Consider the following 54,076-nt stretch of genomic DNA (forward strand, 5'->3'; position numbering starts at 1 on the left):
ATAAGAATTGTCATATCTGTAATTCTTACCAAAAAGGAGCCATTTTTTACCAAAGCCACAAAGTTTTTTACACTACCAGATGCTCCCTCTTCTCCCAGCTCTTTTCTGTCGTAACGCCTAAGCCCTTGATCTCTACTTGTTTGCTATTATGGCAAATTTATAAACATGCAGATCTGATCTTGAAAACCAACGCTTTACTGCTTTCAGGTAGCCGAAAACACAGACATCATAAAATTCTCTTAAATCCAGATTATGGCGCTTAATATATGTAGTCAACAATGTATGGTGCTTCTCAGCAGATCTTCTCTCCCGTGCATTTAATGGTGTAAGTCGCTCATATATTCTCATTTCAACTTCTCCTGCAAAATTATATTTCTATCCGCAGCAGCTAATCTCCTATCCGGATCAAATTTACAGCCATCTTTGTAACCTCGTAGATAATTTTCCCTGTCTACAAATACATCGTATACGGCCGGCTGGTTTCTCTTATTCCGTGTTGCACCTGATAATTCTGTACTCTGTCCAATGTTGTCTTTCTGCTCCGACTCCTCAGCCTGATTTAATTCGCTGGAAATATCAGTTTCTGTTGCTTTTTCTGCCTGTCGGTTCAGAACATTCTTAATTCCATGTACATACCCATATGCATATCCGTTCATAAATTCCCGTCTTTCTCGAACCGGATAGCTTTTGTTTTCTCTTTTTACTCGCCTCACGCCCGAGGTAATACAATCCACGGCATATTTAAAAACGATTATACAGATGTTAAGATCTTCCTCCAGTCCAATAAAACCTATGTACTTTGTCTCCTTGTACTTTTCCCGGCTGACATATGCCTTGCAGCAATAATTCGTTGCCAAAATTCCTGATAATAGAACGATCCAAGGATCTCTCCGCTTCGTGTATCCTATGTTCGTTAGGATTTTTTTCACGGTTTGAGAGGTGTATTCACGCAGGTCCCTCACGTTTAATCCGTGTTCCGCCATAAGTTGGTGTGCTTTAATTAACGCGGCTTCTGCTTCATGTTCATTTGGGCTCTCTGCCAGCGCTAACAACTTCCTGATCTTTTCCCTATAATCTCCTGCCATTATTAATTTCCCTCCAAACTCTACAGCCATATTTCTGTTGTCCATGCCTTTATGAAGTCCATCACCTGTCCTTTCACATATTGAGAGACATCATATTTTTCAAACCAATCTATTAATTGTGGAATACTCATAAACTGCCTTTCAGTCCCTTTTTCAATGAGGCACACTCTTTTCTCTGTGTCCGGATGTAACAGGGACACTGAAATCGCCGGATAGACGTAATCTATCCCGCTGACTTCTGTCAACAGGTAATATGCAGCCCTATGTTTTTGATATGCCTCTCGATCAAAATACCGTTTTTCAAAATATTCCAATTCAATCGGATAATGCTCCGGTCTCAAATATCCTCCCTGAAGCTTGATATTCTCTGCCAGCTGCATATTGTGATATACATTGCTTCCAAGTCTCATGTGGTAACCATCACCAAATCCTTCAACTACCAATCGGGCTTCCTCTTTTCCATCTGCTCCAAAACGAATAATTCGTTCACCATTCTTTGCATAGAAGAGCGTATTTCCTGATGTATCTACAAATCTTACCAAGTTTTCCATATCAAATATCATTTAATACTATGTCCCCCTTTTTCACTTGTCGCTGGCATCCGAGCAATAAATATCGGATCTGAGGGTTCTTCCCTCTACTCTGATTCACTTATATCTCCCAGTGTCGGCTCGCCTGTAACGTACATGAATAAATCTTCTTTCTGAAATCCAATAATTTGAAATGTAAGATTTAAAAGCAGTACATCTTCTGTCATTTTCTCATTGATCAGAGTTCTGAAATCCATAGGATGATGCCAAATAATGTCGTATATACTCAATGTAATAATCCCCACAATCTTTTCTTCCGGATTATCTCTGGCAACAATTTCATGTTTCCTATATGGACGCTTCAGAAAAGACGCTTTTATCTTTTCCATACCATCTTCATCATATAGAGTAAAACTCAGATCATCATCCGGATTGTCATAACCAGTATCATTCACTGCATACTGATTGGGGAAATACGTTTCCCCATTCAAGACTGCTCTCTTTGCTTCGATAGCAGATATCAAAATCTGTTGTGAATTTTCATTTTCACTCAGCACTGCAGCGTACTCTTCATCATCCAGAATTATTTCCATTCCTAATCTACCCCATAGTCTCTTCATGTCTATCCCTCCTAAAAGTCATCTTTTCCTCAGCATCCCTGCTCGATCAATACTGCTTCATAGTAGTCATACTCTTCCCGTAATTCTTCTCCATCTTTATAAAAGTCCTGTAAGACAGCAAATATTTCTGCCAAAATCATTTGCTTTGGAATCATCTTCGCATATGACTCCGGTGTGGCATCCTCTGCCATAGTTCCATCAAAATAGAACCAATTCCCTCCAATACTGCAGACCACGCCATCCTCATTCGGACTCGAAATCAGCTTGACAACGCCGTTATCATAGCCTCTTTGAAGCATCTCTTTTGATATCATATTGATTCACGTCTCTCCTTTCTTCACTTCTGTTCGTGTTTAATATGTCTGGATCTGCCGCTTCTGAATGACAGCCATAACATAAAAATACCGCCGTATCCACATTTTGCACTGGATACGGCGATAAATTCGACATTTAACCCTCTTCGTCTAAAGTGGGCGCCGGTGAAATGCTGGTACAGGTAATTCCTTCATAGTATTCAGGCGTACCGTCTGCCTTTTCTACTCTGTTTGTATACGCATATCCGATAACGCAGATCGGGTCGTTCTCCTGGATGTTTTCAAGGACGTACTGAGCGTTTCTTCCAAACAGGGTAACTTTCGGCATATTAACATGTCCATTGGTGTATGTCCTGACCGTCAGAATAACAATATCTTTGTCCGGCACCTTAAAAATGTGAAATGCTGTGCCGGCCAGTCGTATTTCATTCTCGTCATCTACATACTCGCCTCTGGCTTCTTCCAGACCAAACCGGGATTCTATTTTCTTTAATGCACGAGTTATTCCTGCACCGACAAAACTTTGCCGATAAATAGTTTTTCCTCCGGTTCGGTCATACCTCTTTGTCTGCACGGTACCGAGCAGTGATACCCTGTCTTTCTCTGAAATCGAGGCCAGCACTTCCTGAGCCAGATCTCCATACCACGTTATTTTCGGGTAATTACTACGGCTCCCTCCTGCGGAGGTAGCTAATGACATTACCACTGTCTCCGTTCCCGGCACGTGGAACAGGTGGATGACTGTCCCCGTCATCTGCACGCTGTTCTCATTGATCAGTGCCTTCCGATACGAAACTGAGTTTTCCATTGAGTTGCTCATATCTTGATCCTCCTCTTAATTATTTAGGCAGCTCCTTATCGGTCCCTGCCTTTCATAATAAAGATGAAAGATATTGCAGCTCCTAAAAACTACTATATTGAAAGCTCCATTGTTCCTATTTCACGCCGCCGCAGCTTCCTTTAACTGATCCGAGGCAATCTGGATAACAGAAAACTCTTTTTTCTGCGTCAGATATTCGATCACTTCTTTGTAATTTATGACAGAAACAAAAATATGATCGTACCGCTGCTGTAAATCCGGAGAGCTCAGCATATCCAAGAAACTGATTAAAGCATCCGCATCCATTCCATCTGTATTATCAAATACTAATATTCTGTAAGAGGATAATGCGTTAATCAAATCCATAAGAACAAACCAGATCCGCGCTCTTTCTCCACTGGAAGCTGACTTTGATGCATCATACACCTTATCTCCGTCAAGGAGCTCAATTCTGAACCCATCGCTGCAGTCTAAACGAACCTTGTATTTAGGGAGAATTTTTCTCACACTCAGATTAAAATAATCCTCAAGAGGTTTCAGGCTTCTCTCCAGAATCTTCTGCCGGATTCCTTTTCGCGGATCCAGTTCACGGACGAGTTCCTCATAAGCATTCAGTTGATTTTTCTTTTCTTCAACGATTAACTTATGTTCTTCCACTGTCATGTTCTGGATAATAGCTGCCCTCTTCTTATTCATTTCCTCTATCTGGATTGCAATCTCTTTTATTCTTTCTGCCGAGGGCATTTTCCGCTCTTCCGGCATATGTTCCCGCAGGTATGCAATCTGTTCTTCCAGCGACTTTCTTACCTGATAGTTCCTCATCTGGGATTCCAATCTGTTCTTCGTCTGATACCATTCATTCTTCTGCCTGTCCAGTTCAGTTACCCGTTCCTTTTGTTTCGTATATTCCCTCATAAGATTATCTATTTCCGTCTGCAGTTCGGCTTTAATAGAAGTTTTGTCAGTAGAGCACTTCAGCTTTGGCGAAATAGGACAAGTGTCAGACGAAAGCCCATTCAGAATCTTATACATATTATTTCCGTTGGTCTTTATCGTCGTGACTACCCCTTGCAGATTGATGATTTCTTGATCAAGCCTCCTGATCTCATTTTCAGCCTGACGTATCATATTCTCGTCTGGTTTTTCAAGATCATCACCCAGTTTTGCTTCTTTCTCGCGTATTTCCCTCTGTACTCTTTCTCTCTCCCGTTTAGCTGCTTCATAAGACTTTACCCCGGCCTGCAGTTCCCCCTGTTCTTCCAGCAGCTGCTTCATGCTATCCTCAACCTGTTCTGCTGACTCTTCAATAGGAATCGTCTTTGTTCCCATCCGCATGGATGTTTCCTGTATTTCCTGTTTCAGTATCCTTCTCTGACGTTTGCTTTGGTTCCAAATCTGATCAATATCCCCCAGATTGATCTCAGCACCGGGGAGCAGCTTTTTGAGCAATGCCTCACCAGCTGATGTCATGTTACAAAAACTAAGCAACATTTCCCATTTCACTTTTACAGCCAACAGGTTGTTTTCCATCAGATATGCCGATAATTCCCCGCTGCTTAAATTGGACAGAGCCTCTGCTGATGTCATCAATTCTGCAGTGGTAGAAGAGGTTCCGGTTCTCTTCTCTAAAAGCTCACTGATACTTTTCTGTGTAGTTACTTTTCCGTTTAACCTCACCTCATTTCTTCCTGACGATACTGTCCTTGTAAGAGTTCCGATATCCGGAAACTGAAGTTCTACCACTCCTTTGTCACATCCGCCTGCTATAGGTTCTGACGGGGCATTCCCGGTAATTCCGTATCGTATTGCCTGCAAAACACTTGACTTTCCAGTCCCGTTTGCCCCTACAAGGATATTTACCTTAGCCGGAGTCATCTGAAATTTCCTCACACCTTTGAAATCTGTAATCCTAATATGCCCGATTTTCATCCTGTCTGCTCCTTTCGTCATCTCTTTTACATTATAAATATGCCTGTAAATCAGCGAATTGAAAAACAGCCCTTCCCAGAGCTGCTTTAAAAGTTCACACTATGTAAAACTATGACAGACTATTTGTATGCAAAAATCATACCCTGCGTATGACTACAAATCTTCAATTCCTACACCATCTATATCTTCCATCGTATCCCAGTCTTCTATTTCAGGTATTTCACTCCACTCCGGCTGTTCTGTTTCCGTCATGCTTTCAATGGACTGATCCGACTCAACCACTCCCTCAAAAGTATCTGGCAATCCATCCGGTATTAACTTCTCCATCATATCCTGCAGGGTGCTTTCCAGACTGCTGTTAAAGAACACGTCAAGAAAATCAATTCCCTTTCCAGTACTTTCATCCAATTGGCTGACTGCCTGCTCTGCTGCCACATCTCCTACGCCATCGCCATAGATATCATTGACAGATTTCACAATCAAATCAACCAGATCATTTGGATCTTCTTCCTGCCCGGTCACATCATTTACAATGGAGTCATTGGTGACAGTCCAGATATCATCTCCAATACGGATCGTCCTCTGTTCAACATCATCTGCGGACATCGTAACCAATTCGTCCATTCCTCTAATGATATAAGGCTCCATATCTTCCAGCGTCATTGCGATATCACTGTCTGTCATTCCATTTTCCCGCAAGCCCTCAACCAGATTTTCTATAGAAGGCATGATCCCATTTTCAGAATATGCTGCCACCTCCGCCGTCAATGAGAAAAGTCTGGCGTTATCCGACATATCTGTTTCCATATACAGCTCGCTAAGCGCAGTACTCATCAGTCGGTCTACCACCTGAACATCAACATCCTGAACTTTGTCTACCAGATCTCCACCGAATGAATAGGTATCATTATCAAGATATTCACGGAATCCGTCAATGATATCATCATAGACATCCTCTTCTTTGCGCTCTGTTCCCTCCTCGTCCTCATCATCGGCTTTTTCTTCTTCCCCACCGCTTTTACTTATCTCGTCCTGACCAATGGCAGCTTCCGTAGGATCAACCTTTTGTTCCTCATGCTCCTCTACAGTGTCTGGGATTTCCTGATCTTCCTGCACTTCCTGCACTTCTTCCGCCTCAATATCTGGTATATCTCCGTCAAATCCTCCTTCTTCGTTCTTTTTCTTCTGTTCTACATCTTCATTCCGCTCCTCGGACTCCTCAGTTATCTCCATATCATGATTTGAGGTGTCACCGGCTTCCCTTTCATCATTTCCAACTTCGGAGGATTCTTTTTCCGCCGGATCTCCTCTGTCGCTGTCTTGCTCTTCAGCTTTTCGGTCAGACTCAACATCTCTATTTTCCGGGCTTTCCACATCTTCCGATTTATAATCTTGCAGATACTCTTTGAATTCTGAAAATCCATCTTCCTCATGTATACTGATATATTCCCTTAGTTCGTCTGCATCCTCTGTTTCTGGGCGCTCAGATTCATCGCACATTTCCGGATCATAGTCTCCTGTTTCAGATATTCCATAGCGATTGTAGTAGCTCCCATCTTTCTCTATGAGTTGATTGTCCGGATGTTCCTCATTATATCGTTCAATATCTTCAGCAAAAGCATCTCTTTCGGTATCCAGAAAATTTTGAATATCCTTTTCAACATCTTTCGGTACATATTCATCTACTTCTGTACGCCCCGCGGAATCCTTTTCTATATTCGATACAAGCATATATCGGCTTTCTACATCCGCTCCCGGAACATGTAATGCTTCTTTACAGTCCTCATACTTGTCTATTGTATCCTTTATGGCAGCTTCTCTGTCCTCTGCTTTGGATATCCCTTCTTCAATAGCTGACTTAAGCTCCGAAACTTTTTCAAGTTTTGCTTCTAATTCCTGGCGTTTATCCGCATCTTCAGGATTTTGCAGATGAGACTCCAATTCCGTTTTTATCGCAGCTTCTCGGCTCTCGATGAAAAAATGGTCTTTCTCAAAATCGTCTATTAACTGCTCAAGTTCCGGAAGAACCGTATCCTTCAGATATATTTCATGGTCGCTTAGCTTTTTCTCGGTCCTTTCAACAAAATCCGCTTCTACCTCTTTTGTATAATGTTCCTTGAGCTGCTCCAAAGTACACCCCAGCTCAGCTGCCTTTGCCTCAAATACTTCCCGCCTCTGTCCCGAAGCAATATCCAATCGAGCTATGGTATTCCCAATGGGGATTTCTGTTTTTGGATTACGTATTTCCGAATTCAATACTCTGCCAAACGGAGAAACATGATAAAGGTTTTGCCCCAGTTCTACCATGCTAATTCTCGGAACACCCGCCGTCCGCACTTCTCCATTTATCACAGTATCAATATTCTGATAGAAGCCCCCTCTCCATATCTTCATGGAACCGTTCTGTATTGCATCTTTCGTCATATCGAATCCGAAATGCTGACCATACAGTGGATTGACCGAACGCATTGTCGATACCATTTCACGATCGATTTCACCCGAATTCTCTACAAATCCGGAATCCTGTACACCAAATTGATCCATAAAGACAGAGTCTGCACCTACATCGGGTGTTTCGTCTACAATGCTGTCCACATCTTCTTCCATCGTCACCGGATCTTTTTCAGCTGGAAACATCGCATCTAAGATTCCCCGCAGGACTTCTTCCAGCAGTGTTTCAAAAATATTGCCTCTGATAATCCCCAATACATCTACAGCTATGGTTCCTCCTGATACTTTATATTTGCCGTCAGCTCCTACTTCATCATTCTTGCGGGCCTCGATATCTACTCTGAGTTTCTCCCATGACACAAAAATATTTCTCGACAGATGCGTGTCCCGCATTTCCTGATAATGAGCCCTCAAATCTTCCAGGCTTTCCTGAATATTCTCTTCTATCCCCTGATCCTGTAAGGAATCACTTTCTCCAGCAGCTGCTTCTGTTATGTCAAAAAGTTCTCCATGCAGATCGGTATAGCGCTCCAGCGCTTCTGCAAATCTCTCTCCAAAACCGTCCGGTCCTTCTCCCCTGGCCGTATCATAAATGGACTTTAATGCCTCATCTCCTAATTCTGCCCGTAAGGCCTGGACCACTTCATTTCCCAGTTCCACAAAGTGGCCGGGTTCAACTGTCTCAAGATCCAGTTCTCTGATCTGTTTTAAATCGATCATCTCTTCACCTCCTCCCTTCTAATATGTCAGATATTGACTTGTTTCTAATCTCAACTACACAGTCTTTGAAATTAACGTGGCTAACATCCTTCATATTTATATTAGTACCTGCCGTATCTCGGCAAAACATATCAAGAAGGAGGACTACAATGAAATCTGAGAAGAACTGGTTGATTGTCACTGCGGTTATTGTGCTGCTGTTGTGTTCGATTGCCTCATACATAAATCGCCCCTTACCGGCCTATATTGATACCCCAAAGGACACTGCGGACGAAAACAAATCCTCAATCCCCGAAATGTCCATTTATGAAACAGACTCCCTGTCATTTCCCTATCCTGCCTCATGGCGTCAGATCCTGAAAAGCGGAAATGTTACCTTCCTATCCTCGGATGGATCATACCTGATGTTACAAGAGTCCACATACAATGCTCAGATCAATAATGCTACGGAAAGCTCTGTCCAACAAGAACTTGCGGCGTCTGGATTGACATTTATTTACTTTGAGAAGTTGACAACCAGCTCTTTTTTGCTTTCCTATCAGGAAGGAACTATTTATACCTGGGAATATGTCATGTGGGATCTGGACTCAGAATATCGTTTGATTCTATCTTACGAAGATCCCAGTTCTTACGAAGAACTCGCACTTTACATTTTTGAATCTTTCCACTGGGATAAAGTACGCTCAATCCCGGAAAACCTGTTTCTGGTATACTCGGTCTATGGAAATTTTGAATTCGCCATTCCTTCAGGGTGGACCACACAAACCTCTGGAGCATCATTCAATGCCTCGAACATGCAAACTGGTTCTCAACTATCTGTCACAGCATCACAGACAGATCTTCCGTCGTTGTCAGGAATTACACAAATCCAGTACGCAGAAAAAGTCTCTCAGCTCTATCCGGGACTCATGTTAAAAAGCTATGGAGCCGCAGATGAACAGGTGACTGCCGAGGCTGTTTACAATTCTCAAGCCGGAGAAAAGACGTTGTTCTATCACATTATGTACTTAAAGAATGGATTCCTTTATGAATTCTTGTTGAACACCCCTTATTCGGCAGGAAGCGATGATTATGATAATTTCATGGATTGCATTCAATATTTCCGATGTTTTTAACACAAATTAAGTCGGCAGGAACTTCTGATCCTGCCGACCTGTTAGGTTATCATTTATTTCAACTATTCATGTTTCGATTATCTGCTTCTTCTTTTACCGTTTCCTTTAGCGGCCACATTCCTGCCCGTTCCAGAGCTTTCCAGTTTGCTTTTATGGCGTTTATTGTTTTTCCTGTTCTCATCCTTTGCTCAACCTTATATATGAGGCCTTTTTTTATCATCTCTGCCATTGCTGCGTGCACAAGATTCTCCGGAACTTCATATTGACTGGCAACCGCCTTCACTGTTCCTCTGAATGTAGGAACAATGTATTTTTTATCTGATACATAAGATAAATCTTCTATGATCAAGTCATAAATCTTTGTCACTGCCTCTTTTTGAGCCGGAATCTCAATAATTTCAGTGGCAGCACCTTTCAGCCATGTACTGATGGCGTCTTTTACTCCATATAAAATCACCCGTTTATTACACCGATATCGCAAATACTCGACCGGAAACTGAAACTGTCCGCTACCTGCAAAAATAATATAATTTTTAATTTCCGGAAATTCTATAAAAAACTGATAGATCCGGTTCATCATAATAACATCGGTCATGTTTCTTTTATGAAAAAATGCCGCGTCCTGCGTATCAACCACTTCATCCGCTATTTCATAAATATGCTCCTTGTCAAGCTGAATACGGTCCACTGAAAAATCAACAAAAAAATAAATCTTTTTAATATGCAGGTTTTCGTCTATAGATTTCTTCCATTCATTAATATCTGGTTTCAGGCGACACAGCTTCTGAAGGGAATAATTCCAGTAATCAAAATTTACAAATGCCACTGCCTCCTGGTCTGTTATTGTCTCACTCTGCTTTTTCCGCTTCCCAATCCGATTAAACCAACTCATAGTTTCCCTTTCTTTCTCTCATTTAATGTCTGCAATTTACCAAAACATTAATTTTATCAGGCCCGTAAGCCAGTACTTTGCAAGTTATTCTTTTTTTCAATTTCCACGTCGTATTTGTAATATCAAGAATCTCTCCGTTCATATCAGCCTGTACGATCATATCGGAGAGCTGTGTAAGGATTGCCTCATATTCTTCCATGGTAATCCTTGTATTGCATGAAGTGTTCTCTCCTCTATAAGGGCACGAATAGACGATTCCTCTTGAACTTCTCTCCAATTTTAGTTCACACGGCGTCCCATGCTCTCCACAAAAAAGATGGAGAAGCTTCCATGAGTCTCTTATAATATACTTCACTCTCTCACTCCTCGCTACAAAAAATATAGAATTCTCTCGATTATGACTCCGGTCAGAACGAACGGAGCATATGCAATCTCTGCCGCCTCTTTCTCCCACATCTTTTCTAATAGACGATATAGGATCAATAACATATTTGCCACAAAAATCACCACACCGATTTGATATCCCAGCCATAGAGACAATGACGCCATCATAATAACGTCGCCTCCACCACCGCCGAAATAGCGGGCAATGATCAGATAGCATCCGCCGACAAAACATGCCGAGAAACAGGCCTCACCCCAGGTCGGGCCAGAATTTAGAATAATCCCTGTGATACTTGCAGGTACGAACAATAATAAGAAAAGTTCAATCGGTATTTCTCTTTTCCTAAAATCAAGGATCGCACTATAGATCATAATTCCGACAAGAAGGAGTGTGATCACATACGATATGATATTCTCCACCACAATGCACCTCCCTTCACTTCTATCTCTCATAAATATGAAAGATATTGAACCCAAAATGTAAAAGCGAAGGACTACTGCCTCCGCCTTTACTTTATAGTTCGGGAAAAGGGATTGTTATACCTTCTTTGTTGCCCGAAAAGCCTGAAATTCTTTCTCCGTCGAAACACCTAGTATTTCCCAGCAGCGTTCTTCCAGCCATTCCATATCTATATCACGGGATTCTGTGTACCATACCCCGTTAATCACATCATAAAATATTTTGGTTTGATTTTCTTTTAATGCTATGTAAATCCGTTTCACCGGTTTATCTGTCTCATTTTCCTGTCCTTCTTTTCCCCAATATGCAATGCGTTCTATATCCGGTCTTAAATTCCCGTGGTAATCTGCTCTCTTCCCCTCCTGATAGCATGTCATCATACAATTTAAGAGTTTTGCCGTGACTTCGGCATCTGAAAAAGCGGAATGATAATGCTCTGCCTCTATCCCGAAATAGTCTGCAATTGTCTCCAGTTTGAAATTTTCCACACTTTCTGATGGCACAAAGTCACGTGCCATTAAAAGTATATCAAAAGAATCCTGACAGCACCATTCAATCCCATGCCTGTAAAAGCACTGCTTCAAAAACAAGTCGTCAAAACGCATATTGTTGTATCCCGATACCGGTAAATCTTCAAAGAAAAACAGAATATCTTCCAGGCATTCCTCCTCATAAGGCTCTTTATCCAGCTGTTCTCTCGAAATGCCCGTCAATTTTTCAATCTCCTCCGGGAATTCAAGACACTCTGGCAGACGGATATAACGATGGAGTCGGTCCTCTTCAACGAATTTTCCATCCTTTTTCTTCAGCCAGATAGCCCCTATCTCAATAATGCGGTGATAGAGGGGGTTAGTCCCCGTTGTCTCCAGATCATACAGAATAAGGTTCTGGCACTCTGCAAGTCTTTTTTGCACCTCATCCACAGCGCGCTGACTCCTCCAATAGAAGAAGCTCGGCTGTCTGTTTTCTGCTTTCTCCATTTCTGCATTCCTCCTATGCTACATTTTTGCCTGCCGTATGGCTATGTTCTTTCAGCCAGCGTTGGCATGCATCCACCTGCTCCTGACGCGGCCCTGAAATGGGGCTAATCTGTCTCGGGAATGTGTTTGCAATATACAGAAGAGAATCCATATCCTTCTCCGCCAGCTGTGCAACCGTATAATTTTTCCCCTTCTGCCGGCCGATTGTAATGATGACATCTTCATAATTCGTGACTGGTTTTCTCTGCTCCTGTGCTGGCTGTGTTGCTTTTTCCCGCACTTTTTCCGCTGGATCACCAATTTTTTCGTCTGTCGGTTTATTGCTCTGCTGCTCTTCCATCTCAAACAAAAGTTTATAGTCTTTTGCCGGAAGCCCCAGATAATAAACTGCCGCATCGTCGAAAGCTCTTTTTATCGCCATTTTTATCGGATAGCTTTTTGCAATCGGGTTACGTAGATTCGCTTCTGCAGCCTCTCCGAACCCTCTTACCTCTCTTCCAGTCTTATCCCAGATCCTACAGCGGACAGAAACCCTCGCATTATCACAAATAAATGGTTCAAAATCAAATTCAGCATCTGTCTCATATCGAATCACATGATCCAGGATTTCATGAGGCGAGCTCTCCTTTTCCGGAAAATCAATATTTCTGTTCAACAACTCACTGTATAGCTGCATTCTCTTCCTCCCTGTTTCTTTCTTCTGCTCCGCCCGGTAACTTCTCAGGATTCCCCAAAGTGGAAGAATCTTCTGCGTTTTCCTTGTACAACACGTTTAAATATTTCCCATACATAGCTGTCTGTATGAAATCCATCGACATAGATATTGGCTTTTTCCTGCCAGATCCCATAGTTTTCTGCCGGAATACGCTCCATACCCACCTCAGAAGCTAATTTTTCTAACTTCTGTGTATATTGAGTTTCCATTTCTTTACGGGCACCTTCCGCCGATCTATACACTCCTTCACACCATATTGATTCTCCATGCTTGTCTTTCTCACAGGATACTAAAACATATACTACTCTATTGCCTTTTCCCATTTCTTTATTGGCCTCCTTCCATCAGTGTATATTTCACATATTTAATATGAAGAAACTCCGCTCCTCTAAAAAGCAAAAACAACCGATAGTCAATGGATTCTGACTACCGATTGCTTTGTAAATCATGGGGTACAGACAAACAACTGATTGTCCTCCACCTTCCCCTTAAATCCTGTATCATGCCCATAATAGAGATACTCTTCTTTTGACTTAAGGTCCTGCAGATGTGGCAGCGCCTCTTCTGCAACAAGTTCTTTTTCTTTGGCTTCCAGATTTTTATTGATAAAGCCTGCAAAATCTATGACAGCTTCTTTTATTTCTGACTCCGCGGCTTGCTCAGTTATACTCAATTGAATACATCCTACATTTCCAGCAGGATTTAAAAGTAATTCCAGTCCGATCGTCTCTACATACATTCCGCGATAAAGTCCTGCTCCCAGAAACTCTAAATCTGTTGAGAAATACTGTTCCACTGTTCGCAGTAAATCTGTTGAAAATGGAATATCAAGACCGCTTTCTTCCATGATATAATTTTTTCCCTCTTCCAGAGCTGCTTTTACCCTCTCATCATATCCCTGAATCATCTGTGTCTCACTGTTTTCGGGATGACTGCGCGCATACTCCGGTACTGCAAGATAACTATATGCTGCCATCGCTGCTATAACTAATAAAAACAGGATTCCCCCGAATATAATACATTTTTTCATAACTGTCCTCCTTGTTTTAAAGCAGGCGGGTTTGCCCCGCCTGTTTTTCTTTGGTAATGTTTGTCTTCCAAAAACACAGCATCATAAACTGCACGCTTTAATTTTTGAGCCGGTGACTCCGGCAGTGTACAGTCCTCCGTCAGTTTCATCAGATTCAAAATCAAATCATATGCACTGTAACTATTTTGAATCTGGGCCGCTGTTTCCGGCAAAAGACGGATGGTGCGTTTCTTTCCTATAGCCTTCATAATCTTCAGTTGGCTGAACAGATGAGACAAAACAGATTCTGGATTTATCACATTCACTTCTTGAAAGTGTTTCATACGCTCAAGGAATACCGGGTACTGCTCCATAATCTCTGTTTTAATCCCTATATGTAATGAATTTACAGAAGCTTTCCCATCGTGTTTTATGAGAACACCTTCACCCTCCGCAACAGCGTTTTCAAGTCTCCATGTCGGTCTTGCCGATAGACTGGCATCATACGTATCCGATGTTGACAATCGTATCCCCGGAATCAGCTCCTCACAAATCTGATACCGTTCCCTAAGCCGTTGTCCCAGCTCCGGAAATTCTAAATAGACTGTACTTACAAAAGCGTCTACCTGCCAGCTCCGGCTGCATGGCGGTTCACCAACTAATTTTTCCAGCATATGAATTGTATTCCTAAAAAAGGACTGCGGTATATATTTGTAATGTGCAGACCCCATCATCACGATTTTTCGGATACCACTCTGAGGCAGTTCCCGAATCAGGGCCTTTACCGATTGAGGGGCGCTGTGCAGCCTGTGCATAACAAAAGTCGCCCATTCTACGGATTGATCGAAAACTGCATCTCCATACATCTTTGCTCTGGCACAAAGCGATTCCGGAAGACGGGGCGACGTAAAATACATCTGTCCATTGTAGCGGATAAAAAGCCGGCTTTGATTCTGCGCCTCCAAAAAAATCTCTTCACTTCCTCCCTTCCCTTGAATCTCCTCCAGAGAAAGAGTCTGCAATGTGGGAAGGCTCCTTGAAAAGTAATCTCTGATCGTCCCCATATAAATAACTTTGCCCTTTGGAAAACCTGACTCCTCCATTCCAGATATTCCGTTTTTACCGGATGAAGAAAACGTCTTTTTCAGCTGTTTTACATCCAGAACTGGCAAAAGTTCAATCTGATCCGTTTCCATGTCTATTACATATGTATGCTCTGCCAGTTCCTCAACAAGCTGTGTAAATGCATTCAGTTCTTTTCCTCTTTTCAAAAATGTGTCGCATATATCCATCCTGTCTCCTTTCACCTTTAACCCTAAAACTCCTGCCTTCTTTTTCATCCTTACAAAATTAAATATGAAAGAAACTGCTCTTATTTTTGATTCATACAAAAGAGCAGCGATCACCATATCTCCATGACCGCTGCTTCTGTTTTATGGACTAATCACCTGTGTTACTGCCTCTTTTGTAACCTGAAACGTAGATTCCTGCCCTGAGCGCGGAAACCAAAATTCTCTTTCTGTTGTAACTTGTACATGGACTTTATTATCTGCGATTGCCTGATGATTGAGCCTCATAGAAATGGGATTATCGAAGTCTGCACTGGAAGCCAACAACAAACTGCTCATCAGTGACACCTTGCCCTCATCCAATGTATTGTCGTAGCTCATACCGTACGCTGCACTTCCATCAGCAATCAAATCTGCCCTGGTCTGCGCATATACCGAGGCTTGGAACAGGTTAATTGATTCCGCCACGCCTGCCATCAGGAATATTCCTAATGCGCAGATCAATGCTCCTAAGAGCATGGAACCGTTTCCTTTCTTCCACTGTATCTTTCTCACTGTCCACCCTCCTCTTTCGTCTATGGGACTGCCGGTCTTTCAATCATCATTGTGATATCTGCGGCAACCGTTGAGTTCGACCAAGGGGAAATCGTATTGACCTTTGCTTCTACCGTACACTTGATCAATCCCCCTTTCTGCCATATTGACCCCATATAGTTTCTGATATTTACGGAAACAGAGCCTGGTTCCACTCCCGGAATGTCCTGCGCCATATCCTCTACCAGCAGTTCCGCAGCCTGCTGTGCCTGACTTTGACTTTCGCAGATAACCGCTGCTCTTGCGGCTGAATATGTAGTATACTCAATAGACTGTCTTGCCAGGCCAAGCTGCGCGGCCATGATAATCGCACCAAATACCAACATGATTGCAGGCAGTACCATGGCAAATCCCAGAAGCTCGCCTCCACCTTTGCGCCAATTTATATTTTTCAAAACAGCACGCATATCACAACACCTCCAATTGCACCGAGTAACAAATAGGGTGCAAATTTTACTTTTCGGCCAGTTCCCAGAGTTTGATCAAAATCCATCGTCATTAAAGACCAAATCCCTGCTCTCATATCTGTCAGAGTATCCCTTTTATGAATAGCAAACTCAATCAGCAAAAGAAGGACGGACGCAATCGCCACAGTATAAATCATAAATTCCATACCCCCAACTGCGAGAAACGCCATAATAAGCTTGAGATCTCCCATGCCCATAAGCGCTGCCATTCCTAACAGGCTGACAAGAAAGAGCAGTATGCATCTCATAATCCCCGCTTCCATACCTTGATGGTAAAACGTATATAATATCCCCAAGGTTATCACTGGTAAAGTAAGCAGGTTTGGCACTCTGCCTGTTCTCCAGTCGCAAGTTGCAGCAATTGCACCTGTCACAATCGCTGTAACTGCCGTAATGCCATCCATATTTACGGAGTCATTGATCCGCCGCTGCCACTACCTCCGATGTTAATACCATCGATTAAGTTCTTTGCGTCATTAACCTTTCCCTCCGCTGAGCTTACAACTCCCTGGATCGCAATAGCCAATACCGCAACAATGGCGATGACCAGCGCAAACTGGATCAGTTCTGCACCTTCTTCGTCAAACAAAAAACGTTTCCAATATGCCATAGCATGTTCCTCCTTTCAAAATCATTGATTGTTTTTGACATTTTAAATATGAAAGATATTGAAATCACATTGAATTAATCTGCATCATAATGGGAATCAGCATGATAATCAGTAAAGGCAGGATTTTGAAAACCATTACCGGCAGCAAAACTGTATTTGATAATTTTGCAGCCCGCTCTTTTGCCTCCAATAGATTGGACTGCTTGATTTCCATGGACTTACGTCCAACGATTTCAGAAATCGGGATTCCCTTCTCATATCCTGCTACCAGAGCCAGAACAAAATCTGAAAAAACACCAACATCGTAACGAAGAGCGACTTCTTCCAACGCCCTCTGCCAGCTTTTTGCCCCGATTTCCGTTTCAGCCATTACCATTAACAGCTCTTCAGAGACTATACAGGGGATTTCTTTCGCAGTAGTTTTAATTGCAGATTCCACTGGAATACCAATCTGAGCAGCAGTTGCAAACAGATCAATAAATCTGGGTAATTCATTTGCCATACGTTTCCTTTTTTCTTTGGCTCTGCCACCAATCTGTTGCTCCTGGTACGGACCCATACAGAAAAAGATTCCTACACCGATGACAGCAACCACAATGTTCCTAAAAAACACCGCAAAACAGAGCGACAGACCGAAAGCCATAATACCGGTCATCCTCATTCCTGCTTCTCTTCTCCATCTCGGATCAATTCTCAGAACCCGGCAGTTTTTGATATATTTGTCCTGGGACATTCCCAATTTTCTCGCTATTTCCCTGGGATCTTTCTTCAGGAAAAAAGCGTCATAGATTTTTTCATAGAAATTACTGAAAATCCACTCTTCATCTGTCTGTCGCCCCATTTTTCTTGACGCATTTCCCAGAAATGCAATTGTAAAAAGAAATACGGAAGCCCCGACACTTGCTACTACCCACATCCTAAAGCCCTCCTGTTCCACGCCTGACTACTTTTCGTATTACAACCGATCCGACCATCGTAAACGCCAGAATACCGGCAAATACAGCTGTCATTGTCGGCGTCTGAAAAAAGGTTTCGATATATTGCGGTGAGCCGGCAAATAACCCTGCTATGATCAACAGCGGCATGACATCCATCGTCCATATTGTGATATTGGTATCTGCAAACAGACTTTTTATTTCCCTCCTGAGCAAGATTCTGCTGCTGATATTACGCGCTACTGTTTCCACAACCTTTGCCTCACTTCCTCCCAGTGTGTTTTGCAGTGTCAGAGAAAGCGCTACATCCATAGCATCCTCACTTTGAAGCGTGTCTGCCGCTCTCATAAATGCCTCTTTTACACCAAGTCCAACTGTCAGGTCCGCATCAATCTGCCGGAAGCTCTCTTTGATTGTGTTATGGATAAAAGGGCTTTTACAAATATCCGACACAGATTGCTGTATTGTGAGACCGGATCTAAGAGAGGCTGCCATCTGCTGTAATGCCTGCGCATAGCGGTTCTCAAACTGTTTCCGTTTTCGCTCGCTTTGCAGCCTTAACGCCAACTCCGGCAATACCAGCCCGATCACACCAAGACCGAATGCAATCCCTGCCGATTTGACAAACAGATAGAGTGCCAGCATCATTCCCGTATATCCCAACAAGCCAAGTGCAAAATATGTTTTGACTGTAAAGGGGGTTCCATAGCTTTTTAGATGCGCTTCTAAAAACTGCCTTCTTTCTCTATCTGGTTTTTGGCGCTTCGGCAGACTTCTCTGCGATTTTATGTGCATAATCATGGCTGCTGCAAAACAAAATATAGCCCCGTAGACCGGCACGACCAATAAACTAAGCCTCATAGACACCTCCTACATTCTGTTGAAAATTGACTCATCTACAGTAACCTTGTTGTTTTTCATCTTTTCCAGCAGTTTTTTCGGTATGTATCCTGTCGCCTGGAACTTTCCATCCCGATATACAAAAATATCCTGCAGCTTTAACCGGCGCTGCTCCAGGCCCGCCACATGGGTAATATGCGTGATCTTTCTGGTTCCATCCACCATACGGGAAACATGTACAATCAGATCCAATGCTTCTGATAACTGGATCGCCTGGGCTTCCGGTGTAAATGCACTGTCTCCATACATGGAATACAGTATGGGCATTCGCGCATTGATCAGATTTGTTGGTGAATTGGCATGGACCGTAGAAAGGCTCCCCTCATGCCCGGTAGACATGGCGCTGACCATATCCACAATCGTTTCATCACGGATTTCCCCAACGATAATCCGATCAGGTCTCATACGAAGCGCATTTTTTACCAACGCTCGTACAGATACTGACATAATACCCAGCTCAGCAGATGCGATTCTTGCTTCCAACCGCCTGATATTACTGCGGTTATGCTTCAGCTCACAGCTGTCTTCAATCGTTACCACCAGCTCATTTTCCGGAATTCCAAGCAAAAGCATATTTAATAATGTAGTTTTTCCGCTGCCAGTTCCCCCTGAGACGATAGTGCTGGCTTTCCCCTCTACAGCCTTCATTAAAAAATACAGCATTTTTTCGTCCAGGCTATGGAACGCAAGATAGTCCTCCCCCGTATATGCTTTTTCCGGGAAGCGTCGTATCGTAAGTGTGGCTCCGTCTGGCGATATGGGCGGAATCGTACTGTTTACACGGGAGCCGTCTTTTAATCTTGCGTCAACCAATGGCGTGTGCAGATTAATTTGTCTCCCAACCGGCTGGATAATCCGGTTTATAACTGTCATCAGGTGCTCTTCACTTACAAATTCAGCGTCTGTCTGCTCCACAAGACCATTCCGTTCAATCGAAATATGGTTAAATCGCTGAACAATAATCTCTGTGATTTCCGGATCATGTAAAAAGGAATCAATCGGACCAAGCCCTATAATGCTGGACAATACGACTTTCTCAATTCGAGCTTTTACCGTATAGTCGTTTACCGGAATCTTAAAAATCTCCCCTTTTACATATTCTCGGATTTTTTTCTGTACATCCTCTGACAACCCCGACTTAGAGATTTCTTCTTTGAACTGTTCTGATACCGTCTGGATTACCTGATCTGCCATCTCCTGCTCCGTTGCAGTCGGATGAACAGCTACGCTTTCAACACTTCGGGCCGCGCGATTCTTTTTCTCTACATCCTTTCGGATTCTCTCTGTTAACAATGACATCTATCTTGCTCCTTTCTTCGGGAATAATTTCTGCCACAGAGTCTTTTTTGGCTCCTCCGGCTGTAGAATTTCCTCTGTTTCACTCAGTTGCTTCACCACATTCCGAAGCTGCTTTGTCATATCATGAGCAGCTGAAAAGACAACCGGACTGCCATAGTTGTTTTTCCGAACAACCAGCGGATCATGCTTAATCTTTGCCCAGCATGGATAAGCAAAACTCTCTTCCAACTCCGAAACAGCGATCCCGGTAGCCTTTGCCGACATGATATTATTGATGACCAAACGAAGTTTGCGCATATCAAAATGTACAGACTCCAGTGTATACAACATCATGTCCAGACAATGGGCACATGAGATGTCCTGTGTTACAATAAGCAGCACATAATCCGCCAATTCCATTGCCAGAAGTGTCGTATCCTTCAGGTCATTTCCCGTATCATAGAGAACAAAATCAAATCCACCGTAATCCTTCAAATTACGCATGATTACCTCCAGCTCCTCGGAACTGATATCCAGGCTTTCTGTATGTTTCTGCGGTGCCGGGAGCACATATAGCTGTGTATCCTCTTTCTGTTGAAGAAAGGCACGGATTTCATCTTTCTGATAACAGATTTCCTGCAGTTCTTCTCCATTCTTGACACGCAGCCTGATATCTTTTATCCATGTAACGATATTGACACCATTCATATCACAATCCAAAGAAGTACATACATCACCAAAACTGGTATCAAAATCCACAAGGCAGGTCTGGAATCTCCCCCGTCCATAACTGGTGAGTGCAAGACAGCAGGATAACTGAGTAGCGATTGTCGTTTTCCCCACGCCTCCCTTTGTTGAGGCAATGGCCACAACTACAGCTTGCTCCCGATAGCGTGTTGTTTCTTCTTTTGCAGACAGCAATTCTGTCTCTTTCCTTACCCGCTCATCTCTAAGGCTTAAAATAGTCTCCACTCTGCTTCTTTCGCCTTCTCCGCTGCCTTCCGTCTGTTTATACGTCTTTCCTGTATGTATAGACTCTTTCCATGCGGAAAAATCATTTCCGGTCTCAGTATCCATCTCCCTGAACTCCGCAGACTTGCCAGATGCCTCCTCGGGCAGATCATCTCCTGGATTTTCATCTGCTCTTCCGTCCGGCATTCCTACGAGCATACTCAGAAGCTGAGACGAACTATTAATCTTCCCTAAGAAGGGAATATTTCTCTCCTCAAATTTCTCGCGTCCTGCCGCTGTAATACTGTAGCCAAAGACATGGGAAGTTTTGTTCTGCTTTACAAAATCACCGGGCAGCGATTCCAGCATATTCTCACAGACAATCAGGAATTGATCCGGAGAGGCCTTACCTCTCTCCCGATATCCTGCTGGATCTGTAATTTCCGTAATCGTGCAGTCCTGTTCATCCAGCAGAGCACGCATTTTTACATCATGGATAAAGTCCGCTCGTTTATCACAAATGACATAGTGTTTCATTTTTTCACCTCATTCCCCCGCTGTCTGGTCTGCAGTTTTTTCTTCGGCTGCCGGCTGGTCTGCAGTTTGCGTTTCATTCTCTGGTTCAGCCGGAATTTCCACGGAATTCTCTGACGCTGTTTCCGCACCTACAATAAATCCGCCAGCATCATAAGATGGCTGATCCTCGATGGTGTACTGATACCCCTGCCCATTTACCAGACCGAAAGTAATCTCTCCATAACTCATGGCATGTACCAATTTCAAGGACTGCTCATGGTCTACCTCCAGCGTTACACCGGAGAGGACACCGTCTACCTTTGGTGCCGTCAGAACACGGATATTCTGCAGGATCAATGATGTCTGTCCATTTTCGTAGCTGGCATACACATTCACATAAGCACCGCTCTCTAACTCGTTTGTCACAGCAGAAAGATAGTTGCTTGGAACAGTAATCGCTATTGAACTGGGCTTCATCGCCATCTCTACCTTGCTCCCGCCATATCCGGTCAGCATACTCTTCATCAATGCGGTTCCCCTGGCTACGTCATAGCGCAGCACGCCAGCATTCTGCAACACTTCCGAATATTCTTCTGCCGTCACATACTGTTCACTGATGTCTGCCGCTTCTCCCATCTCTATGATGGTCGCATCTACTTCGATAGGCATCAGCTGCTCTTTTGTTACCTGTGTTCCCGCCGTATAATCCTCCCGAAAGACATATACCGTCCCACGCTGCGGTGCCAGAAACATATAAATCCCAGCTGCCGAGATGATACAGAGCGCAACTGCTGCTGCAAGTACCCAGAGAATCCTTTTGTTGGTTGTAATCTTCATAAATATTCGTAATCTCCTTTCATTTTTGTTTCCACTTTAAATATGAAAGAAGTTCTTTCATTTTCCATTCCACCCCTCTACGGAAAATAGGCAGAATCTCAAGGATCTGCCTATTTTGCATTTATGGTTCTCGAACCGCGACGATAATCAGCCGGGCCTCCCGCCAGTCATATGCGCAGGTTATCAATGTCAGAACCTGCGGCTCTTCTTCTGTCAATTCTTCAATCTCATACAGGCTCATCTGGCGGGCCTTTTGGATATAGTCGTCAAGAGTATGATCCTCACTGAAATTCACCTGTTGAAATGGAAACATATCCACATCAGCTTTCAGGACAGCCATAATCCGGAAAACCTCCATTCCCTCCAGTGTCTGCAGGAAAATCCGGGAGTGCGAGCGTTCATAGTCAGCGTCCAAGTATAAATCCAGATTGCCAAACTGAACGCCGGAATTCATATTGTGGCCATAAATGATCAAGTTTTCTCCTTCTGGAACTTTGCAGTTCCATTGAAAAAACAAGCTTCCGTTAATGTCCCACTCTTTTTTGTAATTTCTCCGCAAGTAATATTGAGGATCTTTCTCTGTACTTTGCATAACCGGATAATCAATCATTGTATCCGGTATCGTAATCCACGCCTGAATGTCCGGATAATCTTTCTTTAACGCGTCGAGATCCACAAGCGCGACATCTTCCGGCAGTTCCTCCGCCTTCTCTCCCTGATCCTCAGTATCTTGCTCCTCGTCCAGAAATGTATGCTTTAATTCTCTTGTCTCGCTTTGATTCTGCAGACGGTCCAATAGTAGTTGTTTGCACAGGATTCCTGCACTAATACAAAATATCAGTGCAAGAACTACCTGTAAAATTTTCAACACCTTATTCCGCATGGTCTTTTCTGCTCTTTTTTCTGCTGAGCGCAATGATAACGATTCCCAGTACAGATGCACCGCAAACACCTGCCAGTGCTAACGGAAGCAGTGGATTGTCGCCTGTCTTTGGTACAGCCGGTGTTCTGGCGTCTTTCATCTCAACCTTCTGGACTTCCATGGTATCTTCAACGACAAATGTAACCTCTTCTGCAATTTCATATCCATCCGGTGCTGCAGTTTCTTTCAGGATTAACTCTTCACCGACGGGAAGACGTTCAATCCGGTGAGGCTCTCCGTTCGTTACCCATTCTTCCAGCACATTTCCATCTTTATCGAGAATCTGAAGAGTAGCCCCCTCCAGTTCCTCCCCGGTTGTCAGATCCGTTTTAGAAATATCGACTTTCGAGATGTCATCCTCCATCTTTACTTTTTCAATGCTTCCATCTTCCTTTACGGAAAACTTAACTTCCTCTGCTGTCACATAGCCATCCGCATACGGAGCGGTCTCCTCGCGTAAAATGTAGTCTCCTTCCGGAAGTGCATATTCGATGTGTTCCGCCTCATCCGCCTTAGTCGTCCATTCCCTTACAACTTCGCCGTCTTTATCAATAATCTGAAGATGGGCGCCGTCTATCGGATCACCAGTCACGATATCTGTTTTCTGGAAATGTGTTTCTGTTGGCTGGTTTTCAATCTCCTTTTCAAGAGTAATCACCTCTTCATTCTGGTCTGCGTAATCCGCATTTATCTCCCAGATTTCTTCACATGGCAGATATCCCGGCGCTGCCTGTTCCTCTTTGACATAGTATTTTCCATGCCAGAGATCACTCTCAAATGCTGCCCTGCCATCTTCTCCGGAGACTGCCTGCTCGATAAGAGTATCTTTTTCAATTATGACTTCACCCTTGCTGTTCTCAATATCTTCTCCTGCATACAGTCCAAATACAGCTCCTGCAACAGACTCTTTCGACACAGCATCTTTCTTGAGCACGGAAATATCAATTTTCTGGCGTTCGTTTTTGTATTCCACATTCTCATAGACAACTGCGACTGTATCATTTTCTGCTGTCAGTGTGAATTCTTTCTGCTCCGGATTAAGAACAAAATGCTCGCCCGCTGTTGTCTCTTTCAGATAGTAGCTTCCAAGCGGAAGGTTATTGACCTTTGCGATCCCCTCTTCGTCTGTTATCAGAGTTGTTACAAGATCATCCTTTTCGTACCGGATGATACGGTCGCCGTTTTCATCAACTGCATTATCAGGGGAATAAATGGTATCTTTTGCGTATAATTCAAAAGCTGCACCTTCGACACCCATCTCCTCATACACAAAATCCTTGAATACTCCGGTATCCTCAGATTCTGTACCTGTCACCGCGTCTTTAATTCCTCTAAAGAACCCAGCCGCTTTCTCAAGAAGAGATTCCCCTTTGACTTCCGTCAGCTGTTCTCCAACCTTTTTGAGTGTCAGGCTGCCTACCTGCTCGTCATTGTATTGAACAACCTCGACAATATAAGCTCCTGTATCCGGATCAATCTGATGTGGCGTATCTGAATTGATTACCAGTTCAATTGCCTGCGCAGCATCCTTTTCATAGGTTCCGGAACCTGTAATCTCCAGCTTGGATACTTCTTCGCCATCATGGGTCAGACTTTCTTCATACCCCTGCCTTACATAAGAATCCGGTGCTTTGATTTCTTCAATGCGGTAATGTCCTGCTTTCAAAGGTTGCGGCAGTACAAGATATCCTTCATCATTTGTAGAAAACTCGGAAATTTTAGTTTTCTCCGGATAATTAATCACCTGCTCAACATATTCCTCTTTTTCGCAGTCCCATACTTTATAGGTTGCGGATTTTTCTAATACCGGCCGGTTGGTCTGCGCATCCTTTTTAATAATCTTCAGCAGGAATTCAAACGGACGGTCATCAAAGACTCTCCACTGCTGAGGCTCCCTGTCATCGTGATCCACCGTAACCACAAACGGATTTACCTGTTTCAGATTTTCCGGAGTTTTGGTTTCTACGCACACATATTGTCCATACGGCAGTTCCACGCTCTTTGCGTATCCCTTTTCATCTGTGATAAGTACCGGTACTTCCAATTTTTCACCGTCTTCATAATATGTTGCTACCTTCTCATCCGTAAAATCATATGCAATAAAATCTTCTGCGGTATAGCTGACGCCATTAGAAGGCTTGAGGCTGCCGTCTTTCACTTCTGACAGTTCACTGATCAAATAAACCGTAAACTCAGCACCTTTTACCAGATCTACTTCCGTCTGCTCTCCATCCTCGCTTATTTTGATGATCTGGAATGCCTGACGCATTACTTTTTCATATACAGTCAGTTCTTTCAATACAATTTCTTTTTCCTGACCTTCATAGGTTAATGTAGCGTCATATTCTGTCTTATCAAGCTGATATCCCGTTGGCGCTGTAATTTCTTTTACATACATGGCTCCCAGATACACATCCGAGAAAACAATTTCTCCGCTTTCCCCGAATGTCTTCTGCTGGATTAAACTGCCCTTTTTGTGAAGCACGCCCGTTCCATCCGGTTTCTGTATATCTTCTTTTGCATATAAGCCGTATACAGCACCTTTCAGATCTGCATCTCCCTGGCTGACAAATCCCTGTGTATCAACATCCTCCTTATTCACTGTAATCTTGCCCTTAACCGGTTTGTCCTCTGCTTCTACCTTTACGGTTGCACCAGCAGTAACTTTTACCGGATATACCGTCTTATTAATGGCATAGTTTACAGGTGCTTTAATTTCTTTCACATACACCGTTTTCAAGCCGGCGTCAAAATAATCGCTGTAAATTGTTCCGTCCTCGCCAGTTGCAGAAATCTGCGTTACCAGATCCGTGCATGCACTATCTTTATAGACACCATAAACTGCCCCGTCTAACGGATTCTTTGTTTCCGCATCTTTCTTTACGATCTGAACCCGTGCAAGGTTTAGCCACTTTACCTTAAATGATACCGGTCCCGCTGACTCTGATATAAATGCACCAATCGCCTGATTTCCTGATCCAGTGGAATCAAGTACCAATGTCTTCCAGCTTTCCCGGATTGATCCGTACAGAGATCCGCTTTCAAAATTCCCTGTCACTGTTAACGGCGCTTTCAGATAAAAGGTGTCTCCACCATATACTTTTAAGCTGCCGCCTGTTGTATTGGTCCCTTTTGTCTTGTTGTATCCTGTTACTCCCTCCGGAAGCTTAATGGATATATAGTTCCGATGGTCTCCATTTAGTTTGATATCCGGTGTTTTCTGCGTATCGCCTTCTCTGACTGCATTTACATTTGTGCTGGACAAACTCAGCTCGCCTTTTGGCGGCTCCTCCAAAGATGTAAGATGATTAATATAATCAATCACCCCCGCAGCTACAAGGTTCTCATAAGGGCAGCCTGTGAAGGCAAGATCCCCCGCATAAGCGTAAGATGCGGCAAGATGGGTATATACATATTTTTCTTCGGCTGATTTCCCGGCCAGATAGGAACCTGTTATATCCCCGGCGCCACCGTATCCATAATATAAAACCTTTTGCAATGTCTTATTGGACTCCAACACATCTGCCACATAGTCTCCCGTCGGAGGAGAGGTTTTATGGGATTCCAGGCAGTAAGCCAATTTGCCATTCACATAAAACCAGCATGTAGAGTAGCTTCCCAGATAAGACGGGTAATTGATTCGATCTCCCTGTACCAGCTGCACAGTCTCTCTTGCGCGGGTTACAAGGCCGTCCGCCGCAGACATCATAAGCACATTTCCGTTTTCGATATCTTCCTCCAGCTGCTCCAGTTCTTTTTCAGACTGCTCTGGATCAAGACTCGTAATCTCTACATCTGCTTTCTGTGTAGATTCTTCTGCAGTATTTTCCTGTTCTTTTGTTTCTGTCTGCTGTTCTTCTTTCTGCTGTTCATCCGTATGCGAATCCTCTTCTGCATCGCCACCGGTATCTTCCTTTTGCTTATCCCCGCCATTGGACTCATCGTGAGCCTGTCCCTCTGAATCGGTTAATGTAATCCTCCGCTCAATGGTGTAGATCTCACTGCCGTCTTTTGGAACGACCAGATATTTTGCATAATATGTACCCGGCTGATCCGGCTTGTATTCGCTTCCATCCTCCCCGGTTATTTCTGACAGCGTTACAGTTTCTCTTTCCTCATCAAATTGGATACCTTCCATGCAGGTTTCCGCCTTGAAGTCCTTGTCAGAAATATCCTTTGTAATATCTGTTGCTTCCACGTTTCTGTTTTTTGGTTCAATCCCGTCGCCTTCTGCTGCATATGCCACATTTGATAAGCACGGCAGGACGCCTATTGCAAACGCAAGGAAAAAAGTGGTCACTCTTTTTAGCTTCACGCTTTTCATACATGTTCTCCTTTCTTCTGCCAAACAATTTGTTCTGCCAGCCTGTTCCCACTGATCCCATTTCTATATTTGAGAACGGAACAGTCTGTTTATCTGTTTCTTTCTCCACCTCCTTTGCTATTCTTAAATATGAAAGAAGTTGAAGCTAAAAACAGATCAGTCGAATAACCCCCAGAAAAAAGGCATTAAGGCTTTTTACAAGAGACAACATGTATTTTAGATTCCCTAAAAATATGCAATTTTATTATTATACATCCCTAATCTGTCTAAAACCTGTGAGAAACCTGTCTATATCATTTAGAATTCATTAAATTTCTATAAAAATAGAAATTTTTGCAAAAAGAATGGGAACCCAGCAGCATATTGCGTTGGATTCCCTCCCTTTCAGGCAGCCATATCGTCTGTTACACCTTTGTACTCTGCCCATATCGTATCCAGAATTCTCTGAACATCTGTATGCCATCTTGGTGTGTCCGCGTGCGCCAGAACCTGATCATACATTTCACCAAAATCATTACCATAATAATCTATATAGCCATTTTTAGAATAATGAGCTATATCGAAATTCATGAGGAAATCGTAAAAGCGATTTGTCATCCTCTCCAGCTTTCCTGACTTCTTCAGTCTTCGGTATTCCTTGATAATCACGGAGTACGGATACACGGTATTTCCATTGACAAGGATTGAAGCTTTTACAGAAAACTTCTCCATAGCATCCTGAATCTGAAGCCGGACATCACCTTCCCTTTTTGTATAAAACTGAGGAATTTCTTCGTCTATATCCGAGATAGAATCCAGCATCTTTTCGGCTGCATCAATCTCCTTCTTTCCTCCTGATATACGGACACTCTTATTCCTGCTATACTCTTTAACCATCGTTATTCTCCTCTCTGCATATTCATAAGAATTCCTGGATTGATTTTCTCCATCCGTCATCAATCACTTCATAGTTAATATGCCGAAAGGACCCATAAGTAAAAATTAAAACTTAGCTGTGCCAAGGAAGCCATGCACAGCAACAGATACAGCAATATACTGGCCGCAAACGCAATGATCTTTTTGCAATCGTCACCTTTGTTTCATTGACAGTGCAGAAGCGCCTATTCTGTCAAGCCTCTTCCGTTGAATGATTTTATTATAAGGTGCGAACCTTGCCATAACCTTGCCGAAATCTTGCTTTAACCTTGCTTTGAATTATTTAAAAAAGCCCTGTGCAGTCACAGAGCTTTTGGAAAAATGATTGTAAATGTTGTACCAGCGTCTGGGACGCTGGCTGCCGTAATACTGCCATTATGGATGTTTACCAGTTCTTTTGCAATGGAAAGCCCCAGCCCGTTTCCTTTGGCAGACCGGGAATGGTCACATTGGTACATCCTCTCAAAGATGTGCGGCAGGTCCGACGGGGCAATCCCCTTTCCGTTGTCAGCAACAATGATTTTTGCCTGCTGCCCCATATCTGTTACGGTCACGGACACCTGGTTTCCCCCGCTGTGTGTAAGAATATTCTGAAGCAGATTATTGAAAACACGCGTAAAAGCGGTAGCGTCAACCCGTGTCATATACTCTGCTTCAGGAATGGCAATCTCATAACTGAAACCACTGTTTTCCAATATGGGCACCCAGTCAGCCATGATGTTCCGGGCTAATTCGTTCAGGTCGCAGACTTCAAAATGAAAAACCTGCTCTCCTGCATCCAGTTTCACCCATTCAAACAGGGCTGTCACAAACTCTTTCAAATGGTAAGCTTTTTCCGCAGCCACGTGAATATATTCTTCCTGTTCGGCTCCCGTTACCATTTTGCTTTCTACTGCTTCCAAATAGCCAACTAAAGAGGCAAGCGGGGTTTTCACATCATGGGAGAGGCTCGTCATCAGGCGCTTGTATGCCTGCTCGGACTGCTTCTGCCGGATAAGACGTGACTGGCTGTCCATGGCGATCTCGTTAATATCATAGCAGATCTGCAGGGTCAGGTCACTCTCCCGCGCCAGTACACGGCGGTTCAGGTTCCCGGCCTTTATATCTGTCAGGGCGTCTTTAATTAGAGAGAGCTGACCACGGACACGGTGCAGCTTTGTCAGCAGATATCCAATTACAGCTGCAGCAGCCACAAGAAGTAATAGCAAAAAAAGAGTCATATCCATGTCTATGCCTCCTTGTTGAACCGATATCCCACGCCCCGGACAGTCTGAATGTAAAACGGCTGTTCCGGATTTGGCTCGATTTTCTTGCGTAATTTACTGATAAAAGACATAATGTTGCTATCGTCAAAGGCGTATTCCTCTTCCCACACCTGCGTATAAATCTGTTTTTTGGTGAAGACGCGGCCCTTGTTAGACGCCAGGAACACAAGCAGGTCAAATTCTTTGCCTGTCAGTTCTATTGGGATATTTCGGACAGTCACCATCCGATTGACTTTATCTATCACCATATCTTTCAGCAGCATGGTGGCGGCTTCGCTTCCGGTCACGGGATTTAAGGTCGTATAGCGCCGGATCAGGGAATTGATACGGGCCATCAGTTCATTAATACTGAAAGGTTTTGTTAAATAGTCATCTGCACCCATGCGCAGACCGGAAATCTTGTCCTCCTCATCGCTTTTTGCTGTCAGCATCAGCACCGGAACATTACTTTTCTCACGGATTTTCTGCAGTACCTGAAAACCATCCAGATCCGGCATCATCACATCCAGGATAATCAGGGAACAGCTTTCTTTCCATTCTGCCGCCATCTCAAGCCCTTCTCTTCCGCCGTAAGCCACTAACGCAGAAAAGTTCTCTTTCTCTACGCATTTTCTCATCAGAGCACAAAGCTCCCTGTCATCATCTATAATCAGTATCGTATTCATGCATTCGCCTCTTTTCTCGGTTTGCTGATTATTTTACTTTCAGTGTTTTCGCTACAGATTAGATTTTACTTGCTTTTTCTGTAGAATTCAACTTACAGAATAAATTTTCCAAGGACGTCATTTGTTAATATGTTTTTGAAAATGCAGTTCTTATTACTAATCCGCTATAACCTATTTCATATTGCTATCGAAGAGAGATTGACGAAAGGAGTGAAAGCGGTTATGCACAAAGAGCCATAGTTTTTCAAGAAACAAAGACAAACGACAAGAATATTGTTCAATGGAGGTATTGCAGATGAAAAACAAGGTGTTTTCCCTGGCAGAACTGAGGCGAGAAGCAAAAGGACAGAAAATAAAGTTTGAAATGATCGAACGGTACGGAAAAACTGGTGAAGCTATCCCTGAACGTCTCCGGGGAATTCGAGAGGTGTCCGAAGTAAACACAGTCGGGATCAAGCTGGTCAACCAGTCTGGAGCGATAAGTGAATTATCCATCCCCAGGGCAAGCCTTATCAATTATGATGGCGACTATCTGAAAGTATACAGCCCTGGATTGCGAGAGCCAACAGATGCAGAGAAAAAGCTTCTTAGCGAATGGGAGGCAATCCAAAAGGCCAAAGAAAAACAGAATCCCTACATGAACACTTACTGGGCGAAGTATGATTTTTTCAGGAACTCCGCATTTCCCTATATGAGCGGTTTGCACACAGGCTCAAGATCTAAGAAAGAATACATCCCCTCTGAAGGTAAAGTCCGAGATCCGAACATAAAAGGAACTTGCATTCTCATATATAAAGTTCACCACGTTTAGGAAGAGCAAATATCTGAGTGTATTGAGAAGCCGGAAGTAGCATAATATACAGGGACCGTTAGAAAGAGACAAATAGTCTCGAAACGGTCCCTCTTTACATCTTAAATCATTCTCCTGTTTACTGTGTGACCACTTCTTCCGGATACACATCGTTCCGGAATCCTTTAAATACCGGTTGTCGCAGCGCCTGCTTTGTATTCGGCATATATTCTACTATACATACATGATCCTGCTTTACCCAGACAGCTCCTTGATTGCCTGCCGGGAGCAGATAAAATGGGTTACGGGACACTTCCGAAAGCTCTGCCACCGCATCCTCTGTCACGCCGGCAGTTACATGCCCTTTATAAACCAGAACGCCTTCTCTGTATTTGGCCAAAATTAAAGTAAATATATGCTTTCCTTTTCGTATATAGCCTGCCACAATGAAATCTTCATCAGCCATTCTTTTACATTTAATCCAATCCCGGCTGCGCTTTCCCATTACATATATGCTATCCTTCTTTTTTGCAACAATCCCCTCTAATTCCTGTTGTTCCGCCGCGCGATAAAGAGCCGTGCCTTTTTCTTCTATATATCTGGATACAGCAATCCTGCCCGACTCTTTCACCAATCCGGTTAAAATCTGTTTCCGCACTGTCAGCGGTTCCCATATTAATTCTTTACCATCAGCATAAATACAGTCAAAAGCAACAAAGGACGCCGGGAAACGGACGGACTCCATCTCTATTTTAAACCGTTCCGTCAGCAGCGTCCGTTTTTGTAGTGCATAGAAATCAGGCACGCCATTTTTGAGGACAACGATTTCGCCATCAAGGATGCACTTTGCAGATACGTTCTTATAAATTCCTCTTAGTTCCGGGAATTTGGCATTCAACTGAAGATTTCTCTTATTGCGAAGATCGACTGTATCTTCATTAAAATAGGCCAGGCAGCGAATGCCATCCAATTTTAGTTCATAGATACTGTTCGGATCATCAAAGGCCTCTTCCTGCCTGGCAATGAGCATAGGGCTCGCTCCCCGGGATTCAAATAAATCCGTCATGCAGTTCCCTGCTCCTTATGTGCGCCGGTAAGTTCAAGACTCTTTTGCAGCGCTTCCATAAGATCAATCACGTTCGATGGTTCTCCAGAATCCACCGCAACAATCTCCTGACCCTGTATTTTCTTCATAATCGCTTCCCTTAGACGAGCCTGGTACTCGTCCCGATAGGCGGCAGCTTCAAAGGGTTTTGTCATGTTTTGGATCAGCAGTTTTGCCATATTAAGTTCGTTCTCATCTAATTTCATCTTCGGAACGGACTTCGGCATTGACGCGATCTCATCCTCATAAAATAGTGTTTTAACGATGATCCCGTTCTTTGTAGGGTATAGAACTAACAGCTTTTCATTGGTTCCCATAACAGTTTTTGCAATTGCCACTTTCTTCTCAGCCAGAAGAGACTGGCGGAGAAGTTCATACGCCTTCTCGGCTCCGGAGTCCGGAACAGCGTAATAATCTTTTTCAAAATAAGTCATGTTAACCTCTGATATCTTGGCAAACTGAAGGATATGAATCGTTTTGTCCTTTTTTGTTTTCAGCTTCTCCAACTCCTCATTCGTCATAACCACGTATTTCCCTTTTTCATATTCATAGCCCTTGATTATGTCATCACTTGTCACTTCCGTATCACAATGTCTGCAATACTTTTTATACTGTATTCGCTGCTTGCTTTCCCGGCACAATTGATTAAAATGAATATCATTGTCCACAGTGGTTTTGTATAAACCTACCGGGATCAGAACAAGTCCCATTGATATACTGCCCTTGTGCGCAACTGCCATAACTCCACCTCTTCTGTCTTTTTCTTCTTAGTGTCCATATTTTCTATAAAACTATTCACTTGCTAACAAAGGTTTTGGAAAAGGCAGAAACATAATGGATACCGTGCATATTTTCTCTTACAATCTAAGCAATGGATATCACGTGAACAATACCTGCTGATAAGAGTGAAACAAAAAAGCCCAGCAATATTCCCTTTATACCGCCTTTAATATGAAAAAGATAATCCTTATATTCCTTATCCATATCTTCAGTGCCAGGTATTCTTAATTTTTTGCTATGACAAAAGATACCTATATCCAACACAAACACGTCAAAGAAATTAACAGCAGCAAATAGAATCAGGACATGAAAAAATGCTGTTTGGAAAGATTTAGATCCTGAAAAATAAGCAGTTGCCGCCAAAAGAATAGCGAATATCAATGCAGCAATAAGTTTCTTTATTATATGTCTCTTTTCTGTGCTTTTAATCGAATCTCTATATTGAGGCAGAGATTCCACCCTTTTTCTTATTTCCGGCGGGTATGACATTATATATTTAATGGGATTTTTATATTGCGCTGGTAATATGGTTACCGAAAAGATTAGACAAGCAATCGCGCATTCAATTGCCAAAAGCATTCTGCTCCTCCTTTACACACCTAAATTTTTTTATGACATATACTAAAATAGCGAATGATTTAAAAATCAGCTCTTCTCTCGGCTTTGACGCAGCAATTTCATTCCCAATACAAACACGAACCCTCCGAGAAGTACAAAAAATCCCCATATAATATTCCAATATGGCGAGTTCACATCAAACATCCATAACAAAAGTTCATTCCAAAAATCCAGTCCAACTGCAATTGCAAATAAATCGAACAGTACATAACTGCCGCCAAACAGATAGATCCATCTCCACCAGTAATTACTGCTCCGGTTTCTAAAAAAAGTAATTACCCCGGCAATACAAAGGATTGCCAACAGTCCCATCAATATGAAATAGAACACTCCTCTGTTTTCTAAGATACCGAGCCAGAAATCTGCATAAGTCTTTCTGTCGATCATCCCCCAGATCCTATGTAAATGAAACAAGCCGAAAAACAGAAAAAACACGGGTTCCCATGCAAATATCTTTTTTTCCATCTCATTCTCCTCCAGCTTCAAGCATTGATTTCTGTTAGTTCTAAGTCGTCAAAACGAATTCCGTATCCAGTCATCTAGGAATCTCATCTGCTCTTCCGTATGAAACCAGTGTTCTCCATTTTCCATAACAGTAAGTTCTGCGCCGATCTTCCGGCTGAAACTAAGCATAGTTTCATAAGAAGTCAAATGGTCCTTTTCTCCATATAAAATTCGTGTCGGAACATTCCATGTAACAGGGTGTTCCCTCACATAGCAAAGATATTCCCAGGATAGTGTCTCACCATAAGCTGTTTCTATCTCTCCCCGGGCGCAAAGCTCTTCTTCTGTTATGTTGGCCCACATCATCATATCAGTAATCAGTTTTTCCATATTAACGACTGGCGAAATGAACAGTGCTGTTTCAACCGGCTTGTTCTGTAAAGCAGTCATAGCAAAAAATGCCCCTATACTGTTTCCAATAACAGAAACCGTTCCATATTTTTCACTAACAGAATCAAAAAACTGCACAAATTCCCCCTCTGCCTCCCAGGGAGTTTGTGCCTTATAATCAAAACCGATGATATCCGCATCTTCAAAAAGCGGTTTGTAATGTTCTGCCTCCTTGGCAGTTCCACCTTTTCCGTGTATATAAATAATTCCTTTCTTCATTTTGTCTCCTTTCGCAAGTCCATATCTAAAAGAAAATCAACAGGCAGGCAGCATGGATAAACGCCATAGTAAATGGACCGATTGTCCGCATACGGTTTTTTATATATATTCCCGCAATCCCATCTATCATTTGTATAATCAGCATTGCCCCCGTCGCAATCAACAGCAATCGCTCAGACTGATAAATGAATGGAAGAATAGAGATTCCTACAATCGCCACACTTCTTGCAAACATATATAGAGCATTGGTCTTTTCTTGGTTCTTCCCTCTTATTACTGCATGTATAGAGAAACAAAGTCCTAAAAAAGCGCTTAATGCAGTTGTAAAAGCTGTTATGTAATATCCCATTTCACGCCCTCCTCTCAACAGCTAAATATACCGGCGGACTTTTTTCATGTACTGTTTATATGGCTCTCCAAATTTTTCCATGCACCATCTTTCTTCTGAGAGAATAATCCAGTGCGCTGAAATCTGGAATGCCAAAATGATAGCAAATAGTGCAATTGATTGTGTTAATAATGCCATGCCGATAAAACAAATAAAATATGCTATGTACATTGGATTACGTGAAAACCGATAGATCCCATTCACATTCATCCCACAATCGTCAGGAGCAGAAAAATTCACAATAGAAACAGCACATAAGATAAGTCCCAGGAAATAACAAATTATCCCCGTGTAAAATTGCAGCGAAAAATCAGCGGTCACCTTCAGGAAAATCAAGTAAATGAACATCCCTATATTAGAAATCTGGTAAATATAATATGCAATCTTTTCATTACCTTGCAATGGCGCAAAATATCCCGCGCGCCGGATCGCATTTTTATTCAAGCCTCCCAGCAGACCAAATCTCACCGCTAAAAAGGGAAGCAATAGGAAAAATCCATTCACTTTGATTCACCTCCATAGTCTAAACGCCTCCATTATACCACACAATTTCTTTGGCCGTAATATTTTATCACAGATACGAGGAAGGTGCCGCCATAAAACGTGCAGCACCTTCTTCTTTTTATCATCTCAGTATCCATATCCCTCAGATTATCAGCCAGCTACCTCTTTCAGTTTCTTTATTGCGTCTCTTTGAGCGAGTATTTCATCTAGTTCTGCATTACTGGGGGCAGCGACATTTAGTTTCGCGATTTTGACCAGCACCGGCTCTGCATCTTTATAGTCTGTACATCTCGATGACTGACAGATGAACCAGCCAATCGGAGATCTCGGCAGCCATTTCAAGATATCACGGTCCTCATATCGTTCTTCTCTTGCGATGGACCGGATCACGACTTTTACATCATCCTCTGTTTTCATTTTCCCGGCCAGAATAATTCCACTGTTGGCAATAACACTCTTTGGCAGATCCGATATTTTCTGCGTAATCGCAAATACAAAAAGTCCATAACCAGCAGACTGATCTAACACACTTTCAAATTCAGACTGTCCTCCCAGGCTGACCAGCGAGCTTCCGGAACCGGCCATATCATTTCCTACCAATACCTCATTGGCCTCCTCGATCACCAGACAAGTCTCATACTGATCTTCTGATAAGAAGCCTTCTTCATGTGCAAGTGCGAACCGGAAAAAACCTGAAACGATCGTTCCAAATATAAAATTTTTAAATGTAGATTCCAGCCCTTTACTCTCTAAAATGGTGATATCATCGTCACCTATTAACTCATCAATGCCGATCCCCTCTTCTGAACCAAACAGTCTCCTCTCTATACTGTATTCTCTTCCAAACGCAGACAGTCGGTCTAAAAGCCGGGCATAAGCATCTCTTGTGTCATTTCCGGCTCTTCCTTTGGCATTGGTCGGATCGTCAAGCATTCGTTTAAAATAGGTCATTCTCTCATAAGCTTTGGTCAGTGTCACCTGCGCCGACAAATCACTGACAACATCCGCCCAGTCAGGACGGTCACAGGCTGCGAACACGCCGGCTTCATCATATAGGCTGTATAATGTCTCTCCTAAAAGCTGTTTTCCTCTTTCCAACAGGCCGTAAGCTCTGCAGTATATCTCAATCATGGCATCAATCCATGTCTGAGGCCACACTCCATGAGGAATCTTACATACATTCAGTCTTAACGGATGGAACTGCAGGTTCCCAAGACTATTAAATTTCAATCGCTCCGGCTCTACCAAACGAGCCAGTGCCCTCCAGTCTCTCTTAGGGTCCATCACTACGATCCGCAGTCGTTTTCCGGTTTTCTTTCTCCTGACATGCGCCAATTCTGCGACAAGCCGCATAGCTGCCACTGTTTTTCCGGATCTGGAAGCTCCGCATACAAATCCGTGCATCAGCTCACTCTCTGACATTCTGTACTCATATGGTGTTTTATAGCCCTGCTCTAATGTATAGCGCTCCGCAGAAAGAACATTTCCAAGGAAGATCTCCCCTTTCATCATACTCGGTACTGAGAACTTCGGAATATCCGCCACTTCTGCGAAAATACCACCCTCAGATATTCTGGGCAGATGTGTATAAGACACATACTCGGATGGGAGCAGAACGGTTGAGTATTTATACTCTTCTACACCATGCACCCGGATTCTGGACGCATCTACAGAAAATGCAGAAAAGTGATATAGCAGGTGGCTCTGCTCCTCCGGTTCCAGGTTCATAACCTGCACTGGCGACATCATAGCATTTTCATTCTGCCAAGTGGATTTCGCCAGTGCTGATGCTGCCTCCAGAGCGTCATTATCTTCTGTTGCTATATATACGTAAGTGTAAAATGCACCCTGCCCTCTTAAAGCAGATTTAATCCTTTCATTCTGGAACTCCAACAGTTCCAGAATATCTTTTACGCCCTGATCCAGCCATTGATAACTCCTGTTATAACCAATGCTGGGCCCCAGCCCCATACTGCCGGAAGTTCCCATTGTCTTAGCCAGCGTTCTTCCTACAGATTCTCCCTGACTGTTTGATATCCCCTGGCCAGTTCCCAATGACTGTCCAACAGACCGGTTCTGCCCCCAGTTGCTTCCCTGTCCCTGGGAGTATCCCTGCGTTTCTGATACACTCTGGGACCGTCCGAACGACTGTCCCTGGGATTCACCATAGCTTTCACCGATATTTCTGGAAAGGTTGTCTGACAAAGACATTCCCTGAGATACACTTCGGTTCTGACCAACCCCAACACTTTTGCCAATTCCCTGAGACCAGCCTTCTGATGCGCTTTCACCAAATGACTGTCCCTCGCTTACACTGCTGTTTGCACCCCATCCCTGAGATACACTCTCTCCTTCTGATACACCAAAGCTCTCGCTTACGCCCCAGTTCTGGGAGGTTCCGATATTTACTCCATGGGAGACAGAGGCGCTTTGTCCGATACTCTGCGTATTTCCCACACTCTCACTGCTTCCATATCCATATCCGTGACTATAACCGATACCGCTGGAATTTGTATAACCAACCCCGGACGAGCTCCCTTCACTCAGTCCGAAACTACTGCCAGTGCTGTTGCCTACGCCACTGCTTTCTGATGAACTTTCACCACCATTAAACCCAAAACCAAACGCACCTGCATTCCAACCATTATTTCCGGATTCAGATACACCTTGATTATTGCTGTTTCCCGTGTTAAACCCGGCACTCATTCCGTTACTTACACTGCTGTTCTGGGAAAACCCAGTGGATTGGCTCTGGCTGTTCGATACATTTTCTGAAAAGCTCTCACCAATAGAATGACTCACTGAATTCCCAATCGATACCCCAGTGGACTCTCCAAAAGATTCCCCCTGACTGATTCCAAAATTTTGTGAGTTCCCTATGCTGTGCGAAGAACTGATATTGTGCCCCTGGCTTACATTGTAGGAATTTCCCTGGCTATGACTAAGTGACTCGCTGATATTCTCACCATGTGAAAAATTAATCCCCGCATTTTCTGAAAGACTTTCATTTGAACTGATTCCCTCATTTAAGCCGAGATTTTGCCCAAAACTACTCCCTATAGATTCTCCCTGCGAAATATTGTGGGATCGTGAGAAAGAGTCTGTAACAGAAGCGCCTTCCGATCTTCCAAAACTCTGGCTGATTGATTCTGACAGACTCTGTCCGACACTTTCTCCATATCCGGTACTGAAGGTTTCATTTTGTGAAAAACTGACACTGTCCGCATCTGTATACGCATGACTGCTACCCTCGCTTTGTCCTAGATTGGCAGCAAACATCATAGGCATACTCAGATTCATACTGACCGATTTCACACCTTGAAGCTGGTCGTTCCAGTTCGTCATATCATCCTGCGTCCTTAATGCCCATGCTTTTAAGGTTTCTAGGCGAACCGGGGAAGAAAGCACTTCTATCACATACTCAAAATCACTCATTCCCGAAATGATTTCTTCCATAGTTCCCTGGCTCTGGGGATTTAAGTTCTGCCCTCCAAATCCTTTATTCCCTGCATTCTCCCCTCCTTTGCTTGCTTTTGGAATCCCCCGCACTGCCGCAATATGTTCCATCCCATACATTTTTTCCCTAAGCCACTCACTCTCCTGCGCCTGCAAAACCCGCATCTCAAGTACCCGGTAGGTTCCCTGCAGCATCGAAAGAAGCCCCAGGAAATCACGGTGCGCAATCTCTTTCGCTGTATCAATGTCATATGCAACTCCCTGGACACCATAGAGGAATAACAATCCCAGCGCCACTGGACGTATAATATTACAGATTACAGTGACCAGATTATACTTGCGCTCATAGACACCACTTAACAGCTGCTCCTGCATATCCATCAAAGAGAGGGATTGTTTCGCCTCTTTTGGCAGGCGGATCACCCGGGCAAAGCATAGCGCCTTATAAAGCTTTTTCCTTTCTCCCGTATCCGGATTCATTACTTCCATCTCATAGCACAGATACTCCAGTTTTCTTTCTTCTACCGGGCAGCGCTCATCTTCTTTATATTCCGCCCATGAATCTATAATCCGTATATCATCTGCGGCAGGCTGGGCACCTCTTCCCAAGATACGCTTCAAATCATAAACAGATAACATCTCTTTCACCGTCCTTTCCCGTTCTTCGGATGTTCCTCACGAATCCCCCGGAGCTGGTCAAAGAATTTCTGTTTTGATATCTTGCGCCTGAAGAGTACGATTTTCTTCCCTTCCATAACCACAAATCCAATAGGAACCATAACAGCAACAATCCAGAGCATGTATTCCAAAAAGCCCGATAACGAAGCATTTGACGCAGCCGGCATCGCCTGGTCATAGGTTGCCGCAAGCATTTCACTGGTCGTTCCAGAAACAAGCTGTACAACTTTTTGCAGTCCAAACATTCCTAACAGATACCCCGTGATAGTCCAGTGTGTTTCCGTAATGATATTCTGCCTGTGCGATGGAAGAATAATCGCGCACACTGCCCCTGCTCCCCACATCACAGCCGTCATTGGAGCAATCAGATTTTGTCCGAACTGCCCAAACCTTGTTACAATTACAATACTCAGCACCAGAACCGCTGCCGGAAATCCTACTGCAAAAAAATAAGCTGCAAACTCTTGTGAGGACATCCCTTGTCTGTATGTGATTTTTTCCATATAATCCTGCCTCCTTTCATATGAAAGATGTAGGATATTACGGCTGTTAAATAACATAGCAAAAAAAATCAGACAGTACATACATACCGCCTGATTTTTCTTGCTCCTTTAATAGCAGAGTCTTTCCAATATTTTTCTTAAAGCACTCAACAGCTCCTTATGATTCGATTCGTATTGCTCTAAAAACGGTCTCTCCAAATCGAATTTGTAATATTTATACTGCAAAAAGCAGAAGACTGCGGCTGGCAGCCCGTCCTCCGGCACCTGGTTTAACAAACGGACGATTTCCGGCAGCTCTCTGTAATCGATTGCTGTGGCCGCCCGCTCCTCTTCCGTAAAGTACCTTTTCATCCAGTCTCTTGCCTTAAATATAATGCCTGCTTCAAAATGGTGCGGATACTCTGTACTAATATGGAACCTAAATCCTCCTGAACCAAGTGGCTCTGCGGACAAAGGGTAGGTTCGACATGCTTTCGGTTTCACAGGCTGGATCATACATCGGTTATCCTTTAGAAAGATACATGCTTGCTCATCTCCGGTTGTTTTTAACACATAGGTGACATACCCGCACGTAGCAAGAAGCACTTCCTCAGCATAGGTTGCCAGCACATCCTCCACGCATGTGATCGCAGAATCCCCTTCTTTTAAAAATTTAGTCAGCCGATATACGTCCAGACTCTCCAGCGGAACACTCTGATGTACATTCCTACAACAAGCGCCGCAGCCACAGCATTCAAATCGTATCCTTTCATTCCATTCAATGGGCCTCATATTTTTCATGTAATTTCTCCTTCTATTTTGAGTCTGAATCCTGTTCGATGTGAACTAGCACGACATACTCGATATTCTCGCAGAAGAATACCCATTCACCCAAGACAGAGTCTTCAGAAACAGCTGGTGTACAGAATTCCCTCCCCTCTTTCAGCAAAGCACATTCCGCATAGGGATAGGATGTTTCATCACAAATAACCACGTTGATTTCCACGGCAACACCATCGTCAAATGCACCTGTAAACGTAATGGTTTGACCCTCTACGAGACCATATTTTTCATAAATTTCCAGTCCTTTAAGATTAAGTATGTCTTTACACTGTTCAGCAGCTTCCAGAGAAATGTAAATATCCGTAGTTTTTGTAACTGTTTTGTCTTCATTAAAGGTCTCCCCCGTAATCTCCTTTTCATCGGGCTCTTGCAGCCATATAAAGAATTCCGCTGAGTTCAAAATATCCCTCACATCCTGCCTGTTTTCAAAATCTTTCTCTTTACAAAACGCCGTCATTGCTTCCAGAATATTTTCTTTTGCAAAAAGCAGTTCTGTCACATATTCCGGAAAGCAAATTTCAGAAATGCCTTCTGCAATCGCCGTTCTGACTGCAATCTCTTTATAAACTGCTTCTCTTCTGTTTTCTTTCTCCTGCTCTGATCGTCGATAAAGCACAGACTTTAAATAGGCCTCAAACTCCTGATCCACACAATCTATTAATTCCCGGTGGATATGACGTTTTTCTTTCGGCAATATGGCATATCGGCTGTGGCACTGTCCGTCCCCCATGAACAGCCGGTAAATATAGCCTGCGATGAACTGCATCCGGTCAAATTCCTCGGTAGATTCTTCCAACGATTTACCTGTGACAAAATGCACGATACGACGTTCCCTTGCTTCCTCGTCATACGTCATAATATCGATATCCAGATAAATTCCCTCATTACTTCCCCATCTTGTATAACACATCAAGTCATATACAGCCGGCAGCGCTTCCTTTTTAAGATGACTATTCATAAGCAAGTACTCAGGCGGAAGCAGCCCTTCCGCCTCCAGTATTGCTTTTAAATCTTTAAAAACATCCACTGCCCTTCTTTGTCCGGCATATCGAACCTTGCCTTTCATGTCTTCTACTGGTTCCCACATTTCCATCTCGATTCTACTCATTTTGGTTTCCTCCATTTACAGTACAAATTTCCATTTTCAGTTTCATAACATCTGCTATTTTCATTCCTCCTCTCCGTCACCTGCTATTCTTACTGAATATGAAATTTTCTTATTATGATAAAGATAGAAGAAATCCCCCTGGCCAATCATGTATGACAGGTCAGGGGGCTCAGATAAAACAGCATTTACACTATATGCTCAACCATGAAATTTTCAAAATCATCGTAGGAAATCAAATTCTCCAATTTCCCATGGTTATATATATCAAGTAGAGTTGCGTCACATTTACCCGTGTCTGCGTCCACTTTGAATATAAAACACCATGTTGTGAAAAATGAACGGATCAGTTCCTGTTCCCTCTTATCATTCCACCCATTTTCGATTGCAAAATTAATGATGAATTCTACAAATTGTTTGCTATTCATGGCAGGTTCCTCCCTTTCTTCTTTTACTTTTCATACTGAATATGAGGCTTTCTAGGTCCTGTAAAAAAAGGTCAGAGAATATTCTGCTCCTCTCTGATAACAGTGGATTTTTTCTCCCGCCAGCTTAGGATCATCATGCAAATACAGCTCCCGCATATGATTAGAAACCAGCTGTTATTCATTAGGATGTACTTCAAATTATTGATCCCGTTTATATGGAAAGCCACAAAGGAATCCCAGATAATATTGTTCATAAGCATCCCTCCTTTACATCCGGACAATCGGCGTATCCGATGTCATATTATAGACTACCTGCCAGCATTGCTCATCCAGTGGGTTCTCATGCTTAAGAGCCGTGGCAGTGGTGAGACACACTTTTTTGCCCTCTAACGCTTTATATCCGCCTTTTTCATTAATCCACTGTCCGGTCTGGTTCATAATCCTTTTCTGCAGCACATCTCGATTTGGTGTCACAATATAGAGCGTATCTGTCACCTGCACCATTTTGTTGCACTTAGCCGAGTAGTCAGATTGTACATGCGTCCCGCATTCATATTCCATATATAAAATCTGATCGGCTTTCTTTGCTACAATATCCGGAATATAGATCCCCCCTCTTCTAAGCTTTACCGTATTTTCCTTCCGGTCCATACTAACTGAATCAAAATTCCCACTCTCTGTAAGGATTGTCCAGAGGGCGCGGATTCCATATCCATGGTTTGGATTATCATGCTGACTGATAATTTTATCCAGTTCAGATAATACCGGGATTTGTTTAAAGTGTTCTTTAAACAACCGTTGACCAATCTCACTCATCCGGTAAACCATAAATTTTGACCGCAACGGATCTGACACCTGCTCCTGCACCAGAATTCCCATAGAATATAAAGATCGCACACTCATCCTGACCGTTGCCTTTGTCACCTCATCCTGCGTCAGTTCGTTTATTCTTCCCTCTATCTCTGTATAAGCAGATATTCCTTCCTTTCCTATAATTTCAAGAATTGTCCACATCAGCTTTGTAATTTTGTTCTGATACTCCGACAGATCTATCATATGAGCCATATTTTTCTGCTTTTTCCCTTTTTGATACGCACGTACCGTCTTTTTCGCCGGATGTACTGGGATCTCCCTTTGCACTGGCTCCAATTCCTTCGACAGCTTTTCCATCTCTTGAATATCTCTGATATCTGCTTCTTGAATATCTGCATCTTCTTCAATGATCATTTCTACCACAGGTGGTGCCGCAACATAGGATGGCACAGGAGATTTGTTCTCCTCACTCTGTCTTTCAGATACGGTTTCCTGTTTTTGATCCTTTTCTTTATACATATCGCTCTTCTTTATACTTCCCGGATAATTTCTCATCACTTCAATCTGCTCTTGTAAACTGTCTATTTTTACTCTCCTCTCCTCGGAGATGTCCAAAAGGCGACGCTGCAGATCCGTTCTTTCGCTATTATATTTACGAAAACTTGCAAGCGCTTTTACTGCAAGCTCTGCCAGCGTCAATCCATCCCAGCTGTACATTTTTCCTAGCACAATCTCAGAAGAATCCTTTACCAGAATCTCCTCACACAGCTTCCTGCAGTGAAATTCCGCTTCACGAAACGTTTCCTCAAGTTTTTTCCACTGCTGTTTCTTTTTATTGAGCTGCTCATCAAGATCCTGGCATCTTGATTCGGAACGGTTCAGTCTATTTCTCAGTATAATTTCTTCCTTACTCATCCTGCACCCCTTCCAGCACTTCTGAAATAAAATTCTCTGGTGACCATTCATAGAGACTGGACACATCTATTCCCGGCACATTTTCTCCCAGCACTGCCATGTTCTCTGAAAGGATCAGAAAATCCGTATACATTTGGCTCCTGCAAGCAAGTGCCTCTTCCTCTTTCTGGCTGTCATTTTGCAGGATTGCCGCTGAAATGTTCTGCAAGTACACCGCAGCGTCCGTTTTTACCCATTCCAGAAGCATGGTCTTGAATTGTCCATATTTTGTATCCAGCGCCAAACCGTCAATAGCAACTGTCTGACTGGAAACAGTATCCAGCAGTTCTTCATATTCAGTAGCAATTAGTTTGGACTCCTCATCCATACTTAGCCGATAATCCAGCCGCAATATATCTTCATACAATCCCCTTGCCTGCAGATAATGCCGGTAAAGAAGCGCATATACATCCCTGTTCTCAATTTCTTCTACTGTCACAATCTTCGGTACTACATTCCCATTCTCGTCATACACATATTCCGTGCTCATAAGTCCATAAATCAAAAAAACAGTATAGACGCAAAGAACTGCCAGAATTACCTGAAAAAAACGTCCGGCAATCTTCCTCACTCGTTCTGTATGGATCTGCTTTCTCTGACGCTCTGACTCTTCTGCCTCTAACTCAGCTTCTAATTCCTCTGGATCTTTCCGTTCTTCTTCTGGGACTCTTCCCAGGCGGTCTCCCAGCTTTCGCTTCCTACGCCATCTCTTCTTACCGGACGATCCGCGCACATATTTCAGCTTATGCTCCGCTTTCTTCATTGCCAGCAGCCTCCTCTCCGGTCTTTTCTTCCCGTTCCGGGAAAAGACAGCCTTCCAGATATTCCACGCTATACGGTATAATTTCAGACGCCGTATCTTTCCATGCATACTCCGCTCCACAATTCTCACAAGTCGTAAGGCGTGCTACTTCTCGCGTCTGTATTCCTCCATTCACATAGACAGACGAACCCTCCTGCAGTCTTATAGCGTCTTGCTGCGCCTGCGCCCCAAAGCTTTTCACCCATGGATAATCTGTTTTCACATCCGCTGCTGCCCCGTTATCCCGGATATGATACTTCCTATTTGCAGCAATCTGGTACTGACAAGTCGCATAGTTGATTGAATCATCCTTATATAGCTCCGGCGGACGGCACAGATTACCGATCAGGATCACTACATTTGATATTTCACTCCGCTCTTTCAGGAGCTCAAAGCCAGCAATATCATCCAGATGATTTTCCCGCTTACAGATATAAATAGGTGTGATATATACCGTATTTCCCTGAACACTGTTCTTATGACCACAGGCCTTGCAGGTTGTGCTCTTTATCACTTCTCTGGTTGTCAGAACACCCCGGATATCAACCATATCCCCTTGATCCATTTCCGAAATACGCCGGATAATTTCTTCATTTCCAGACATAATGATCGGACAGTCAACATGCAGTTTTCCCCCCAATACCTCACCGTTTCCATTCAGATATGGCCGGCGCAGAACCTTTATGGCAAGAATAGCCCTTGTTAATGTTCCTTCCGTAGATTGATAAATCTTAGGGGTTGACTGGATTTGTCCATGCAGCAGTACAAAATTCTCCCGTGCCATGTCGTTCCCTCCTTTCCTACTGCAATAAATATGAAAGACATTGTTGCAAAAAGCAGGAAAAGGACAGACTCTGTACGAATCTGTCCTTTGATTGAACGAAATATGTCCTTCAGGCTGCTTTCTTTATGATAGTGCTCTGTGCTTTCTTGTCTTTCTGCTCTTTCTCCTCACGAAAGGGAAAATAATCCTTATTCCAGGGAATCCGCCACACCTCCTCGGAAACAGGAAACGGAACTTTATATGTATGTCCGGTCAGTCGATCTCTCAAGAACACAGCCGTTCCTTTTTCCGTCCTGCATTCTTTCAAAAACAATATCAAATTCTCACATTCGGTAACCGTTGGAATTGAAATCGTAATCGCTCCGTAGGAAGTTTTCAACTGCAACATATCCTGTACAATCAACTTCTCTCTACTCAACGACTCTTGATCTGATTCTACAATCTTTCCACGAATAACGCATATCTTTCCATCTTTCAGGAGATGTGCCAACTTTTCATATCTATCAGCAAAGCAAACTGCCTCGACCTCTGACTCATCATCCGAAAATACAAAAGCCGCGAATTCCTTGCCGTCCCGCTTTCGCTTTAGTATTCTTAAATTCTGGATTGTTCCAAATACCCGATTCTCCCCCAGTGACAATTCTGCAATTCTCTTTATATCCGGGTACTTCTTTGAGACTCTCACATATACTTTATTCAGCCGACTACTCAAACAAAACCCCAGAACTTTTTCCTCTATTGTATCCAATTCCTCACGACTAAAGGACGGTCCTGCCACGTTTTGAATGCTTGTTAGGAAACGGTTCTGCAGCAATATCGCTTTCTCACTCATTCCATGAAGTTCCTTCTCCCTGATAAGATCCTGCAGGTATTTATATGCCGTTGGATACCATGCCATCAGTCCTTTTCGGTTGCTGGTCCAGCCATCCATAGCTCCGGATAAAATCAGCAGATCCGTTGTTTTATTATCGGTATATCCTCTTTGTAGGAAATCCTTCATAGAACTGAATGGTTTTTGCTGCCTTTCCGTTTCGATCTTCGACACTGCCGCCGCACTCATACCCTTTATCCCACACAAGCCAAAACGAATGTTTCCATCTTCTGTCACAAGGAATCTTCCTTCCGAAAGAGCAAGATCCGGCGGGAGTACACGAATCCCGTCTCTCCTGCATTCTGAAACCAGAATTGGAATCCTGTCCTTCTCACTATGGTTAAAAAGCGCACACAAGTAGGCTCTCGGATAATAACATTTTAAATAAGCCGTAATATAAGCAAGTTTTGCATATGCCGCCGCGTGAGATCGATTAAAGGAATACTTTCCAAATTCCAAAAGCTCACTCCAGATTTTCTGTGCCTGCTGCCGTGCGATCCCCTCTCTGATAAGCCCTGATACCAGGCGGGTACGATATGTTTCCAATAGCTCCGTATCCTTTTTAGCAATTGCTCTTCGCACAATATCCGCCTCCTCCAGAGATAGTCCACCGATTTCATGGAAAATCTGCATAATTTCTTCCTGATAAACCGGATATCCATAAGAATCTTTTAAAATCCTGTTCAGCTTTTCAGAAGGGTATTGCTTTGCTCTGCCTTCCCTTTTTGACCGAATGATTTTATCGGCATACTGGAGCGGTCCGGGCCGGTAAATAGAGATCAATAGGGTAAGATCCCGCATATCGGTTGGTTGAAACTCTTTTAACAGTCTCCGCATGCCATCTGATTCCAGCTGAAACACTCCTACTGTCTCTCCCTGGCCAAAGATCCGTTGAAACACCTCCGGCATGACAGGAATCCGGGACAGATCAACATTTTTTCCAATAATTCTTAAGGTTTCCGTTATGACATCCAGTGTACGCAGTTTCAGAAGATCCAGCTTCAGAAGCCCCATGCGTTCCACCTCTTCCATGTCAAATTGTGTCATCCACTGACCGGTGTGCTCATTAAACATCAGCGGTATCCGGCTGCTGATATTCGCAGTATCGGATAAAACTACACCTGATGGGTGCTGCCCTGTACCACTTCGCCGTCCCTCCAGCAAATACGCATCTCCCAAAATTTTCTCTGCTTTCTTGTTTTTTGCAGCGAACTGTTTCAGCTTTTCTGACTCCTTTAGGTTTCCTGTCTCAGAAACCATATTCTTCATGGCCTGAATTAATTGTCCGGAGGCTTCATGGACAGCGCCGGCATATTCCAATGCCTGCAAGGCACCCATCCTCATTTTTGTTGATATCGCACAGATTGCATATTCTCCATACTTTTCTCGCATATATCGCATAACCCGTTCATAAATTTCGGGTGCGATATCAAGGTCAATATCTGGAGCTGTTACGCGCATGGGATTAAGAAATCTTGTAAATAAAAGTTCTTCTTTCACCGGATCAATAGATGTGATCCCCAGAATATAAGCAGTCAGTGATCCAACCGCACTTCCTCTTCCGGGACCAATGTAGCAGGCTCTGTCTTGCTCTTTCTTTTCCATATCATGGATAAACCCTACCAAATCCTCCACAATACAAAAATAATCGGAAAAGCCCATCTTCGTGATAATGTTCATCTCTTCCTGCAAACGTTTCTCATGCTTTTTTGTCCATCCACGGCAGTCTGGATAACGTTCTTCTTTTTTCGCTGAAACAAGGCTCTGCAGTCTTGTTTTTCCATCTTCTCCCGGGAACACAGGATAGTGTGTGCCTTCTGGCGGGGAAAACACTTCACTTCTTTCACAGCACTTTCTCATGCCCTCTTCACATCTGCTCAAAACTTCACCCGGCAGAATTTTCCCAAGCTGCTTTATAATGTTATACATCGGTCGAATTGAGAAGTCACCTTGAAATCCTTTTTGTTTTCCTCTCCTGTCACCTGCCTGCAATTCTTGTCTTCGCTTGTCCTCCCTGCTATTCTCAGAGTAACGGGCCTCTTCCGCTGACAGAAGCTGATGGCTCCCTGCTGCTCTCACTATGAGTGGCAGCACATCCTTCTCATCTGGTCTCCCATGGCAGCACAATTCCACATAGAAATTTTCTTTTCCAGACAGCTCCGCCATATCGTCACAAAATGTTGCAGCCTGCCGCACAACCAGTTCCTTTTGCTCTAAGAAACGAAGAAGTCTGCGTTCTTCCTTCTCCAGTTTCTTATACTTCTCTTCCCGTTTCTGTAGCCTTTTTGATTCCCTGAATGCTTTACGATACTGCATCTTTTCTCTGGTACTGCTGCTTTCATCAATATTTTTTTGGAGAATTCTCTCTTTATCCGATAATTGCGATGATTCATTCTGTTGCATAAGCTTCTTTTTTTCACGTTGTACCATGACCAACAGTTCCTCTGCTTCCGGTATTGTCTTTAGCAGATTAAACAGAATCCCATCGGTTCCTCCTGTTGTAACCATCACATGCAAATGACCACAGGACCCGGGTGCCAGCCATTTTCTCAGTATTCCGCCGCTGACTGAACCACTGCTTTCTTCAGAACCCTGCGATCCTTCACTTAATATCTTTCCGATAATCCCATATCCCTTTTTGTCTACTGGGATCAGCAGCATATTCCCTTCCAGTTCATTTTGCTTTTCTTTCCAGTGAACCTTAATCTCAGTTCCCACACTGATCGGGATTTGATACTCCATCATCAGATCATATGCCTCGATACAGGAGGACATCGTTTGATACTCCGTCAGAACAATTTTTTTCGCGCTTAGATCTTTTGCTCTTTGGAACATCTCGCGCAGTGTCATGGAAGCACGACGCAGCGAATGCTCTGATTGTAAATGCAGGAAGTATCCATCTTCCACCTTTGAAACTTCCACAGCCTCTTTCACTCCTTTCTTCTCGGCTATTTTACGCTTTGAATATGAATGAAAAGCTCTGGTTGGAATATCAAAATAGAACTCCTTTGACATCAGGAAAAGTCAGAATCACTATACCTCGATTTAAAACAATGTTGTTTTTAAAATAATATTGTTGACATTATATGTACTATGTGGTACGATGTATCCATCAACAAAACAATAGTGAGGTGACCAGCATGAACTTAGAAAAATGGAAATCACAGATAGCGCGTGGTACACTAGAATACTGTATTCTTCTTATGTTGGATAAAAAAGTGTATTACGGCTATGAGATTTTGCAGGAATTGAGCAAATATCCTATTATTGCTTCTACAGAAAGCACGGTATATCCTTTGTTAAGACGACTGCAAAAAGAAAATTATTTGCAATCTACATGGAAAGAATCGACGGAGGGGCTGCCGCCACGAAAATATTATTCGTTAACAGCGGAAGGCAAGAGCTATCTGGAAGCTATGAGTAATGAATGGAACAACTTATTAAGTGCTATGTCTGATTTGAAAGGGGAATAAAAATATGAACACTACATTTGAAAAATACTTAGATACCGTTGATAAATGTTTAAAACCACTTCCTACTTCTGAAAGAGTGGATATTGTAAAGGAAATAAAAGGCTCTATCTTAGAAATGGAAAGCGATCATCTTTCAACGGAAGAAATTTTGAATCGGTTAGGGAATCCGAAGGATCTTGCAAAAGCATATCTCGGCGATTTACTTTCAAAAGAAAGCGGATTTAGCTGGAACAGATTTTTAGTTGTTTGCGCATTTTATAGCGTTGTAGGGTTTTCTGGAATGATCGTTATTCCGTGCCTTGCGATTATGGCTCCCGTTTTTATTATTAATGGTATTGCCTGCCCGATTATAATGGCGGTAAAATTGGCTGATTCTATTTTCCATCTCGGACTGCCTTATATGGAAAATATAGGGGTATTTACAGGCATAATAGAATTAAATCCTGTCGCGGAATTTGTGATAACTCTTGTCATCGGAACGTTGCTTTTTCTTGTGGGACGTGGTTGCTGGAAACTGTTAATTTACTACTGCAAGAGAGTCAGCAAGGCAAAATCTGATTTAGAAATTTGATATTTATTGAACAGCGGTTAGTCTCAGGGATTAACCGCTGTTTGAGGGCATAAACGTAGCTGCTGTACAACGGCTTTTTCTTTTGCTGTCGTCCCATCGTTTACGCTGTTATTATAAGGATTGCTCCACCCCCGACGCACAGGAAAGTGAAGTCCGCACCTTTATCAAAGAAATCTGGTGCTATGCCGACGTTGAGGAACTGGACGAGGCCGTACTGAACCGGCTTATCAGCAAAATCCTGATTGGCGAGGTTAAGAAGGTGGACGGCCAGAAGGTGCCCCATCTCTCATTTGGAGAGACGGGGCGTTTTTTGCATCGTCCGGCAGAAATCATCAATATAATTCAGGTACTTTCTTTTTGAAGATAGCCAAAATGACTACAAGAGTAACGATAGCAATTAAAACAATTTGCAGTAGGGACTCTTGATAGGTTACATTTTTGCTGATTATAGCTTGCCGAAACACAATAACAATCAGGGAAGTAACGATTGTTGCAGGAACAGATTTTCGGATCATGCCAATAATGAACGGCCATAGCGATAATACTGTGCATACAATCACAGCAGTGATTGCCATTGGTATCCATGTATGAAGCATTGAGACTTGAAATGTCCCCTCCAACATATCCCAATATTGATCCGCCAACACAATATAACCGCTGCAACAAATGTATCCGATTGCCATTGAAATTGCTGTATAAACCATAATGATCCCCAATTTGCCAATCATCAATTTTATCCGGTTCAAAGGGTAGGAAAACATAATGATAATGGTTCCCTGATTATATTCTCCAATGACAAGCCGTGCAGTCAAAACCGATGAATATACAAGAAAAATAAATGACATCAGCAGGCCAATAACAAGGTATGTGCTTTCAAAAGTGTCTTTGGTCTGTTCCGGGTCTGTCACACTATCCCATAAAGAGATTGTGATAAAAAGGATACTGAAAAGGATTGCGGCAAACGTAAAGATAATATTTCGTCCAATACCAAATTTTTTCAATTCCAACTTAATCAGATGTACCATTTTATTTTCCCTCCTCTGTAAACCGGAAAAAGAAATCTTCCAGTGTGTCTTGTTTGCGGCCAATGCTCTCCAAACCAACTCCATTCTCAATGAGAGCTTTTGACAGGACTTTACCAGTAACATCAGAATCATAAATACGGATGAACTCTTTATCCAGCACACTAAAGTTCTTTATCCTCATGCCTTCGAGTAATGTGGCAGCGCGTGTTACATCATCAACCTGCAAGCTGATATAATCTGTTTGATGCTTGTGAATTTCTTCAATCGGCAATTCTGCTAAGAGTTTTCCATGTCGAATAATCCCAATCGTATCGGCAAGAAGATCCACCTCGGACAGAATGTGGCTGGAAATAAAAATGGTTGTTCCATCTTCCTGATTTAGTCGCTGAAAAAGGGTTCGCATTTCACGAATACCGTCAGGATCTAAAGCATTGATCGGTTCATCTAAAATCAAAAATTCTGGTCTTACCAGAATCGCTCTTGCAATCGCAAGTCGTTGTTTCATGCCCAATGAGTAATGACGGACTTGTTTTCCCTCGACATTCTGTAAGTCCACCAAATGCAAAACCTCGTCAATCCGTTCCTTGTTGTGGAATCCCATATATTCGCAATGCAACTCTAAGTTTTGGCGGGCAGTCATTTTGTCGTAAAAATATGGGTTTTCAATGATTGAACCCACCCTTTTAAATATTTCGTAGCTGTGATCGGTAACTTTTCTTCCGAAAAGCTGAACCTCTCCGGCATCTGGATGAATCAGGTTCAAAATCATTTTCATAACTGTGCTTTTTCCCGCACCGTTTGGTCCAACAAAGCCATAGATTGCCCCTTTCGGTATGTGGATATTTACATCGTCTACAACGACATTTCCCTTGTAAGCCTTTCGTAAGCCTACGGTTTTCATGATATAGTCCATTTTGTGTACCTCCTATATGGCTATGATTATACAAAACGGACTTCACTTTTCTCTGCCGTAAATCTAACGATTTTCTAACTTTTCAAGATGATTGAGAAAATAGTTCGCTCATTCTGTATGCTATAAACTTCTAATTCTGCTCCAATTTGTGCAGCCAGATGCTTTGAAATTGCAAGGCCCAAACCGCTGCCGGATGTTTTTCGGGCTGTTGTATAATTTCTTGCGAAAATCTGTTTTTGCTGCTGTGGTGACATTCCAGTTCCGTGATCTTCTATTTCAATTATGCTTTTTCCTTTTGATGTGGTGAGCCGTAAAGAAATATATTTTCCATCACCGCCGTGTCTAATAGCATTGTCTATCAGATTTTTCAAAATGCGTTGTAATGCCTCATAATCTGTGTAGGCATAAATCGGAGTATCTGGTATCTGAATATCAACCTCAAATTGTTTTTGCTCAAGCAAATCATAATAGTCCAAAATTGTGTCTTGGCAAAGTCTTGAAATATTTTCCTTTTTCAGTTGAATAGGGAGATCGCCGGAAGTTATCTTGGACATTGTAAAATAGTCATTGATTGTCCGAATTAAATCATCGGCCTTTCGGTCTATTTTATCAGCCATAACATGAACATTTTCGGGCATGGCAAAGTCGTTTGTCATGCAGGAAAGCATTTCACTATTTCCTTTCAGGACAGTAAGCGGGGTGCGGATGTCGTGAGAGATGTTTGTTAGAACCTGCGCCATCGCCTTTTTGCTCTGCTCGAATTCTGCCCTTTTTGTATAAAAATCTTGAAGTAAGATATTCAGTACAGCACCTAATTTTTTGATACTATCATAATCTGTAGGTATAAGCACAAAGCCATTTTCAGAAGTAATTGACAGAGAAGTAAGTCTGTCGGTGATATAGTTGATCTCTCGTTCTAGCTTTTTGTATTGTACCCGCTGCCAAATCAAGATAAGCAACAAAACAAATGAAAAAACCGCAAACAGAATCCACATCTATTTGTCCTCCATCTTGTAGCCGATACCCCATAGGGTTTTAATATAGACTGTTGTATCTTCCGCATTATTCTTCAATTTCAAACGCAGGCG

The 54,076-nt window shown here is 43.0% G+C and carries 54 protein-coding genes and 1 pseudogene; 5 read left to right on the top strand and 50 right to left on the bottom strand.

The genetic code is table 11. The annotated features are described in order from the left end of the window. Positions 1-132 precede the first annotated feature (132 nt). The 8 genes from B5F53_RS16785 to B5F53_RS16820 form a co-directional block, all read right to left on the bottom strand. Positions 133-348 carry a hypothetical protein gene (locus B5F53_RS16785; RefSeq protein WP_087225856.1) on the bottom strand — a complete coding sequence of 72 codons (216 nt, stop codon included), beginning with the start codon at positions 346-348 and terminating at the stop codon, positions 133-135. After that, a complete protein-coding gene (locus B5F53_RS16790; RefSeq protein ID WP_162610638.1) occupies positions 345-1,115 on the bottom strand; it encodes a DUF2786 domain-containing protein in 771 nt (256 codons plus the stop codon). Before B5F53_RS16790 ends, B5F53_RS16785 begins: the two co-directional genes overlap by 4 nt. After that, on the bottom strand, positions 1,106-1,648 hold the full coding sequence (locus tag B5F53_RS16795; RefSeq protein WP_087225863.1) for a hypothetical protein: 543 nt from the start codon (positions 1,646-1,648) through the stop codon (positions 1,106-1,108). The genes B5F53_RS16790 and B5F53_RS16795 overlap by 10 nt, the downstream gene beginning before the upstream one ends. A 74-nt stretch (positions 1,649-1,722) precedes the next feature. Beyond that, entirely contained in the window at positions 1,723-2,235 is a 513-nt protein-coding gene (locus B5F53_RS16800) for a hypothetical protein (RefSeq protein ID WP_140398266.1), read from the bottom strand. A gap of 29 nt (positions 2,236-2,264) precedes the next feature. Next, on the bottom strand, positions 2,265-2,549 hold the full coding sequence (locus tag B5F53_RS16805; RefSeq protein WP_087225867.1) for a hypothetical protein: 285 nt from the start codon (positions 2,547-2,549) through the stop codon (positions 2,265-2,267). Between the two features lie 136 nt (positions 2,550-2,685). Continuing rightward, on the bottom strand, positions 2,686-3,369 hold the full coding sequence (locus B5F53_RS16810) for a hypothetical protein (protein ID WP_087225870.1): 684 nt from the start codon (positions 3,367-3,369) through the stop codon (positions 2,686-2,688). A 120-nt stretch (positions 3,370-3,489) separates the two neighbouring features. Beyond that, positions 3,490-5,298 (bottom strand): ATP-binding protein, encoded by a 1,809-nt coding sequence (locus B5F53_RS16815; RefSeq protein WP_162610639.1) that lies wholly within the window; start codon positions 5,296-5,298, stop codon positions 3,490-3,492. 153 nt (positions 5,299-5,451) lie between these two features. Continuing rightward, entirely contained in the window at positions 5,452-8,469 is a 3,018-nt protein-coding gene (locus tag B5F53_RS16820; protein ID WP_087225874.1) for a hypothetical protein, read from the bottom strand. A gap of 149 nt (positions 8,470-8,618) precedes the next feature. Between B5F53_RS16820 and B5F53_RS16825 the strand changes: the two genes are divergently transcribed. Further along, a complete protein-coding gene (locus B5F53_RS16825; RefSeq protein WP_087225876.1) occupies positions 8,619-9,584 on the top strand; it encodes a hypothetical protein in 966 nt (321 codons plus the stop codon). A 58-nt stretch (positions 9,585-9,642) separates the two neighbouring features. On the opposite strand, the gene B5F53_RS16830 is transcribed toward B5F53_RS16825, so the two are convergent. The 22 genes from B5F53_RS16830 to B5F53_RS16930 form a co-directional block, all read right to left on the bottom strand. Continuing rightward, positions 9,643-10,476, bottom strand: coding sequence for an NYN domain-containing protein (locus tag B5F53_RS16830; protein ID WP_087225879.1), 834 nt, complete (start codon positions 10,474-10,476; stop codon positions 9,643-9,645). A gap of 22 nt (positions 10,477-10,498) precedes the next feature. Beyond that, a complete protein-coding gene (locus B5F53_RS19695) occupies positions 10,499-10,831 on the bottom strand; it encodes a hypothetical protein (protein ID WP_140398267.1) in 333 nt (110 codons plus the stop codon). Positions 10,832-10,845: 14 nt separating this feature from the next. Beyond that, positions 10,846-11,283, bottom strand: coding sequence for a prepilin peptidase (locus B5F53_RS16835; protein ID WP_162610640.1), 438 nt, complete (start codon positions 11,281-11,283; stop codon positions 10,846-10,848). Positions 11,284-11,397: 114 nt separating this feature from the next. After that, positions 11,398-12,300 carry a 3'-5' exonuclease gene (locus B5F53_RS16840; RefSeq protein ID WP_087225885.1) on the bottom strand — a complete coding sequence of 301 codons (903 nt, stop codon included), beginning with the start codon at positions 12,298-12,300 and terminating at the stop codon, positions 11,398-11,400. 13 nt (positions 12,301-12,313) lie between these two features. Then, positions 12,314-12,976: a hypothetical protein gene (locus tag B5F53_RS16845; RefSeq protein WP_087225888.1), complete on the bottom strand. Its 663-nt coding sequence runs from the start codon at positions 12,974-12,976 to the stop codon at positions 12,314-12,316. Between the two features lie 44 nt (positions 12,977-13,020). Continuing rightward, complete coding sequence (locus B5F53_RS16850) at positions 13,021-13,338, bottom strand: hypothetical protein (protein WP_087225891.1); 318 nt, start codon at positions 13,336-13,338, stop codon at positions 13,021-13,023. A 122-nt stretch (positions 13,339-13,460) separates the two neighbouring features. Next, a complete protein-coding gene (locus B5F53_RS16855; RefSeq protein WP_087225894.1) occupies positions 13,461-14,045 on the bottom strand; it encodes a hypothetical protein in 585 nt (194 codons plus the stop codon). Next, positions 14,042-15,316, bottom strand: coding sequence for a hypothetical protein (locus B5F53_RS16860; protein ID WP_140398269.1), 1,275 nt, complete (start codon positions 15,314-15,316; stop codon positions 14,042-14,044). Before B5F53_RS16860 ends, B5F53_RS16855 begins: the two co-directional genes overlap by 4 nt. Before the next feature lie 141 nt (positions 15,317-15,457). After that, the gene (locus B5F53_RS16865; RefSeq protein WP_087225903.1) at positions 15,458-15,868 is read right to left on the bottom strand and encodes a hypothetical protein; all 411 of its coding nucleotides are present in this window, start codon (positions 15,866-15,868) and stop codon (positions 15,458-15,460) included. Between the two features lie 20 nt (positions 15,869-15,888). Next, positions 15,889-16,314: a TadE/TadG family type IV pilus assembly protein gene (locus B5F53_RS16870; RefSeq protein WP_087225907.1), complete on the bottom strand. Its 426-nt coding sequence runs from the start codon at positions 16,312-16,314 to the stop codon at positions 15,889-15,891. After that, positions 16,299-16,778 (bottom strand): prepilin peptidase, encoded by a 480-nt coding sequence (locus B5F53_RS16875; RefSeq protein ID WP_087225910.1) that lies wholly within the window; start codon positions 16,776-16,778, stop codon positions 16,299-16,301. The genes B5F53_RS16870 and B5F53_RS16875 overlap by 16 nt, the downstream gene beginning before the upstream one ends. A 2-nt stretch (positions 16,779-16,780) precedes the next feature. Continuing rightward, positions 16,781-16,984: a Flp family type IVb pilin gene (locus B5F53_RS16880; protein WP_087225912.1), complete on the bottom strand. Its 204-nt coding sequence runs from the start codon at positions 16,982-16,984 to the stop codon at positions 16,781-16,783. A gap of 64 nt (positions 16,985-17,048) precedes the next feature. Then, the gene (locus tag B5F53_RS16885; RefSeq protein WP_087225917.1) at positions 17,049-17,900 is read right to left on the bottom strand and encodes a type II secretion system F family protein; all 852 of its coding nucleotides are present in this window, start codon (positions 17,898-17,900) and stop codon (positions 17,049-17,051) included. A 1-nt stretch (position 17,901) separates the two neighbouring features. Next, a complete protein-coding gene (locus B5F53_RS16890; RefSeq protein WP_087225921.1) occupies positions 17,902-18,780 on the bottom strand; it encodes a type II secretion system F family protein in 879 nt (292 codons plus the stop codon). Between the two features lie 9 nt (positions 18,781-18,789). Then, complete coding sequence (locus tag B5F53_RS16895) at positions 18,790-20,118, bottom strand: CpaF family protein (RefSeq protein ID WP_087225924.1); 1,329 nt, start codon at positions 20,116-20,118, stop codon at positions 18,790-18,792. Next, the gene (locus B5F53_RS16900) at positions 20,119-21,585 is read right to left on the bottom strand and encodes an AAA family ATPase (RefSeq protein WP_087225927.1); all 1,467 of its coding nucleotides are present in this window, start codon (positions 21,583-21,585) and stop codon (positions 20,119-20,121) included. A gap of 9 nt (positions 21,586-21,594) precedes the next feature. Next, a complete protein-coding gene (locus B5F53_RS16905; protein ID WP_087225930.1) occupies positions 21,595-22,401 on the bottom strand; it encodes an RcpC/CpaB family pilus assembly protein in 807 nt (268 codons plus the stop codon). 121 nt (positions 22,402-22,522) lie between these two features. Further along, complete coding sequence (locus B5F53_RS16910; protein ID WP_087225933.1) at positions 22,523-23,284, bottom strand: class B sortase; 762 nt, start codon at positions 23,282-23,284, stop codon at positions 22,523-22,525. Next, the gene (locus B5F53_RS16915; RefSeq protein ID WP_087225937.1) at positions 23,274-27,647 is read right to left on the bottom strand and encodes a SpaA isopeptide-forming pilin-related protein; all 4,374 of its coding nucleotides are present in this window, start codon (positions 27,645-27,647) and stop codon (positions 23,274-23,276) included. Before B5F53_RS16915 ends, B5F53_RS16910 begins: the two co-directional genes overlap by 11 nt. Positions 27,648-28,031: 384 nt before the next feature. Then, complete coding sequence (locus tag B5F53_RS16920) at positions 28,032-28,523, bottom strand: hypothetical protein (protein ID WP_087225940.1); 492 nt, start codon at positions 28,521-28,523, stop codon at positions 28,032-28,034. Positions 28,524-28,864: 341 nt separating this feature from the next. Further along, a complete protein-coding gene (locus B5F53_RS16925) occupies positions 28,865-29,788 on the bottom strand; it encodes a sensor histidine kinase (protein WP_087225943.1) in 924 nt (307 codons plus the stop codon). Positions 29,789-29,790: 2 nt separating this feature from the next. Then, positions 29,791-30,492 (bottom strand): response regulator transcription factor, encoded by a 702-nt coding sequence (locus B5F53_RS16930; RefSeq protein ID WP_087225946.1) that lies wholly within the window; start codon positions 30,490-30,492, stop codon positions 29,791-29,793. Between the two features lie 295 nt (positions 30,493-30,787). Here B5F53_RS16930 and B5F53_RS16935 point away from each other — a divergent pair, with 295 nt between their 5' ends. Beyond that, positions 30,788-31,303 (top strand): hypothetical protein, encoded by a 516-nt coding sequence (locus B5F53_RS16935; RefSeq protein WP_087225949.1) that lies wholly within the window; start codon positions 30,788-30,790, stop codon positions 31,301-31,303. 118 nt (positions 31,304-31,421) lie between these two features. Here the strand turns inward: B5F53_RS16935 and B5F53_RS16940 are convergent, their stop codons facing one another. The 17 genes from B5F53_RS16940 to dnaE form a co-directional block, all read right to left on the bottom strand. Next, the gene (locus B5F53_RS16940; RefSeq protein WP_087225952.1) at positions 31,422-32,348 is read right to left on the bottom strand and encodes an ATP-dependent DNA ligase; all 927 of its coding nucleotides are present in this window, start codon (positions 32,346-32,348) and stop codon (positions 31,422-31,424) included. Beyond that, on the bottom strand, positions 32,345-33,127 hold the full coding sequence (gene ku / locus B5F53_RS16945) for a non-homologous end joining protein Ku (RefSeq protein ID WP_087225955.1): 783 nt from the start codon (positions 33,125-33,127) through the stop codon (positions 32,345-32,347). Before ku ends, B5F53_RS16940 begins: the two co-directional genes overlap by 4 nt. 124 nt (positions 33,128-33,251) lie before the next feature. Then, complete coding sequence (locus tag B5F53_RS20160; RefSeq protein ID WP_204246954.1) at positions 33,252-33,746, bottom strand: hypothetical protein; 495 nt, start codon at positions 33,744-33,746, stop codon at positions 33,252-33,254. A gap of 66 nt (positions 33,747-33,812) precedes the next feature. Further along, on the bottom strand, positions 33,813-34,250 hold the full coding sequence (locus B5F53_RS16955) for a hypothetical protein (RefSeq protein WP_087225958.1): 438 nt from the start codon (positions 34,248-34,250) through the stop codon (positions 33,813-33,815). 48 nt (positions 34,251-34,298) lie between these two features. Next, positions 34,299-34,898: an alpha/beta hydrolase gene (locus B5F53_RS16960; protein WP_087225961.1), complete on the bottom strand. Its 600-nt coding sequence runs from the start codon at positions 34,896-34,898 to the stop codon at positions 34,299-34,301. Between the two features lie 25 nt (positions 34,899-34,923). Continuing rightward, the gene (locus B5F53_RS16965) at positions 34,924-35,247 is read right to left on the bottom strand and encodes a hypothetical protein (RefSeq protein ID WP_087225964.1); all 324 of its coding nucleotides are present in this window, start codon (positions 35,245-35,247) and stop codon (positions 34,924-34,926) included. A 21-nt stretch (positions 35,248-35,268) separates the two neighbouring features. Continuing rightward, positions 35,269-35,790 carry a methyltransferase family protein gene (locus B5F53_RS16970; RefSeq protein WP_087225968.1) on the bottom strand — a complete coding sequence of 174 codons (522 nt, stop codon included), beginning with the start codon at positions 35,788-35,790 and terminating at the stop codon, positions 35,269-35,271. A gap of 150 nt (positions 35,791-35,940) precedes the next feature. Next, positions 35,941-39,885 (bottom strand): serine-rich protein, encoded by a 3,945-nt coding sequence (locus tag B5F53_RS16975; protein ID WP_242970358.1) that lies wholly within the window; start codon positions 39,883-39,885, stop codon positions 35,941-35,943. A gap of 5 nt (positions 39,886-39,890) precedes the next feature. Beyond that, entirely contained in the window at positions 39,891-40,427 is a 537-nt protein-coding gene (locus B5F53_RS16980) for a hypothetical protein (protein WP_087225974.1), read from the bottom strand. A gap of 108 nt (positions 40,428-40,535) precedes the next feature. Continuing rightward, on the bottom strand, positions 40,536-41,207 hold the full coding sequence (locus B5F53_RS16985) for a YkgJ family cysteine cluster protein (RefSeq protein ID WP_087225977.1): 672 nt from the start codon (positions 41,205-41,207) through the stop codon (positions 40,536-40,538). Between the two features lie 13 nt (positions 41,208-41,220). After that, a complete protein-coding gene (locus B5F53_RS16990) occupies positions 41,221-42,357 on the bottom strand; it encodes a hypothetical protein (RefSeq protein ID WP_087225980.1) in 1,137 nt (378 codons plus the stop codon). A gap of 185 nt (positions 42,358-42,542) precedes the next feature. Continuing rightward, a complete protein-coding gene (locus tag B5F53_RS16995) occupies positions 42,543-42,782 on the bottom strand; it encodes a hypothetical protein (protein ID WP_087225983.1) in 240 nt (79 codons plus the stop codon). 71 nt (positions 42,783-42,853) lie between these two features. Beyond that, positions 42,854-43,036, bottom strand: coding sequence for a hypothetical protein (locus B5F53_RS17000; protein WP_087225986.1), 183 nt, complete (start codon positions 43,034-43,036; stop codon positions 42,854-42,856). 13 nt (positions 43,037-43,049) lie between these two features. Then, positions 43,050-44,510: a hypothetical protein gene (locus tag B5F53_RS17005; protein ID WP_087225989.1), complete on the bottom strand. Its 1,461-nt coding sequence runs from the start codon at positions 44,508-44,510 to the stop codon at positions 43,050-43,052. Then, positions 44,503-45,312, bottom strand: coding sequence for a hypothetical protein (locus B5F53_RS17010; protein ID WP_087225992.1), 810 nt, complete (start codon positions 45,310-45,312; stop codon positions 44,503-44,505). Before B5F53_RS17010 ends, B5F53_RS17005 begins: the two co-directional genes overlap by 8 nt. Then, a complete protein-coding gene (locus B5F53_RS17015; RefSeq protein ID WP_087225995.1) occupies positions 45,293-46,135 on the bottom strand; it encodes a single-stranded DNA-binding protein in 843 nt (280 codons plus the stop codon). The genes B5F53_RS17010 and B5F53_RS17015 overlap by 20 nt, the downstream gene beginning before the upstream one ends. Before the next feature lie 109 nt (positions 46,136-46,244). Further along, complete coding sequence (gene dnaE, locus B5F53_RS17020; RefSeq protein ID WP_162610641.1) at positions 46,245-49,928, bottom strand: DNA polymerase III subunit alpha; 3,684 nt, start codon at positions 49,926-49,928, stop codon at positions 46,245-46,247. 218 nt (positions 49,929-50,146) lie between these two features. Here dnaE and B5F53_RS17025 point away from each other — a divergent pair, with 218 nt between their 5' ends. The 3 genes and pseudogenes from B5F53_RS17025 to B5F53_RS17035 form a co-directional block, all read left to right on the top strand. Continuing rightward, positions 50,147-50,479, top strand: coding sequence for a PadR family transcriptional regulator (locus B5F53_RS17025; RefSeq protein ID WP_087226001.1), 333 nt, complete (start codon positions 50,147-50,149; stop codon positions 50,477-50,479). Positions 50,480-50,483: 4 nt separating this feature from the next. Beyond that, entirely contained in the window at positions 50,484-51,050 is a 567-nt protein-coding gene (locus B5F53_RS17030; protein WP_087226004.1) for a DUF1700 domain-containing protein, read from the top strand. Between the two features lie 124 nt (positions 51,051-51,174). After that, positions 51,175-51,411: pseudogene (locus tag B5F53_RS17035) on the top strand (DUF4368 domain-containing protein); the annotation flags it as partial. Here the strand turns inward: B5F53_RS17035 and B5F53_RS17040 are convergent. From B5F53_RS17040 to B5F53_RS17050, 3 genes are all read right to left on the bottom strand, one after another. Next, complete coding sequence (locus tag B5F53_RS17040) at positions 51,383-52,075, bottom strand: ABC transporter permease (RefSeq protein WP_087226010.1); 693 nt, start codon at positions 52,073-52,075, stop codon at positions 51,383-51,385. The pseudogene B5F53_RS17035 and the gene B5F53_RS17040 overlap by 29 nt on opposite strands. A gap of 1 nt (position 52,076) precedes the next feature. Then, positions 52,077-52,988: an ABC transporter ATP-binding protein gene (locus tag B5F53_RS17045; RefSeq protein ID WP_087226012.1), complete on the bottom strand. Its 912-nt coding sequence runs from the start codon at positions 52,986-52,988 to the stop codon at positions 52,077-52,079. Between the two features lie 74 nt (positions 52,989-53,062). Next, complete coding sequence (locus tag B5F53_RS17050; RefSeq protein WP_087226016.1) at positions 53,063-53,983, bottom strand: sensor histidine kinase; 921 nt, start codon at positions 53,981-53,983, stop codon at positions 53,063-53,065. Positions 53,984-54,076: the final 93 nt, after the last annotated feature.

Origin of the sequence: Blautia sp. An249 (assembly GCF_002159835.1) — a bacterium.
Lineage (GTDB): Bacteria > Bacillota > Clostridia > Lachnospirales > Lachnospiraceae > Blautia_A > Blautia_A avistercoris.

Coding starts and splice junctions, on each gene's coding strand:
- B5F53_RS16955 (WP_087225958.1), bottom strand. CDS start 34,250: ATGGAAAAAAAGATATTTGCATGGGAACCCGTGTTTTTTCTGTTTTTC.
- B5F53_RS16910 (WP_087225933.1), bottom strand. CDS start 23,284: ATGCGGAATAAGGTGTTGAAAATTTTACAGGTAGTTCTTGCACTGATA.
- B5F53_RS16840 (WP_087225885.1), bottom strand. CDS start 12,300: ATGGAGAAAGCAGAAAACAGACAGCCGAGCTTCTTCTATTGGAGGAGT.
- B5F53_RS17050 (WP_087226016.1), bottom strand. CDS start 53,983: ATGTGGATTCTGTTTGCGGTTTTTTCATTTGTTTTGTTGCTTATCTTG.
- B5F53_RS16845 (WP_087225888.1), bottom strand. CDS start 12,976: ATGCAGCTATACAGTGAGTTGTTGAACAGAAATATTGATTTTCCGGAA.
- B5F53_RS17010 (WP_087225992.1), bottom strand. CDS start 45,312: ATGAAGAAAGCGGAGCATAAGCTGAAATATGTGCGCGGATCGTCCGGT.
- B5F53_RS16960 (WP_087225961.1), bottom strand. CDS start 34,898: ATGAAGAAAGGAATTATTTATATACACGGAAAAGGTGGAACTGCCAAG.
- B5F53_RS16885 (WP_087225917.1), bottom strand. CDS start 17,900: ATGTGGGTAGTAGCAAGTGTCGGGGCTTCCGTATTTCTTTTTACAATT.
- B5F53_RS16965 (WP_087225964.1), bottom strand. CDS start 35,247: ATGGGATATTACATAACAGCTTTTACAACTGCATTAAGCGCTTTTTTA.
- B5F53_RS17045 (WP_087226012.1), bottom strand. CDS start 52,988: ATGGACTATATCATGAAAACCGTAGGCTTACGAAAGGCTTACAAGGGA.
- B5F53_RS16825 (WP_087225876.1), top strand. CDS start 8,619: ATGAAATCTGAGAAGAACTGGTTGATTGTCACTGCGGTTATTGTGCTG.
- B5F53_RS16935 (WP_087225949.1), top strand. CDS start 30,788: ATGAAAAACAAGGTGTTTTCCCTGGCAGAACTGAGGCGAGAAGCAAAA.
- B5F53_RS16855 (WP_087225894.1), bottom strand. CDS start 14,045: ATGAAAAAATGTATTATATTCGGGGGAATCCTGTTTTTATTAGTTATA.
- B5F53_RS16810 (WP_087225870.1), bottom strand. CDS start 3,369: ATGAGCAACTCAATGGAAAACTCAGTTTCGTATCGGAAGGCACTGATC.
- B5F53_RS17000 (WP_087225986.1), bottom strand. CDS start 43,036: ATGAACAATATTATCTGGGATTCCTTTGTGGCTTTCCATATAAACGGG.
- B5F53_RS16860 (WP_140398269.1), bottom strand. CDS start 15,316: ATGGATATATGCGACACATTTTTGAAAAGAGGAAAAGAACTGAATGCA.
- B5F53_RS16985 (WP_087225977.1), bottom strand. CDS start 41,207: ATGAAAAATATGAGGCCCATTGAATGGAATGAAAGGATACGATTTGAA.
- B5F53_RS16815 (WP_162610639.1), bottom strand. CDS start 5,298: ATGAAAATCGGGCATATTAGGATTACAGATTTCAAAGGTGTGAGGAAA.
- B5F53_RS16870 (WP_087225907.1), bottom strand. CDS start 16,314: ATGCGTGCTGTTTTGAAAAATATAAATTGGCGCAAAGGTGGAGGCGAG.
- B5F53_RS16995 (WP_087225983.1), bottom strand. CDS start 42,782: ATGAATAGCAAACAATTTGTAGAATTCATCATTAATTTTGCAATCGAA.
- ku (WP_087225955.1), bottom strand. CDS start 33,127: ATGGCAGTTGCGCACAAGGGCAGTATATCAATGGGACTTGTTCTGATC.
- B5F53_RS16785 (WP_087225856.1), bottom strand. CDS start 348: ATGAGAATATATGAGCGACTTACACCATTAAATGCACGGGAGAGAAGA.
- B5F53_RS16930 (WP_087225946.1), bottom strand. CDS start 30,492: ATGAATACGATACTGATTATAGATGATGACAGGGAGCTTTGTGCTCTG.
- B5F53_RS17015 (WP_087225995.1), bottom strand. CDS start 46,135: ATGGCACGGGAGAATTTTGTACTGCTGCATGGACAAATCCAGTCAACC.
- B5F53_RS16990 (WP_087225980.1), bottom strand. CDS start 42,357: ATGAGTAGAATCGAGATGGAAATGTGGGAACCAGTAGAAGACATGAAA.
- B5F53_RS16850 (WP_087225891.1), bottom strand. CDS start 13,338: ATGGGAAAAGGCAATAGAGTAGTATATGTTTTAGTATCCTGTGAGAAA.
- B5F53_RS16940 (WP_087225952.1), bottom strand. CDS start 32,348: ATGACGGATTTATTTGAATCCCGGGGAGCGAGCCCTATGCTCATTGCC.
- B5F53_RS16900 (WP_087225927.1), bottom strand. CDS start 21,585: ATGAAACACTATGTCATTTGTGATAAACGAGCGGACTTTATCCATGAT.
- B5F53_RS16980 (WP_087225974.1), bottom strand. CDS start 40,427: ATGGAAAAAATCACATACAGACAAGGGATGTCCTCACAAGAGTTTGCA.
- B5F53_RS16890 (WP_087225921.1), bottom strand. CDS start 18,780: ATGAGGCTTAGTTTATTGGTCGTGCCGGTCTACGGGGCTATATTTTGT.
- B5F53_RS16875 (WP_087225910.1), bottom strand. CDS start 16,778: ATGGATGGCATTACGGCAGTTACAGCGATTGTGACAGGTGCAATTGCT.
- B5F53_RS16920 (WP_087225940.1), bottom strand. CDS start 28,523: ATGGTTAAAGAGTATAGCAGGAATAAGAGTGTCCGTATATCAGGAGGA.
- B5F53_RS16915 (WP_087225937.1), bottom strand. CDS start 27,647: ATGAAAAGCGTGAAGCTAAAAAGAGTGACCACTTTTTTCCTTGCGTTT.
- B5F53_RS17025 (WP_087226001.1), top strand. CDS start 50,147: ATGAACTTAGAAAAATGGAAATCACAGATAGCGCGTGGTACACTAGAA.
- B5F53_RS20160 (WP_204246954.1), bottom strand. CDS start 33,746: ATGCTTTTGGCAATTGAATGCGCGATTGCTTGTCTAATCTTTTCGGTA.
- B5F53_RS16805 (WP_087225867.1), bottom strand. CDS start 2,549: ATGATATCAAAAGAGATGCTTCAAAGAGGCTATGATAACGGCGTTGTC.
- B5F53_RS16790 (WP_162610638.1), bottom strand. CDS start 1,115: ATGGCTGTAGAGTTTGGAGGGAAATTAATAATGGCAGGAGATTATAGG.
- B5F53_RS16905 (WP_087225930.1), bottom strand. CDS start 22,401: ATGAAGATTACAACCAACAAAAGGATTCTCTGGGTACTTGCAGCAGCA.
- B5F53_RS16975 (WP_242970358.1), bottom strand. CDS start 39,885: ATGTTATCTGTTTATGATTTGAAGCGTATCTTGGGAAGAGGTGCCCAG.
- B5F53_RS16925 (WP_087225943.1), bottom strand. CDS start 29,788: ATGGATATGACTCTTTTTTTGCTATTACTTCTTGTGGCTGCTGCAGCT.
- B5F53_RS16795 (WP_087225863.1), bottom strand. CDS start 1,648: ATGATATTTGATATGGAAAACTTGGTAAGATTTGTAGATACATCAGGA.
- B5F53_RS16830 (WP_087225879.1), bottom strand. CDS start 10,476: ATGAGTTGGTTTAATCGGATTGGGAAGCGGAAAAAGCAGAGTGAGACA.
- B5F53_RS16895 (WP_087225924.1), bottom strand. CDS start 20,118: ATGTCATTGTTAACAGAGAGAATCCGAAAGGATGTAGAGAAAAAGAAT.
- B5F53_RS17005 (WP_087225989.1), bottom strand. CDS start 44,510: ATGAGTAAGGAAGAAATTATACTGAGAAATAGACTGAACCGTTCCGAA.
- B5F53_RS16880 (WP_087225912.1), bottom strand. CDS start 16,984: ATGGCATATTGGAAACGTTTTTTGTTTGACGAAGAAGGTGCAGAACTG.
- B5F53_RS16800 (WP_140398266.1), bottom strand. CDS start 2,235: ATGAAGAGACTATGGGGTAGATTAGGAATGGAAATAATTCTGGATGAT.
- B5F53_RS16820 (WP_087225874.1), bottom strand. CDS start 8,469: ATGATCGATTTAAAACAGATCAGAGAACTGGATCTTGAGACAGTTGAA.
- B5F53_RS17040 (WP_087226010.1), bottom strand. CDS start 52,075: ATGGTACATCTGATTAAGTTGGAATTGAAAAAATTTGGTATTGGACGA.
- B5F53_RS17030 (WP_087226004.1), top strand. CDS start 50,484: ATGAACACTACATTTGAAAAATACTTAGATACCGTTGATAAATGTTTA.